General features: G+C 51.1%; 69 protein-coding genes and 3 pseudogenes (1 of these 72 cut by a window edge). 40 read left to right on the top strand and 32 right to left on the bottom strand.

The window, feature by feature from the left end:
* Positions 1-188: 188 nt before the first annotated feature.
* The 17 genes from IPI86_RS09070 to IPI86_RS09150 all read right to left on the bottom strand — a co-directional run bounded on the left by IPI86_RS09070 (position 189) and on the right by IPI86_RS09150 (position 8,898).
* Entirely contained in the window at positions 189-668 is a 480-nt protein-coding gene (locus tag IPI86_RS09070; protein WP_345297683.1) for a hypothetical protein, read from the bottom strand.
* Between the two features lie 39 nt (positions 669-707).
* Positions 708-896 (bottom strand): hypothetical protein, encoded by a 189-nt coding sequence (locus IPI86_RS09075; protein WP_345297684.1) that lies wholly within the window; start codon positions 894-896, stop codon positions 708-710.
* A gap of 971 nt (positions 897-1,867) precedes the next feature.
* Positions 1,868-2,050 carry a hypothetical protein gene (locus IPI86_RS09080; protein ID WP_345297685.1) on the bottom strand — a complete coding sequence of 61 codons (183 nt, stop codon included), beginning with the start codon at positions 2,048-2,050 and terminating at the stop codon, positions 1,868-1,870.
* A gap of 43 nt (positions 2,051-2,093) precedes the next feature.
* On the bottom strand, positions 2,094-2,264 hold the full coding sequence (locus tag IPI86_RS09085) for a hypothetical protein (protein ID WP_345297686.1): 171 nt from the start codon (positions 2,262-2,264) through the stop codon (positions 2,094-2,096).
* Positions 2,265-2,402: 138 nt separating this feature from the next.
* Entirely contained in the window at positions 2,403-2,813 is a 411-nt protein-coding gene (locus tag IPI86_RS09090) for an MFS transporter (protein WP_345297687.1), read from the bottom strand.
* On the bottom strand, positions 2,770-3,006 hold the full coding sequence (locus IPI86_RS09095) for a hypothetical protein (RefSeq protein WP_345297688.1): 237 nt from the start codon (positions 3,004-3,006) through the stop codon (positions 2,770-2,772). The genes IPI86_RS09090 and IPI86_RS09095 overlap by 44 nt, the downstream gene beginning before the upstream one ends.
* 40 nt (positions 3,007-3,046) lie before the next feature.
* The gene (locus IPI86_RS09100; protein WP_345297689.1) at positions 3,047-3,178 is read right to left on the bottom strand and encodes a hypothetical protein; all 132 of its coding nucleotides are present in this window, start codon (positions 3,176-3,178) and stop codon (positions 3,047-3,049) included.
* A gap of 403 nt (positions 3,179-3,581) precedes the next feature.
* The gene (locus IPI86_RS09105) at positions 3,582-3,944 is read right to left on the bottom strand and encodes an FAD-dependent oxidoreductase (protein ID WP_345297690.1); all 363 of its coding nucleotides are present in this window, start codon (positions 3,942-3,944) and stop codon (positions 3,582-3,584) included.
* Positions 3,941-4,186 (bottom strand): FAD-dependent oxidoreductase, encoded by a 246-nt coding sequence (locus IPI86_RS09110; protein WP_345297691.1) that lies wholly within the window; start codon positions 4,184-4,186, stop codon positions 3,941-3,943. Before IPI86_RS09110 ends, IPI86_RS09105 begins: the two co-directional genes overlap by 4 nt.
* A 2-nt stretch (positions 4,187-4,188) precedes the next feature.
* A complete protein-coding gene (locus IPI86_RS09115) occupies positions 4,189-4,455 on the bottom strand; it encodes an FAD-dependent oxidoreductase (RefSeq protein ID WP_345297692.1) in 267 nt (88 codons plus the stop codon).
* Positions 4,442-4,858, bottom strand: a complete 417-nt coding sequence (locus IPI86_RS09120) for an FAD-dependent oxidoreductase (RefSeq protein WP_345297693.1) — start codon at positions 4,856-4,858, stop codon at positions 4,442-4,444. Before IPI86_RS09120 ends, IPI86_RS09115 begins: the two co-directional genes overlap by 14 nt.
* A 62-nt stretch (positions 4,859-4,920) precedes the next feature.
* Positions 4,921-5,202, bottom strand: a complete 282-nt coding sequence (locus IPI86_RS09125; RefSeq protein WP_345297694.1) for a hypothetical protein — start codon at positions 5,200-5,202, stop codon at positions 4,921-4,923.
* Between the two features lie 191 nt (positions 5,203-5,393).
* Positions 5,394-5,981, bottom strand: a complete 588-nt coding sequence (locus IPI86_RS09130; RefSeq protein ID WP_345297695.1) for a hypothetical protein — start codon at positions 5,979-5,981, stop codon at positions 5,394-5,396.
* A complete protein-coding gene (locus IPI86_RS09135) occupies positions 5,978-6,388 on the bottom strand; it encodes a DNA alkylation repair protein (protein ID WP_345297696.1) in 411 nt (136 codons plus the stop codon). Before IPI86_RS09135 ends, IPI86_RS09130 begins: the two co-directional genes overlap by 4 nt.
* 86 nt (positions 6,389-6,474) lie before the next feature.
* Entirely contained in the window at positions 6,475-7,914 is a 1,440-nt protein-coding gene (gene proS / locus IPI86_RS09140; RefSeq protein WP_345297697.1) for a proline--tRNA ligase, read from the bottom strand.
* A gap of 64 nt (positions 7,915-7,978) precedes the next feature.
* A complete protein-coding gene (locus IPI86_RS09145; RefSeq protein WP_345297698.1) occupies positions 7,979-8,518 on the bottom strand; it encodes an LOG family protein in 540 nt (179 codons plus the stop codon).
* A gap of 59 nt (positions 8,519-8,577) precedes the next feature.
* The gene (locus tag IPI86_RS09150) at positions 8,578-8,898 is read right to left on the bottom strand and encodes a nucleotide pyrophosphohydrolase (RefSeq protein WP_345297699.1); all 321 of its coding nucleotides are present in this window, start codon (positions 8,896-8,898) and stop codon (positions 8,578-8,580) included.
* A 223-nt stretch (positions 8,899-9,121) separates the two neighbouring features.
* Here IPI86_RS09150 and IPI86_RS09155 point away from each other — a divergent pair, with 223 nt between their 5' ends.
* From IPI86_RS09155 to IPI86_RS09175, 5 genes are read left to right on the top strand one after another with little or no spacing between them, the layout of a single operon-like run.
* Positions 9,122-10,186, top strand: a complete 1,065-nt coding sequence (locus IPI86_RS09155; RefSeq protein WP_345297700.1) for an ABC transporter permease — start codon at positions 9,122-9,124, stop codon at positions 10,184-10,186.
* On the top strand, positions 10,183-11,553 hold the full coding sequence (locus IPI86_RS09160) for an ABC transporter permease subunit (RefSeq protein ID WP_345297701.1): 1,371 nt from the start codon (positions 10,183-10,185) through the stop codon (positions 11,551-11,553). The genes IPI86_RS09155 and IPI86_RS09160 overlap by 4 nt, the downstream gene beginning before the upstream one ends.
* 34 nt (positions 11,554-11,587) lie before the next feature.
* On the top strand, positions 11,588-12,820 hold the full coding sequence (locus IPI86_RS09165) for a CCA tRNA nucleotidyltransferase (RefSeq protein ID WP_345297702.1): 1,233 nt from the start codon (positions 11,588-11,590) through the stop codon (positions 12,818-12,820).
* Positions 12,817-13,587, top strand: a complete 771-nt coding sequence (locus IPI86_RS09170) for an inositol monophosphatase family protein (protein ID WP_345297703.1) — start codon at positions 12,817-12,819, stop codon at positions 13,585-13,587. Before IPI86_RS09165 ends, IPI86_RS09170 begins: the two co-directional genes overlap by 4 nt.
* Positions 13,588-13,636: 49 nt before the next feature.
* Positions 13,637-14,218, top strand: a complete 582-nt coding sequence (locus IPI86_RS09175) for a DUF2726 domain-containing protein (RefSeq protein WP_345297704.1) — start codon at positions 13,637-13,639, stop codon at positions 14,216-14,218.
* Between the two features lie 34 nt (positions 14,219-14,252).
* On the opposite strand, the gene IPI86_RS09180 is transcribed toward IPI86_RS09175, so the two are convergent.
* The 9 genes from IPI86_RS09180 to IPI86_RS09220 all read right to left on the bottom strand — a co-directional run bounded on the left by IPI86_RS09180 (position 14,253) and on the right by IPI86_RS09220 (position 21,714).
* Positions 14,253-15,155 carry an NAD(P)H-binding protein gene (locus IPI86_RS09180; RefSeq protein WP_345297705.1) on the bottom strand — a complete coding sequence of 301 codons (903 nt, stop codon included), beginning with the start codon at positions 15,153-15,155 and terminating at the stop codon, positions 14,253-14,255.
* 9 nt (positions 15,156-15,164) lie between these two features.
* Complete coding sequence (locus IPI86_RS09185) at positions 15,165-15,695, bottom strand: MarR family transcriptional regulator (protein ID WP_345297706.1); 531 nt, start codon at positions 15,693-15,695, stop codon at positions 15,165-15,167.
* Between the two features lie 115 nt (positions 15,696-15,810).
* The gene (locus IPI86_RS09190; protein WP_345297707.1) at positions 15,811-16,422 is read right to left on the bottom strand and encodes a hypothetical protein; all 612 of its coding nucleotides are present in this window, start codon (positions 16,420-16,422) and stop codon (positions 15,811-15,813) included.
* 145 nt (positions 16,423-16,567) lie between these two features.
* Complete coding sequence (locus IPI86_RS09195) at positions 16,568-17,437, bottom strand: FecR family protein (RefSeq protein WP_345297708.1); 870 nt, start codon at positions 17,435-17,437, stop codon at positions 16,568-16,570.
* A 43-nt stretch (positions 17,438-17,480) separates the two neighbouring features.
* Entirely contained in the window at positions 17,481-18,671 is a 1,191-nt protein-coding gene (locus IPI86_RS09200) for an amidohydrolase (RefSeq protein ID WP_345297709.1), read from the bottom strand.
* A gap of 12 nt (positions 18,672-18,683) precedes the next feature.
* The gene (locus IPI86_RS09205) at positions 18,684-19,250 is read right to left on the bottom strand and encodes an MBL fold metallo-hydrolase (RefSeq protein WP_345297710.1); all 567 of its coding nucleotides are present in this window, start codon (positions 19,248-19,250) and stop codon (positions 18,684-18,686) included.
* A gap of 62 nt (positions 19,251-19,312) precedes the next feature.
* Positions 19,313-20,041 carry a PIG-L deacetylase family protein gene (locus IPI86_RS09210; protein ID WP_345297711.1) on the bottom strand — a complete coding sequence of 243 codons (729 nt, stop codon included), beginning with the start codon at positions 20,039-20,041 and terminating at the stop codon, positions 19,313-19,315.
* Between the two features lie 54 nt (positions 20,042-20,095).
* A complete protein-coding gene (ricT, locus tag IPI86_RS09215; RefSeq protein ID WP_345297712.1) occupies positions 20,096-21,025 on the bottom strand; it encodes a regulatory iron-sulfur-containing complex subunit RicT in 930 nt (309 codons plus the stop codon).
* A gap of 26 nt (positions 21,026-21,051) precedes the next feature.
* Complete coding sequence (locus tag IPI86_RS09220) at positions 21,052-21,714, bottom strand: hypothetical protein (RefSeq protein ID WP_345297713.1); 663 nt, start codon at positions 21,712-21,714, stop codon at positions 21,052-21,054.
* Positions 21,715-21,996: 282 nt separating this feature from the next.
* Here IPI86_RS09220 and kdpF point away from each other — a divergent pair, with 282 nt between their 5' ends.
* From kdpF to IPI86_RS09250, 6 genes and pseudogenes are all read left to right on the top strand, one after another.
* A complete protein-coding gene (gene kdpF / locus IPI86_RS09225) occupies positions 21,997-22,089 on the top strand; it encodes a K(+)-transporting ATPase subunit F (protein ID WP_345297714.1) in 93 nt (30 codons plus the stop codon).
* The gene (kdpA, locus tag IPI86_RS09230) at positions 22,086-23,804 is read left to right on the top strand and encodes a potassium-transporting ATPase subunit KdpA (protein ID WP_345297715.1); all 1,719 of its coding nucleotides are present in this window, start codon (positions 22,086-22,088) and stop codon (positions 23,802-23,804) included. Before kdpF ends, kdpA begins: the two co-directional genes overlap by 4 nt.
* 143 nt (positions 23,805-23,947) lie before the next feature.
* A pseudogene (kdpB, locus tag IPI86_RS09235) lies at positions 23,948-26,009 on the top strand (potassium-transporting ATPase subunit KdpB).
* Positions 26,010-26,187: 178 nt separating this feature from the next.
* Positions 26,188-26,751 carry a potassium-transporting ATPase subunit KdpC gene (gene kdpC / locus IPI86_RS09240; RefSeq protein ID WP_345297716.1) on the top strand — a complete coding sequence of 188 codons (564 nt, stop codon included), beginning with the start codon at positions 26,188-26,190 and terminating at the stop codon, positions 26,749-26,751.
* 5 nt (positions 26,752-26,756) lie between these two features.
* Complete coding sequence (locus IPI86_RS09245) at positions 26,757-29,408, top strand: sensor histidine kinase KdpD (RefSeq protein WP_345297717.1); 2,652 nt, start codon at positions 26,757-26,759, stop codon at positions 29,406-29,408.
* An 8-nt stretch (positions 29,409-29,416) separates the two neighbouring features.
* Positions 29,417-30,100, top strand: a complete 684-nt coding sequence (locus IPI86_RS09250; RefSeq protein ID WP_345297718.1) for a response regulator — start codon at positions 29,417-29,419, stop codon at positions 30,098-30,100.
* A 63-nt stretch (positions 30,101-30,163) separates the two neighbouring features.
* Here IPI86_RS09250 and IPI86_RS09255 read toward each other — a convergent pair whose 3' ends face one another.
* From IPI86_RS09255 to iscX, 6 genes and pseudogenes are all read right to left on the bottom strand, one after another.
* On the bottom strand, positions 30,164-31,237 hold the full coding sequence (locus IPI86_RS09255; protein ID WP_345297719.1) for an Mrp/NBP35 family ATP-binding protein: 1,074 nt from the start codon (positions 31,235-31,237) through the stop codon (positions 30,164-30,166).
* A 120-nt stretch (positions 31,238-31,357) separates the two neighbouring features.
* Positions 31,358-31,972, bottom strand: a complete 615-nt coding sequence (locus tag IPI86_RS09260) for a 4Fe-4S binding protein (protein WP_345297720.1) — start codon at positions 31,970-31,972, stop codon at positions 31,358-31,360.
* 14 nt (positions 31,973-31,986) lie between these two features.
* Complete coding sequence (locus tag IPI86_RS09265; RefSeq protein WP_345297884.1) at positions 31,987-33,111, bottom strand: NADH-quinone oxidoreductase subunit D; 1,125 nt, start codon at positions 33,109-33,111, stop codon at positions 31,987-31,989.
* Positions 33,112-33,303: 192 nt separating this feature from the next.
* Positions 33,304-33,732, bottom strand: a pseudogene (locus IPI86_RS09270) (NADH-quinone oxidoreductase subunit C); the annotation flags it as partial.
* Positions 33,732-34,376 (bottom strand): NADH-quinone oxidoreductase subunit NuoB, encoded by a 645-nt coding sequence (gene nuoB / locus IPI86_RS09275; protein WP_345297721.1) that lies wholly within the window; start codon positions 34,374-34,376, stop codon positions 33,732-33,734. The pseudogene IPI86_RS09270 and the gene nuoB, both read right to left, overlap by 1 nt.
* On the bottom strand, positions 34,366-34,575 hold the full coding sequence (iscX, locus tag IPI86_RS09280) for a Fe-S cluster assembly protein IscX (protein WP_345297722.1): 210 nt from the start codon (positions 34,573-34,575) through the stop codon (positions 34,366-34,368). Before iscX ends, nuoB begins: the two co-directional genes overlap by 11 nt.
* A gap of 113 nt (positions 34,576-34,688) precedes the next feature.
* Here iscX and IPI86_RS09285 point away from each other — a divergent pair, with 113 nt between their 5' ends.
* The 29 genes and pseudogenes from IPI86_RS09285 to IPI86_RS09425 form a co-directional block, all read left to right on the top strand.
* A complete protein-coding gene (locus IPI86_RS09285) occupies positions 34,689-35,348 on the top strand; it encodes an ArsR family transcriptional regulator (protein ID WP_345297723.1) in 660 nt (219 codons plus the stop codon).
* Between the two features lie 21 nt (positions 35,349-35,369).
* Positions 35,370-35,924 carry an MOSC domain-containing protein gene (locus IPI86_RS09290; RefSeq protein ID WP_345297724.1) on the top strand — a complete coding sequence of 185 codons (555 nt, stop codon included), beginning with the start codon at positions 35,370-35,372 and terminating at the stop codon, positions 35,922-35,924.
* A gap of 81 nt (positions 35,925-36,005) precedes the next feature.
* The gene (locus IPI86_RS09295) at positions 36,006-37,043 is read left to right on the top strand and encodes a zinc-binding dehydrogenase (RefSeq protein ID WP_345297725.1); all 1,038 of its coding nucleotides are present in this window, start codon (positions 36,006-36,008) and stop codon (positions 37,041-37,043) included.
* Between the two features lie 39 nt (positions 37,044-37,082).
* On the top strand, positions 37,083-37,334 hold the full coding sequence (locus IPI86_RS09300) for a cytochrome b5 domain-containing protein (protein ID WP_345297726.1): 252 nt from the start codon (positions 37,083-37,085) through the stop codon (positions 37,332-37,334).
* 50 nt (positions 37,335-37,384) lie between these two features.
* On the top strand, positions 37,385-39,106 hold the full coding sequence (locus tag IPI86_RS09305) for an alpha-glucosidase (RefSeq protein ID WP_345297727.1): 1,722 nt from the start codon (positions 37,385-37,387) through the stop codon (positions 39,104-39,106).
* Positions 39,099-39,314, top strand: coding sequence for a hypothetical protein (locus tag IPI86_RS09310; RefSeq protein WP_345297728.1), 216 nt, complete (start codon positions 39,099-39,101; stop codon positions 39,312-39,314). The genes IPI86_RS09305 and IPI86_RS09310 overlap by 8 nt, the downstream gene beginning before the upstream one ends.
* Positions 39,301-39,948 (top strand): DUF402 domain-containing protein, encoded by a 648-nt coding sequence (locus tag IPI86_RS09315; RefSeq protein ID WP_345297729.1) that lies wholly within the window; start codon positions 39,301-39,303, stop codon positions 39,946-39,948. Before IPI86_RS09310 ends, IPI86_RS09315 begins: the two co-directional genes overlap by 14 nt.
* Before the next feature lie 18 nt (positions 39,949-39,966).
* Entirely contained in the window at positions 39,967-40,740 is a 774-nt protein-coding gene (gene fdhD / locus IPI86_RS09320) for a formate dehydrogenase accessory sulfurtransferase FdhD (protein ID WP_345297730.1), read from the top strand.
* A gap of 12 nt (positions 40,741-40,752) precedes the next feature.
* On the top strand, positions 40,753-41,067 hold the full coding sequence (locus tag IPI86_RS09325; protein WP_345297731.1) for a hypothetical protein: 315 nt from the start codon (positions 40,753-40,755) through the stop codon (positions 41,065-41,067).
* A 262-nt stretch (positions 41,068-41,329) separates the two neighbouring features.
* Positions 41,330-41,686, top strand: a complete 357-nt coding sequence (locus tag IPI86_RS09330; protein ID WP_345297732.1) for a DRTGG domain-containing protein — start codon at positions 41,330-41,332, stop codon at positions 41,684-41,686.
* Positions 41,676-42,683: a CBS domain-containing protein gene (locus tag IPI86_RS09335; protein ID WP_345297733.1), complete on the top strand. Its 1,008-nt coding sequence runs from the start codon at positions 41,676-41,678 to the stop codon at positions 42,681-42,683. Before IPI86_RS09330 ends, IPI86_RS09335 begins: the two co-directional genes overlap by 11 nt.
* 4 nt (positions 42,684-42,687) lie before the next feature.
* The gene (locus IPI86_RS09340; protein ID WP_345297734.1) at positions 42,688-43,029 is read left to right on the top strand and encodes a serine kinase; all 342 of its coding nucleotides are present in this window, start codon (positions 42,688-42,690) and stop codon (positions 43,027-43,029) included.
* Positions 43,030-43,041: 12 nt separating this feature from the next.
* Entirely contained in the window at positions 43,042-43,794 is a 753-nt protein-coding gene (locus tag IPI86_RS09345; protein ID WP_345297735.1) for a PHP domain-containing protein, read from the top strand.
* A 104-nt stretch (positions 43,795-43,898) separates the two neighbouring features.
* A complete protein-coding gene (locus IPI86_RS09350) occupies positions 43,899-44,411 on the top strand; it encodes an NAD(P)H-dependent oxidoreductase subunit E (RefSeq protein WP_345297736.1) in 513 nt (170 codons plus the stop codon).
* Entirely contained in the window at positions 44,408-44,980 is a 573-nt protein-coding gene (locus IPI86_RS09355; protein WP_345297737.1) for an ATP-binding protein, read from the top strand. The genes IPI86_RS09350 and IPI86_RS09355 overlap by 4 nt, the downstream gene beginning before the upstream one ends.
* 12 nt (positions 44,981-44,992) lie before the next feature.
* Positions 44,993-45,361: a (2Fe-2S) ferredoxin domain-containing protein gene (locus IPI86_RS09360; protein ID WP_345297738.1), complete on the top strand. Its 369-nt coding sequence runs from the start codon at positions 44,993-44,995 to the stop codon at positions 45,359-45,361.
* A 61-nt stretch (positions 45,362-45,422) separates the two neighbouring features.
* Positions 45,423-47,206, top strand: a pseudogene (locus IPI86_RS09365) (NADH-quinone oxidoreductase subunit NuoF).
* A gap of 57 nt (positions 47,207-47,263) precedes the next feature.
* A complete protein-coding gene (gene nuoE, locus IPI86_RS09370; RefSeq protein WP_345297739.1) occupies positions 47,264-47,761 on the top strand; it encodes an NADH-quinone oxidoreductase subunit NuoE in 498 nt (165 codons plus the stop codon).
* A 6-nt stretch (positions 47,762-47,767) separates the two neighbouring features.
* The gene (locus IPI86_RS09375; RefSeq protein WP_345297740.1) at positions 47,768-48,868 is read left to right on the top strand and encodes a hypothetical protein; all 1,101 of its coding nucleotides are present in this window, start codon (positions 47,768-47,770) and stop codon (positions 48,866-48,868) included.
* Positions 48,841-49,410, top strand: coding sequence for an NADH-ubiquinone oxidoreductase-F iron-sulfur binding region domain-containing protein (locus IPI86_RS09380; RefSeq protein WP_345297741.1), 570 nt, complete (start codon positions 48,841-48,843; stop codon positions 49,408-49,410). The genes IPI86_RS09375 and IPI86_RS09380 overlap by 28 nt, the downstream gene beginning before the upstream one ends.
* A gap of 56 nt (positions 49,411-49,466) precedes the next feature.
* On the top strand, positions 49,467-49,856 hold the full coding sequence (locus IPI86_RS09385; RefSeq protein WP_345297742.1) for a 2Fe-2S iron-sulfur cluster-binding protein: 390 nt from the start codon (positions 49,467-49,469) through the stop codon (positions 49,854-49,856).
* Positions 49,857-49,890: 34 nt separating this feature from the next.
* Complete coding sequence (locus tag IPI86_RS09390; protein WP_345297885.1) at positions 49,891-51,471, top strand: molybdopterin-dependent oxidoreductase; 1,581 nt, start codon at positions 49,891-49,893, stop codon at positions 51,469-51,471.
* Positions 51,468-52,010, top strand: a complete 543-nt coding sequence (locus IPI86_RS09395) for an NADP oxidoreductase (protein ID WP_345297743.1) — start codon at positions 51,468-51,470, stop codon at positions 52,008-52,010. Before IPI86_RS09390 ends, IPI86_RS09395 begins: the two co-directional genes overlap by 4 nt.
* 74 nt (positions 52,011-52,084) lie before the next feature.
* Positions 52,085-52,975, top strand: a complete 891-nt coding sequence (locus IPI86_RS09400) for a Ni/Fe hydrogenase subunit alpha (protein ID WP_345297744.1) — start codon at positions 52,085-52,087, stop codon at positions 52,973-52,975.
* Positions 52,927-53,511 carry a nickel-dependent hydrogenase large subunit gene (locus IPI86_RS09405; RefSeq protein ID WP_345297745.1) on the top strand — a complete coding sequence of 195 codons (585 nt, stop codon included), beginning with the start codon at positions 52,927-52,929 and terminating at the stop codon, positions 53,509-53,511. Before IPI86_RS09400 ends, IPI86_RS09405 begins: the two co-directional genes overlap by 49 nt.
* 82 nt (positions 53,512-53,593) lie before the next feature.
* Positions 53,594-54,040 (top strand): CBS domain-containing protein, encoded by a 447-nt coding sequence (locus IPI86_RS09410; RefSeq protein ID WP_345297746.1) that lies wholly within the window; start codon positions 53,594-53,596, stop codon positions 54,038-54,040.
* Between the two features lie 89 nt (positions 54,041-54,129).
* A complete protein-coding gene (locus tag IPI86_RS09415; protein WP_345297747.1) occupies positions 54,130-54,585 on the top strand; it encodes a hypothetical protein in 456 nt (151 codons plus the stop codon).
* Between the two features lie 233 nt (positions 54,586-54,818).
* Entirely contained in the window at positions 54,819-55,211 is a 393-nt protein-coding gene (locus IPI86_RS09420) for a CBS domain-containing protein (protein WP_345297886.1), read from the top strand.
* Positions 55,212-55,319: 108 nt separating this feature from the next.
* Positions 55,320-55,396: the start of a LysM peptidoglycan-binding domain-containing protein gene (locus tag IPI86_RS09425; protein WP_345297748.1), read on the top strand. Its footprint extends 1,546 nt past the window's final position; the window shows 77 of its 1,623 coding nt (coding positions 1-77); its start codon is at positions 55,320-55,322; its stop codon lies off the right edge, out of view.

Consider the following 55,396-nt stretch of genomic DNA (forward strand, 5'->3'; position numbering starts at 1 on the left):
CATACCGATGCCATATGGATTTCCAAACACGGGTCCGCCTGTCTCGGTCTGCACATATGGTCAATGACGAGGATCCTGTTCTTCAATATCTTGTTGCTGCGGCCAGTCGAGGCGGGTGCATTTCAAAACCTCGCCCGCACAAAGATACGCTCCGGCCTATCATGATTGACCTTACTCAACGGTTCGTGTCATAGCGCATGAGCAGGCGTACTGCTGTCGGCGATGTGAACGCACCACTGACAGGGAAGGCCTCGATGGCCACCTTCAATTCGATTCGGAACTTGGGTGGTCAAGTGCGCCAACAAACCACCAATGGTAGTGCACCCGATGACGAGCGGTGCATACACGATATAACGCTGGCGGCCTACGATCCAGCCAATATCGGGAAGGTGGCCCGCCAGACATCCTCGGGCTTCAAAACCGAATACCCAGCGCGCCATGCTCGCAATATGCATGATAACCGCCATGTGTGTGGATTGCTGGCTTCGGTTTTGGCGGTCGTGCCTGTGAGGTGGCAGAATGAACGCAGGATTAATTCGCCTCCATTGGAACACACTCACCAGATTGATGACCCTGCATCTTTGCATAGATTCGTCGGGTGATATCCGCGGGTCGTTTCGTCGGGACATCTTCTCCGCCACGCTTTCGAAAACGATGACATGCTCCACGCTGTTCTCAACTGGTCCGGCGCGCCATCGACAATGCTTTCAGGGTCGTGTACCATCCTTCCGCTTACGGAAGGTGATGTCGGCAACGAAAACGAGGCGCGATCCACTGGCTTGAATGCGGTCGCCGAACGCACTTTCGCCGAACCCTGCAAACACCCACGGAATGGATCGCCCCAATGCGGACAACTGCCAGCATGACCATGATCGCTTCACCGGGCGGGTGGGCATAGATTCGTCACGCGGTCACCCTTGGAAATTCCCGATTTACGCAATGCCGCGGCGATCTTTTCCACATCGTGTAATAGTTTTACGTCCGTGAATAAACGCCTCGCCGTTGACCACTTATAAATAAGAGCTGTATGTACCATACTAACTTGACAATGTGCATCGAGTTACGTTGTATGAAAGGTTGGTCTGCCCCTGAAAACCAGCGAAAGTTCGGATAATTTCACTCGAACACTTTGTGCCAGTTTCGGAACCAGTGCAACTCCTTTTTGCTGTTTGTTCCCAAAATGCTTCAGGATCATCCGTCCATCTTAAATCCAGCGGTTGACGATTGGGCTGATGAGGGGTTCATGCACGATCTCCTTATAAATATGGCGAAATGATCGAGTGGAAACAAGACATCCATAAGACAGGCTATCACACCCGTCTTATGGATGCAGAGTTACCTACGTCTATTCTATCCATCCTGAGGGCGAATGACCAGCACCCAAGCACGGGTGAATGTTTGACCATCACTCTGTGATACTACCCATGAGAAGCTTCTGCAGCCAGAACGTCCATGCGTGGACATGGCGATCATATCCACATTCATTTCTTTGGCCACTGCGAGGATCGTTTTCCGCCACAGGCCCTTCGCGAACTTCCACAGATGCAAGGGCCTTCGCTCTTCATCTTGCCGGCGAGGTTTCCATTTAGGATTTATCTGCCGGCGACCGCATTGAGATCATCAATTTGCCAATGGGAGGGTCATTGAAGATCTCGCCAGCCAGGTTGGCCACCTGCAATAGAGGTAAGTTCTGCCATATCCGCCTTTGCCGGTTTGCGTGCATGGTCAAGGATGGTTTCAGAGATTCAGGGAGCCATCCAACAGGACGAGGAAATGCAGCGGCTAAGCGACAACACCCTTTACACGGATTGACGCGATCGAGTGATCCGATGCGACCATATCCCCACTCCGTTTGTTTCGGGAAGTTTCAAATATCCCACCACAGCACAAATGCCCGCAATGGCCATGGGATACCAAGCCCAAGCAAAATTATTGCCCGTCTCGCACGGATCGAGGAAAGGCCGATGATCGGCACAAGTCCGCCAAACACACCGTTGCGATATGATGCAGCAGAGACATGGACGCAGCAGTTTTGGTCGAAACAACTCAACCAAAAATCTGCGCGATCGGGCCATAGGCTGGTGTCACATAGATCACACGGATAAAGACAAAAGGACACCAAGCATGAACGGGCTATAAGCGGGGTTGACGACCTTATCAGCGGGGTTACCGATGAATGGGGCAAATCTTTCCATGGTCTGGTAGATCGGAAAGCCCGTGAAAAGCTCAACACCATGCCCCCAACATGAACGGTTTGCGGCCATACCGCTCGAGAGATGACCAGCAAAACGAAAGGTGACCCGCCAAAAGCGCCGCGCCGACCATCATATTCAGATCGACTAGGCCCACGCAAGATCTTTGCAGGAGTAAAAACAATGCGTAGAGGTGACCTGTATGCCAAACTACGCCTTGCCCCATCTGGCGCCGGACAAAGCCAACAAACACTTAGCTAGACCAACGGATTGCCAAAAGCTTTCCCCGAAAGTTTGTGGAAACCTGCTTCTTTCCTTGAGCTTGATGTACAAAGGCGACTCGCGCAAAGAATAGCGGATGTACAGTGACAAACCCACGAGAAAGATGGAGATCAAAAATGGAATGCGCCAGCCCGTAGCCGCGAATGCCTCCTCCCCCATGATGGAACGGGTGGTCAGGATCACACCGAGTGAAACAAACAAACCAAGGGTCGCCGTGATCTGAATCCAACTGGTGAAATAGCCACGACGGTTTTGAGGCGCGTGCTCTGCAACATAGGTCGCCGCGCCGCCATATTCACCGCCAAGCGCCAACCCCTGTAAAATGCGCAGGAGGATCAAGATATACCGCCGCAGGGCCGATCACTTCTGCAGTGGGCAGTAAACCGACCGCGAATGTGCACAAGCCCATCAAGGTCATAGTGACCAGGAATGTGTATTTGCGACCGATCAAGTCGCCTACGCGGCCAAAAACGATCGCGCCGAACGGACGTACGATAAAACCAACTGCAAATGCCGCAAGCCAGGCGATCAAATCGCCCAGAGGCGTGCCCGTTTGTAAAACTTACTGGAAATCACCGTTGCAAACTGCCAAAAATATAGAAATCGTACCATTCGATCATCGTCAGCGGCGGACGCGAAAATGATACGAGGAGTCCCTGTTGCTCCGAATGCGCCGAACCTGCCATAACTGCCTGTGCTGCCATAGATCGCTCCTTATAGATTCAAAATATGGTATGTATCAATTGCAAGCTGTTTTTTAGGGAGGGGAACATTAGAAGGATATGGGCATGGCACATCCTTTTCTACATTGCTGACCAATGCGCCGACATCGGAGGCTCGTAGTTTCTATTATGAATGGAGGTGGAGCGGCGGGCACAAGGGCGTTTTGAGCAAAGGGCGTAAATTCATACGCCATTCAACGCCGTGTCATCACCGGACAGTTCGCGGTCGGTTGAGAATTCTTTGCACATAAATTCCACCACCAAATGCAGGATAGAATTGCCCAGCCAAATACCGCTAAAGAGGTAAATTAAAATTAAGAAAAACCCAGGTGTGCGAAAAAAGTTACGCACTCCTCCAAAATTCGTCCACGCGGCTTAAATGGATTTACTCCACCCAATCCAGGTATCTTGTACCACATCCTGCAAACGGCAGGAACCATGGGCTACCCGTGTACAACCCCAGCGGCGCGCCAGGGAAATCGAATTTCGCAAAGGGATGGTCCTTGATATTCCCCTTGATCATTGCCTCAGCCACCGTCTTGCCCAAATAGGTCGCCATCGCCACACCATGCCCTGCATAGCCAAGCGAGTAGTGCAACCCATCCGCCTCACCGACATGTGTCATCTGGTCGAAGGCAAAGTCGAGCGTGCCCCCCCATACATATTCCACTTTTACATCCTTCAACTGCGGATAAATCTTTATCATTTCGCGCAAAATCTCACCGCTTTGCGCGATCGTGTTTTTCATTTCGGGAAGAATGCCGCGCGTCCGCCAAAGATCATACGGTTATCCCACAATCGAAAATAATTTAGAAAGTGCTTGAAATCAAAGATCATACGATTCTTTGGGCTGAGTTCATGCGCCAGTTCATCTGAAAGCCGTTCCGTAGCAATGATGAACGACCCAATCGGGATGATCTTCCTCTGAAGTTTTCTGGTGACATTTCCCGTATAACCAGAGGTCGCCACCAAAACGGACTCTGCTTCCACCCTCACCTCTCCGTTTCGACGACAAACCGATCCTGACTCCGCTCGATCTTGTTCACCCGCGCTCGCGCGCAGAGAATCGCCCCCGCTCTGACAGCCGCATCTGCGAGTCCGACCACATATTGGGCAGGGTTCAACCCCGCGCTGACCTCATCTACCAATGCGCCGTGATACACATCCGTGCCGATCTCAGAGCGCAGGTCCTTCGGCGAAACAAGATTGACTTTATGATTGAATTCCTTCGCCATGAAATCCACTTCATCTTTTAGCACGTCGAAATGTTTTGGGTTTGTTCGCCGCCAGCAAATGACCCGTGCGGGCAAATCCGCAATCAATGTTTTCCTCTTTGACGATCTGCTCAACCAAAGCTACCGAATCGATCGAGGCTTGGAATAAGGTCTTCGCCAAATCATGCCCATATCTCTTGATGGCGGTTTGCATGGCAACTTTGAGTCCGGTCAGAGTCATGCCGCCATTGCGAGAACTCGCGCCCCAACCGATGGTCTCAGCCTCAAGGACAACGGCTTTCACACCTCGCTGCGCAAATGTCCGCGCGGCGCTCAAACCTGTATATCCACCGCCGATGATGGCTACATCCACCTTTTCAGGAATGGGCGTTAAATTTGAGTCATTAGGCATTTTGACGGTGGTATGCCAGTAGATTTGTTGGTTCATTATGCACCTTTATATATAGACGACAGACGGCGGGCTATAGACAGTGCATTGTCCATCGTCTGCTACTCAAGTATTTCTTTCCAGTTTAATTCTTCAAAAGCTTTGTGCAGGCGGTGGCCATCTTCCACGACAACGTATTTCAGATTGGAAAAAGTTTTTTCAGCCAGTTCACGCACAGGCTTAAGCGGTACCACATCATCTTCTGTCCCGTGGATGATGATGGTTGGAACAGAAACAGGTTCGAGGTCCAGATAAGAGGCGAAATGGTCGCGTAGAAGGGCTGGCGCAAGCAGGATCAATTTCCGCACTTGGGTCGGATGATTGCAGGTGAAGACCGTTCCCATTAATCCGCAAAGGATGAGCCGATGATCGTCCAATCAGTTTTATCGGCGAGGATCGGGGTCAATTGTTCCATGCGTTCTTCAAATGAACCAGTGAAGTCGGGAGTGATCATGCCGGGAATAATTGCGCAAACTGGCGGGCTTTGCCACTCTGGCTGGTGCTTTCGAGGCCGTGGAGGTAAATGATCTTTGAGTTATCCATCGGTTGCGCCTTCTTCCTTTTTCTTTCTGCGGGTGACTGTCTTTTTATCGGTAGCAGCGGATTCTGCTTTTGGTTCGCGCGTCGTAAGTTTCCTGCGTGGTTTCTTTACTTCGAGGACAGGTTCAGAAGTTTCCCCAGCGATGAAATCGACCGTCTGTGTATCTTCGACCTCTGCGGGTCTTGACCTTGATAAAGGTTGCGGACGAAGCAGGTCACGCAATGATGTTTGAAGCGGCGGCGGAAATGACGATGAGATACGACGAAGAGTCACCACGGTCATTGGGTTTTCCGTAGTGGTAAGAATATGCTTGAGCATGAAGGTTGTTTCATTGGAGGAGGCGCGATACAGCACGACGATCAATTCGGCAAGATCATTCTGTAAAGTGGACGGAGCTTCTTCGATGATTGGCTCGACGAGGTCAAAGATCGGCGGGAGATTTGCGGTGGTTATATCCGCGATCATTGGGATCAAGGCTTGAATGCCATTCGACCATGTACGCGCGCGCAGGATGAAGATACTCGCGGATAAGATTAAAGAATTGTTCGGGGTTTCGCGCCGCATGCGCGTGAGACTTGTCAAAGCAGCGCCGAACGAACATCGGGATCGCGGATTTGCTGAGTCCACGCGGTGAGGCGGGGAAGCAAACGTTCTTCCTGAGGCGGGATTCTGCCAAGCAGAAAGGCGGCGAGCAAGCGTGTTTCGAGCGCACCTTCATCCCAGAGCGTGTCGGCAAGGTTAAGCGCGTGATCAGGATTGGCAGTCGCAACGGCGCGGAGTTCGTTTTCGATCTGCGTGAGCACAGCGGGCGGCGTGCGATAGGTTTTTAGGTTGGAACCGGGGGCTACGTTTTCTTTTGTCCGCAGGGTGTAGTTGACGTAGAAATCAAGGATCTCACGCAGATGCTTCATGAACTCATCTGGCAGAAAGAAAAAATCTGCCAGACGGTTGGCTTGCTTGCGAAGGCGGGCGAGATCTATGGCGGGCATGGGAAGGAGGTGCCAGGTGCGAAGTGCCAAGTGTCAGGCGATTCGGCTTTTAACCTGACGCCTGACACTTGAACACGTGACACTCACTAATACGCTTTTGCGAAATACACTTTGCGCTTGGAGGGCTTGCCGCAGACGACGCAGGCGCCTTCCTCTTTGGGCTGGTCAAAAGGAATGTTGCGGGTGGTAGCTTTGGTTTCTTCCTTCACCTTGGATTCGCACTCGCGTGATTCGCACCAATAGGAGAATGCCCAACCATCTTTCACAACTTCCTTGAGTTCGTCGTAGGTTGCTACATTGTGAATATTGGAGTCGCGATATTCGGTGGCACGCTTGAGGAGCGAAGCCTGAATTTCGTCCAGCAACCCTTTGACAGTTGAGTCCAGATTCGTTTGTGGAACGAAGGTTTTGCCTTCCTTGCCAGGTCGATCACGGCGGGCGAGGGCAACGGTCCCCTTTTCGACATCCTTGGGGCCGATCTCCACGCGGACGGGAACGCCGCGCATTTCCCAATCGTTGAATTTGAATCCACTGCTAACGTTGTCGCGGTCATCGAATTTGACACGGACACCGGCAGCCTTCAGTTCGGCGAAGATGCGGTCGGCAACTTCCATCACTTTGGCTTTCTCTTCGTCACTCTTGAAGATCGGGACAACGACTGCCTGAATAGGCGCAAGGCGGGGAGGCATGACAAGACCATGATCATCGCCATGCACCATGATCATCGCGCCAATGATGCGGGAAGAGATCGCCCATGAGGTGGTCTGTGCGAAGGTCAACTTGTTGTTCTTGTCGAGGTATTGAATCTCGAAGGCCTTGGCAAAATTATCACCAAAATAATGAGAGGTGCCAGATTGCAATGCGCGCTTATCCCACATCATCGCTTCGATGGAGGTGGTGATCTGAGCACCTGCAAAACGTTCGGTGTCGCTCTTGGTTCCTTTGAATACAGGCACCGCTGCCTCTTCAAGACAGAAACGTTCATAGATATCGAGGATGCGATACATTTCCTCTTTGGCTTCTTCTTCGGAAGAATGAGCCGTGTGGCCTTCATGCCAATAGAATTCAGCTGTGCGCAAAAAGAGTTTGGTGCGCAACTCCCAGCGAAGTACGGAACCCCACTGCACAATAAGAATGGGCAAGTCGCGCCATGACTTGACCCACTTCGAATACATATGACCGATGATGGTCTCAGAGGTGGGGCGCACAGCCAGTTTTTCTTCAAGCTCCTGACCGCCACCGTGGGTGACGACCGCCAATTCGGGAGCGAAACCTTCAACGTGATCCTTTTCTTTTTCAAAGAAAGACATGGGGATCAAGGTCGGGAATGCGGCATTGACATGACCCGTCGCCTTGAATTCCTTATCCAGCCAGGATGTGATGTTTTCCCATAATGCCCAACCGTAGGGTTTCACCACCATACAGCCACGCACAGGGGCATAATCTGCCAGGTCCGCCCTTATGACGAGCTGGTTGTACCATTCTGAAAAATCTTCTGCACGGGTTGTTAATTTTTCTTCAGCCATTTTTTCCTCTTATCAGTTTCAGGTTTCAAGTTGACAGGTTCGCAGGTTGGATAACTTTCAACCTTCAAACCTTCCAACTTTCTAATTTCATTACGGCAGTTTTCACATCTTCTGCAAAGTATAACAACTCGCGCTGATGTCTGGGCATATAACTTTCAAATTCACGGAAGAACTGATCGAACGTGGACTGCCAACCACTCCCGACCAGTATTAGCGGCCTGGGAGGCAGCGATTCCACGATCATCAAATTCCACATCAGGGAGATTTCCGTCAAGGTGCCAGCGCCGCCAGAAAGGGCCATCGCCGCATCGCAGCCTTCAATCAAGCCCATAATTCTGTCCATCAGGGTCTTCTTTCGTCTTTCCTCTTTCACCCATTGATTCGGTTTCGAATTGCGCCATTCTTCGATGTCAATACAGGTCACACCCACCACATGACCGCCTGCTTCATGCGCGCCGCGCGAGACCGCCTCCATTGTACCCATGTAACCGCCGGTCAATATAACGTGTCCGCGCTGGGCAAGGAGTGCGCCAAGTTCACGGGCTTCTTCGTAAGCCTGTGAGCCTTCCTTCGGTTGTGCGCCGCCAAATATTGTTATGTTCATGAATTCGCCTTGTTTAAAGTTGCAGGTTCAAGGTTGTAGGTTGGGGAATCCACTCTCAACTATTCCTCAACATCCCATTCTCGTGTTTTGTTCACTGCTATTTTCTTTAGCACAGCCTCTTCCAAGTCAATGCCTGAAACGGAAGCCAGCTGCAAAAGATAGAGGGTCACATCTGCTAGTTCGCTGCCCAGTTCGTCCCTATCCTTGATCTCTTCACCGAATTGAAAATGCTCCAGAATCTCGGCAGCTTCGATCGAAAGTGATACAGCCAGATTACGCGGTGTCTGCGGACGCTTGCTGCCTTCGTCGTACCAACCTTTTGACCTGACCAATTCGTGCATTTGCCTGGTCAATTCCTTGATTGTGATATCTTTGTTCATCTTCGTTTATCCAAGTTGCAAATAAAAACGGCTCGCCATGTCTGGGAGCCGTTTGGGCGCATCGAACCGAACCTAACCAGACCTGGAGGATTTGTTATATGGCATTCGAGGGGACGGGCTTGGTTTAAACATGCGTCAATTATACACAGTAATCCCAGATTGGGAAGAACTCTGCGCAGCATTGTTTTTGAATAGTTGGAGTAAAATAATCGTAATCATTCTCATGCCTCCATTCCTGCAATTTCTTATCCGACGACTTTTTTCCGCCTTCGTTTCACTGGTCATCATCACCATGGTGCTGTATGCAGGTGTCATGCTGACACCGCCCGAAGCGCGCGCACGCCTATATCTGCCTCCCGGCAAAGGCGGTGATCGTGCATCAGAAGCATTCATCGGCGTACTCATTAGAACCCATCACCTGGATGAGCCCTATCTGGTGCAATATTTTTATTGGGCCAAATCCCTGCTGACGGGCTCATGGGGATACAGCCCGACCTTAAACGCTGACGTACTGCCGTCACTTCTGCACCGAACCCCTGCCACACTTGAACTTGCGCTTTACTCCCTGCTCTTATTAATTCCCCTCGGCCTCGCCAGCGGATTGATCTCCGGCTGGCGGCCCGGCGGCATCTTCGATAATGGCTTTCGCAGCCTTGCCTTTCTCGGAACCTCAATGCCTTCCTTTATTCTCTCGATGATTCTGATCGCGGTCTTCTATATTCAGCTGGACTGGCTTGCCCCGGGCCGCATCGACGTCACCACTGAATTAAAGATGTACCGAACAGGTTTTGTGGAATATACAGGCGCACTGACTCTCGACAGCCTGCTCAACGGCCAGATTGACGTCTTCTTCGCTGCAATACGCCACTTGATAATGCCCGTCTTCACCCTGTCCATCTATCACTGGGCAACGCTGGGACGAATCACCCGTGCCACAATTCTGAACGAGCGAGGCAAGGAATACATCACAGCGGCGCGCGCGCGCGGCGTAAAAGAATCAAGCCTGATATGGAAGCATGCCCTTCGTGCCATTCTTGCCCCTTCTTTGACGGCCATGGTCCTCTCCGCTGCCAGCATTGTGACGGGTCTGTTTGTCATTGAGATCATCTTTGGGCTGACGGGCGTTTCACAAGTTATTGTCATTTCCATGAACAGCTCGCCCGATGCGCCCGCAGCGCTTGGGTTTGCCGTCTACAGCGTTATCATGGTGCTCGGCCTGATGTTTGTCTTGGACGCCATCCAGGCTTTACTTGATCCGCGTGTTCGCGAGGAAGTTCTCAAAACATGAGGGCTGTTCGTTTCTTCTTCTCCCGTTGGCAAAATTGGATCGGTCTGCTGATCGTATTGACCTTTACGGTGGTCGCTATTTCCGCACCGCTGCTATCGCCGCCAGATAAAGACACACAGGGTTCATTCAAAAAAGTCGGCCGCTCTACCGATCGAACGCCGCATCCGCCAGACGAAATTTCCATTCTCGGCACTGTGCCCGGGCAAATCGATGTATATCACACCCTGATCTGGGGCGCACGCGAAGCCCTGCAGTTCGGCTTGCTTGTGGCTATCGGCGCTTTCGTTTTTGGCACATTATTTGGAGCGATCGCCGGTTACTTTGGCGGTTTCATAAACAGTTTGATGATGCGCATTGCGGATGCCTTCCTGACCTTCCCGGTACTGGCTGGCGTGGTCTTTTTACAACAGCTTGTGGCAATAACCATTGAATCCATGGGCGGGATCTACTGGTTCAACTTGTATTATTTTGGTCCCGTGGTGGATTTCCAATTCACGCCGCCGCCATTCGCAGTTTTCCTGATGAAGGTTGACCCCATTCTCATCAGTTTGATCATATTTTCATGGATGCCCATTGCCCGCATTGTCAACACCATGGTCATCACGCTTAAAAACGCAGACTTTATTCAGGCTGCCCGCGCACTTGGCGGCAGCCCTGCGAGGATCATTCTCCGTCATCTGATTCCCAATGCGGTGGGACCAGCCATCGTACTTGCTGCGCGTGATGTAGGCAGCTCTGTAATTATGCAGGCGACCATCACCTTTATCGGGCTGGGCGGCGCTTCGGCTTGGGGCATTCTGCTTTCCATTGGGCGCAATTGGGTCATCGGCCCGGGTGGAGGCTTATTACGTTACTGGTGGGTCTTCCTGCCCGTCACCATCGCCATCATCCTCTTTGGCGTCGGTTGGAACCTGCTGGGCGATGGCTTGTTGGAAGTGCTCGACCCAGCGGCAAATGCCTACGGTGGCAAGTCGCTTTTTAGACAGAAGCAGAAAAAAGGTAAGAACGACGCGCAGCCCGCAAAAATCCCAGATCCAATTCGCCACAGTCCAAATCCTGACCTGGCATTGAAAACTCGAGGCACTCTTTTGACCCCTATGAGCAATTCAGCAGAAAAACACCCTGTCCTGCAGACCGCCCGCGATGCACTTGCAAAAAAAGATTTCGAACATGCCGTGCATGCATATTCGCATTTGATCAAACATCGCAGAAACTTAAATGAGATACGCCAGGATATGATCGATTATGCACGCCAGTTTCCTAACCAGCCCATCATTTGGAATCTACTTGGGGATGTGCTTATACAGGAGGGAAAACATGAATATGCAGAAAAAGCCTACGAACACGCCAGGAGCTTGACCTCGTGATAAACAAAGGGCCATTCACCAAATGAAAATGGGATTGGAAAACGAGCGCATCATCTCCAACCGACAGTTGATTCTGCTTCGTGACATCTCCTCCCTTTCGGCGGAGCTGAACATGCCATGTTATCTCGTCGGTGGTTCCGTGCGCGATATCCTGCTCGAACAACCCATCAACGACCTTGACATTGTCCTCGAAGCAAACGCTATCGAATTTGGCAATGCGCTCGTCAAAAAGATCGGCGGCAGGCTGACCACACACCCAAAATTTCACACCGCGATCTGGCACCTGCCCGAATCTCTTGCGGAACATATTCAACCTTCTTTTCTCGACCTCATCACAGCGCGCTCTGAAACTTATAAAACCCCAGGCGCATTGCCAACTGTAACGCCATCGACCATGGAAGATGACCTGCGCCGCCGCGATTTCACCATCAACGCCATGGCCATCCGCCTCGACGGTGATCACTTCGGCGAACTGCTCGACCCCCTCAACGGACAAAGCGACCTAAAATACGGGCTTATCCGCATTTTACATCCCCGTTCATTCATTGATGACCCCACACGCATCTTTCGCGCTATCCGCTACGAAGGCCGCTATTCGTTCCATCTTGAATCATCCACAAGCGAATCGATCAACTCCACTTCGCTCGATATTTTCAGAATGTTAAGCGGCGAACGGATCCGCCATGAATTGGATTTGATATTTGAAGAAGAGCAAGCCTTGTCAATGATCCAGCGACTACAGGAACTGGATACATTCAAATATATTCACCAAAAATTACCAGACTTCAACCCAGCCTATTCTGATTTCCTTGAAATGGATATGGGATTGGATATCCCCGCCAGCCGGGCCGCCCTTGGGTATATCCTATGGCTGATGGATCTGAACGAGGATGCGATCCTGTCCATTTCAAGGCGGCTGGAGTTCACATCCGAGTTAACACATTCCGTCTGGGCCGCCTCGCAATTAAAAAAAAGCCTGCCATTCCTTACAAACTCAAAGCCAAGCCTGTGGGCACTTGCCCTTGAAAAGCTGCCTTTATTATCGGTCTATGTGGTGTATCTTGATTCCGGTGAAGGCTCATTGTTAAATTACATTTCATTCTGGCGTCATGTCAAACCCCATACCACGGGAAACGACCTGAAAGCGCACGGCCTGCCGCCCGGCCCGCGCTATGGTGAAATCCTCACCCAACTCCGCGCCGCCTGGCTGGATGGGGAAATTACAAACGAAAAAGAAGAAAAGGAGTTGCTGAATACGCTGCTATGAATCTTCAACCGTACCTTGACTTTGCCACATCGCTGGCCTATCGTGCAGGCCGAATCACAATGGGCTATTACAACACTGGCGTTCGCGCAGACATGAAGGAAAATAACGAACCCGTTACCATTGCCGACCATGAAGCCGAAAAATTCATCCGCGCCGAAATCGAAAGGCAATATCCCGGTCACGCCATTATCGGGGAGGAATTCGGCCATACCAATGGAAACGGTGTCCCTTTTCGCTGGACCATTGACCCCATTGATGGAACAAAGTCATTTATCCGCAGTGTGCCTTTATACGGCGTGTTGATCGGTCTGGAGATAGAAGGCAAGATAAGCGTCGGTGCGGCGTATTATCCGCCACTCGATGAAATGCTCTGCGCAGCAGATGGACTCGGCTGCTGGTGGAATAGCCGCCGCGCGCACGTTTCAACCGTGGATGAAATTTCCCAGGCCTGTGTGGTCACCTCCGATTTTCAGCGGCTCGCAGAAAAGGATGCCACACTGACAGAACGTTTCGCAAAGAAAAAAGCCTTGCTACGCACATGGGGTGATGCTTATGGATATATGCTCGTCGCCACCGGCCGGGCTGAAGTATGTGTCGATCCATTTTTAGACATTTGGGATTATGGCCCTTATCCAGTGATCCTGCGTGAAGCGGGTGGATATTTCGGCACCTGGTCCGGGCAGGAAGGTCATACACCCGGAGATGCGCTGGCTTGCAACGCCGCCCTTAAACAGGAAGTTGTCAAATTGATGATGCAAGGTTCTTAAAACGTCGAAATGCTTGCATTCATGCATCATCCTAATATATAATCATCCAATGGCAAACACCGAGAGACTGCCTTACAGGTTACGCGAGCCTTTTCTCGCGACCACAGAACTGGCTCTTTTTCGCGCATTACAACAGATGGTTGGGGCGAGATATTTGATCTGTCCAAAAGTTGCCTTGAATGACATTTTTTACATTGTGCGTCCAAACGAAAACGTGCATTTCTTCAACAAGTTCTTTCGAAAGCACGTTGACTTTTTACTCTGCGATCCACAAACCCTGACCCCCGCATTTGGGATCGAGATTGTACGTCCCATTTCAAAAAACGAAACACGCGAAAGCGATAAGTTCATAGAGGAACTATTCATTGACGCAGGTCTGCCGCTTGTGCATGTTCCCTCCAGCCAGACATATGACCCTTCTGATATTGTTTCACTCTTCCAACTGGCGGTGACGAAGATCGGCGGAACCGTGTCGCTGCGAATTGACAGCACATCCGACTCCGTGCCACTTTGCCCTGTGTGTGGGAAAATGATGGTCCTGCGAATCAATCGCGACGGAGCCCGCTCCGGGAAAAAATATTACGGCTGTATGGACAGTCCACGTTGCGCAGGCCTTGTGCCGATCGACTAAAAAATCTCCGCTCGTTAGTGAGCGGAGATTTTTGTTAGAAATGCCTTGCCAATTCGGACGCGTATTGCCTGCCCACGCCAGCACGATGCTCCAAAAGCCAATCTTTCAAACTGGTCTTACAACGCGGAGTCTCTCTGGAAATGAGCAGGTTCGCCATTAATCCATCCACCTCTTCCGGCGTCAGCATCACATCGTTGACAAACAGGCTCATGAATTGCGCCGCAAACAAAGCCAAGCGGGGGTGGAATGATACAAGCGGTCTTTTCACACCAACCGATCGTCCGATCAACTCCACCATTTCCTTGAAAGTGAATTCCTCGGGGCCAACTGCATCCCAAACATAATTATCCTTGGAATACACAGCTTCCACAGCTAGTTTTGCAAGGTCATCCACATAGACTGGGGAAAGTTTATATGAACCATCCCCGGGCAGGCCAAATAAGGGAAGCCTTCTCAAAAGCCAGGCGATGTTATTAATGAGGATATCCTCCTTGCCGAATAAAACCGTGGGGCGAAGGATCGCGTAACTCATCCCAGATTCGACCACCGCTTTTTCATTGGCAGCCTTCCCCCAAAAATACGGAAGATGCGACTCAGCAGATGGATTCGTGATACTGATATGCACGATACGCTTCACGCCTGCTTTTGCGGCAGCATCCACCAGAATCTTTGTGTTTTCAACAGCGCGGGGCTGTGTGTTATTGCCTTTGTCAAAGCGAACCCAGTAGGTATTGACAAGCACATCCATTCCGCGCAGATTCTGGACCAATTCCTCCTTGTTGCCAAAATCCAAAGGGAATGCTTTTACTTTTCCGCCAAACGGGTCGGGGCGGTTCGGGTGATTGGTCAGGGTAAACACTTCTTCACCGCGTTCAAGAAGACGTTTGGTAATATATTTACCTGAATAACTAAAGGCACCTGTTACTGCGATTTTCATTTTAGCTCCTTACTTTAAAATAGATAGTATATTTTTGACGTTTGACAATCCCAGGCTCTCCAGCCTGACCACAGCCCGCGTCAGGCTGTCAATCGCATTGAAAAACTCCTGCAAAGCCTGAACACGTTTGTAGATGAAGTCGATCTCATCCTTATCGCCACTGACCTCTCCAGCTTCGAGTTTGGCAAGCGTATCCCCCACAGAGCGGATGGCGCTATCAAACTCACTGTTTTGCCTTTCGCGCAGGATCGAGCGGATGGATTTGTAAAAATCATCCTCCGCCATGTAATAATCCTTGCGGTCGGCCAGTTTTGATGAACGATGCACCAATCCCATGCGTGCCAGTGTGCGGACCTCGGTACTGACCGCCCCCTTCGTCAGCCCGGTCGCTTGAACGATCTCATCCAGCGAAAGCGGATTGGGGGAAAGATACAGCACGGCGAAGATCGCCCCCATGCCTTTTGGGAAACCCCAAAAACGGCTGATCTGGCTAAGTCCTTCTGTGAAATCCTGTTTGAGTTGGGAAATTTTTGTAGGCATGCCTATCCTTTACTACGTTTAGTAATTACTAAACGTAGTATACGTTACACCTGCCAGACTGTCAAGAACAAAAAAGCCGCCAATTGGCGGCTTCGAGCGGTACAGATTTTCAAATTTAGGGAGTTTCGATAAATAACTGGAGAAACTCCTCCCCTGTCTTCCCCTGCCCATCATCCAAATATTTTTGAATAGGCACACGTACAACCAAATGCTCCGTTTCGCTTTTATCAAACCAAAATTCCACAAACCCATAATTCCCCTGCAGTTCATCGCGAGGAATCTCCATGACCATCGCCATGACTTGCGCCATCCAATTTCCAAACAATTCATCATCTGCCAAATTAACTACAGTGAGGTGGACATAAATATCCGTTTCCATCACACCGAACGTGGAATGACCATCCGCATAAATACAATCCTCCCCAAACAAACTTGCATTTGCGCGCGAGTTGGGATCCATGGCGCGAACCGCTTCGTCGATCTTCTTTGTCAATTCGGGCGCATCATGATATGCCCATGTAAAAGCACAGCCTTCATAGGCGGGTGTGAAAGTGACTGTTTCAGTAGCAGTAACTGTATCGATGGTCTCCACAACGAATGTGACAGTTTCACTTGGGGGTAGGTCACTCGCGGCTGGCTGTTTAGCGACATTATTTTGCAAAGCAAAGACGCCTGCAGTGGCAGCTACAACAAGTGTGGCAGCGATCCAATTGCGTATTTTTTTCATAAGGCTTTCGTCCCTTGCCATTGAGCAATACTATCGTAGTATAGAAATTGGTGGGTGCTGTCTCGGCGGCGAAACTGCCGCTTGAACACGCACCCACCAAAAGGTCGAAAAGAATCGCGATGATCGGTCTGGTTATATACCCAAATTAGTTTGGATAACCGCCGTTGTCATTACCGCCGTCATCGTCATCGTCGTCATCATTGTTATTGTTGTCGTTACCGTTATCGTTTCCGTTGTTATCATTCTCGTTTTCGGAGTCTGGATAATCGGATGGGTCGGGAACTTCATCCAGAAAATCTGGCAACTCGGGAATTTCATCCAACCATTCCTGAATTTCAGAGCTATCGATCAAAAGGGGCTCAATGGGCGGGAAGTTGCCTTCAATATAAGTGTACTCACCTTCGACCAATTCAACTTCATTGCCATTTCCGTCTTTGAGGGAACAATGACCTTCAAGGCAGGAGGCTTTTAGCTTTTTGGTTTCGGGGTCATACTCCACGCGCATGAGGCTGCCGCGCACCGAAGCAACACCCGACGGAGTTTCCACTTCGAGTGATCCGCCATTCAAAAGAATGTAGACCTTCCCGAACAGCAACTCGATGACAGTTTTGGGCTGGCCATTCTCTTCCACAAGCTGAGGAACCGTAAAGGAAGAATTCGGGCCTACGCGCACGATCGTGCCTTCAGGAAGTAAATCCAGCCTGGCGCGGCCTTCTGCACCGGTTTCCACACCACCTGTGGGAAGAATATTCGTACCCACCATGGCCGGCGCAAAGTCATTGGTGGAAAGCATGCGAGCCATAACTTCATTCTGAACATCAGAGATGGTTGCTTCACGCTCTGGGGCAGTGGTTGCAGTTGGAATCGGCTCAACCTCGGCAGGGATATCGACTGCGGGGCCAACTTGAGAGGCTGGTTCTTCCGTGGCAACGGGAGCTTCAACCGGTGATACGGCAGGCGCACATGCCCCCAAGAGTAATGTCAAAAGTACAAGAATAACTGTCAGCTTTTTCATAAGATTTACCTTTCTCCTATATCTACCTTAATCGCATTATATACTATTTCAAAATATCAGCCGCGGCGGCGGCCATGAGGGCTGAACCGTTGATCAGCGCCTGTTCATCGAAATCAAATTTGGGGTGATGATGGCCGTAATCAAGCTGTTTTTCCTGATTATTCGAACCGATGAAGAAATAACATCCATCAACCTTTGCCTGCATATAGGCCATGTCTTCGGCGCCCATCGTGAGATAAGGTGAGTTGTCATGATTCAGGCTCGGGAGCAGGTTTCGCGCGGTTTCCTGTACTCTGGCTGTGACCAGCTCGGCGTTGATCAGTGCCGGGGTAAGCTGCTTCACCATCATCTCCACCTGACACCCCATCGCAGAAGCTACGCCTTTCACCACTTCATCAAAACGCTGCAAGACCTTCGTCCGTACCTGCGGGTTAAAGGTGCGGATCGTTCCCTGCATCGTCACCTCCTTTGGAATAACATTGAAAGCCGTGCCGCCATTGATCACCGTAAAACTGATGACCGCCGTCTCCAGCGGACCGACATTGCGCGAAACAATAGATTGCGAAGCAGAGACAATCTGCGCTGCACAAACCACCGGATCGACCGCCAGATCAGGGATCGCCCCGTGGCCGCCCTTGCCAATGACCTTGATCTTGAATTCCTCAGCCCCCGCCATCACCGGACCTTTGGCAACATTCACCCAGCCGAGCGGTTTTTCATTCCACAAGTGCAAAGAGAGGGTCATATCCACTTTGGGGCCATCCAGCACGCCATCGCGCATCATCATTTCCGCGCCACCAACCTCCTCCCCATTGTTGCCTTCTTCAGAGGGTTGAAAACAGAACTTGACCGTGCCCGCCAGTTCATTCTTGTGTTGATTTAATATCTTCGCCACAGTCAGGCCGATGGCGGTATGACCATCATGTCCGCAGGCATGCATCACCCCAGCATTTTGTGAGGCGTATTCCGCGCCCGTTTCTTCGTGGATCGGCAGGGCATCCATATCGAAACGCAGGAGCAGGGTGGGGCCGGGCTTTGCACCTTCAAGCAGACCGACCACGCCAGTCTTGCCAACGCCTTTTGTCACTTCAAGGCCGAGCGCTTCCAATTCCTTTGCCACAATTCCACTGGTGCGAATTTCCCTAAACCCCAATTCGGGGTGAACGTGAAAATCGCGGCGCAAAGATTGAGTATAAGGAAATAACGATCTGGCCTCACTAAAAAAATCGGTCATAAGTTCTCCTGGTTATTTTCCGTGTCCCGGAAATATGGTTTTTATAGGATGCTTGCGAATTTTATCCCAGCTTGCCCTTGAAACGGTATCACTCTCTGGTAATACGAAAATCGGAGGCAAATCACCCGTAAATGCAAAACCATCATCAAGGATAAGTGACACACTGTCATCGCTGTGGCCTGGTGTGTGGATGATCTCCCCGGACAGCCCCAACCTGGCGAGGAAATTTCGGCTCTCTTCGACCTTCAGCCTGATACTGTCATTCGTTGTGATTGGGAGGTAGGGATGGCTTTTGGTTTTGAAGAATTCCGTCATCTGGAGAATGAAATCAACCTGCACGTCCAGCAGAATATGTTTGACACCGAGCTTCTTCAGCTCCTGAGTCATCCCTGCATGGTCTGGGTGGAAGTGTGTGACAAGAAGATATTGAATCTCCTGAATCGATATCCCCTTTCGTTTCAGTTCCGCCGAAAATTGCGGCAGCGTCCCCGGCCAGCCGCAATCCACCAGCAATTTCCCGCCTCGGATGTCAATTGCATAGTAATTGGTCGACAGATAGCCGACGTTAATGATGTTCATGCCACATTCATATCATGCAAGCCTAATAAGCGGTGAGGTTAGGCACTTCTACAATGATATTGTTATCCGTACTTCACAACCCTGAATTTCTCTTCATATCGCGGATTTTCTTCCGTGCTGTCTTCGGTACGGCGGGTTTTGAAGCGCTCGATCAAGGCGTTGGGGTCTTGCACCTGGGTTTTGTGCTCGAGGATGGCCTGCATTTTGATATCCCAAGTGTCGGTGACATCAATGGCGGTATTGGGCTGGTTGGTAAGCGAGCACCAGACTTCCTTGGGCATATGCGGTTCGAAACCTTGCGCAAGCAAATCAGGGAAATAGGCGATATTGCCGGCAGCAGGGAAAACCGCATCCAAAACGACCTGTCCGCAGGCGCGGTGATCGGGGTGATTGATGCCGTAGGTGGCGAACAGAGTTTGCGGATCACAGGTGACGAGGATATCGGGCTTGTGCCTGCGAATTTCGCGTACGATGTCACGGCGCAGATTCAAGTCTGGGATGAGGTACCCGTCCGGGAGGTCCATGAAATGAACCGAGCCTGCGCCGATGATCTTTGCCGCGTTGTTTTGTTCCCCGTGTCGCAGTCCACATAATTTTTCAGGAGTCATCTCAGGGTGCGTGGCAGGGTTAAATCCCTTGTCGCCGCAAGTCAAAAGAATATAAGTGACCTTGTGCCCATCGCGCGCCCAACGGGCCAAGGTGGCCCCGCAAAAAAATTCGGGGTCATCAGGGTGGGCGAGAATCACAAGAACGTTTTGGGGGGATATCCAGTTTTCAGGTTGTAGGGTCATGGGGATTTGAATTACAGAGCACGAATCGTAGTGGGTGATTCGTGCTCTGTAAAATTAGTTTTTGTTATTGTTGCGGGGAGCTTTTCCACAAGTACAGCCGCCGCCCTCGTGACGGTCACAGGGTGCCTGGGATTTTCGGCGCAAGGCTTCAAGTTCATCCCAAGGTTCAATCTCTTCGCGAGTAAAGGTCATTTGCTGGGGGCGATCCACGCCGCTTTCGATGAGCACAATCACTTTATCACTCATTGGAATGACATCAATGACTTTGCCTTCACCCTTGGGTGTGACTACACGCTTATTGCGTTTCGGCAGGGTCTTGCGGGCTTCCACGTACTGCTCATATTCGTAGATGAGGCAGCAACGCAAACGTCCGCACATGCCGGTGATTTCATTGGGCGTGAGGGAAATCCCCTGCTCTTTCGCCATTTTGATGGAAATGGGCGAGAAATCGGTGAGGAATTTCGAACAGCAGCGGGTTTCGATTCCGCAGGCACCCATGCCGCCCAAAAATTTCGCTACATCACGCGGGCCGATCTGCCGCATTTCGATCTGGGTGTTGGGATAGATCTGCTGCATATCCTTCTTGAGGGATTTCAGATCCACCTTCTCTTCGCTCTCCGTGCTGAAGAGAAACGTCAGTCGCGAGCCGTCATAGTTGTATTCCGCTGTGACGATCTTAACATCCCGCAGATGCAACTCGGAGGCGCGTGCCCGGCAATTGATCATGGCTTCCGTCTGCTTGGACTGCCAGGATTGCTGGAGCAACAGGTCGCGCGGGGTGGCGCGGCGTTCCACGGGCTTCCAGCCGCCATCGGGCTGGGCAGGGGTCTCCGCCAGCACCTGAACAACCTCGCCGAGGTGTTTTCCGCGTGTGGTATCGACAATCACATGCTCGCCCTGTTTGACGTCGGGGAGAGCGGAAGAGTCAAAATGGTAGATTTTGCCAATTTTGGTAAATCGGACACCGATAATGTTAGTTTGCATGGGGCAATTATACCGTAGGGAAGGGTCTACAAAAGCTTCTTTTCGAGATATTCCAGGATCTTGCCAGAACCTTCTGAAATATCCACAGCCGTCACATTCAGGGAAAGTGTGATCTCGTCTGCAAGGCGGCCTGTGCCGCGCATGATGAAAACGGGGCGTTTTTCCAGCATACTATATTGAACATCGTGCTGCGAAATATTGCCGCCATTGACAAGGATTGTGATGGATTTTTCATTTCCAGCTATAACGGTCGCAATTTTCGAAATCCACGCAGATTCATCGCCCCAATCATCCCCGGGGATCAAAATGAAATGAGTGTGGTTGGCATCCAAAATGGATTTTGGCTCCTCCCTCATTAATAGCGCATCGAATACAACTCCGACAAGAGGAAACGAGAAATTGTTCCGTTTTCTTTGCTTTCCAATTTCAGCCATAATGCCGGCCTGCGTGCCACCATCGACCACGATTGCATCTATTTTGTCAGCAAGGCGGGCCACAATGCGAACGGCTTTCTGCATGGAAAATTGATCCAGAAAACCAATGCCACTAGCGCCTCCCACCAAAACAATCACTTTTTTCGGAAATGAAATTCCCAAACCCTCTAATGCAGGCTTGATTTCGTGATTGTCCGAGATATTCGCCGCCCCCACAGTTATCCCACGTTTCAACAGGATTTGTCTGATGAGCATAGTTATCTCCTTTAAAACCGCTATAACAGATTCGTTTTTATCAGCTTAATATCTATCTGGCTGCTTCAAAGACATAGTTTCCATATCATAACTGAATTTCTTGACGCTTTCTTTATGTATTTTTCCCCCTTCTTGCCCCCGAATTGATGAACAACTGCATACACTAAAGTCGAAATGGAGGCACATTATGAATGATCTACTTTTTATCGGCTTGACCATCCTCTTCTTCGCCCTCACGCTGGGACTTGTCAAAGTCTGCGAGCGGCTGATGGAGAATAAGTCATGAATATTTTATATCTCGTCACTGGCCTGATCACATTGGGTCTGTTTGTCTATCTCGTGCTGGCTCTTGTAAAACCGGAGTGGTTTGGATGAACATTTACAGCTTGATTCAAATCGTTTTATTTATGGTGGTTCTGCTGGCATTGGCAAAACCGCTTGGCTCGTATATGGCAAAAGTCTATCAAGGAGAACGCACCTTTCTTGACCGTGTGCTGGGTCCCGTTGAAAGATTCATTTATCGCATCTCAGGCATTGACCCCAAAGAAGAAATGGACTGGAAAGTTTATGCCATCGCCATGTTGACATTCAACGTGCTCGGCTTGTTCTTTGTCTATGCTCTGCAAAGGCTGCAAGGCGTTCTGCCGCTCAACCCGCAGGGACTTGGAGCCGTGTCGGCTGATTCTTCGTGGAATACGGCGGTCAGTTTTGCGTCCAACACCAACTGGCAGGGATACGGCGGCGAGGTGACGATGAGTTATCTCACGCAAATGCTTGGCTTGAGCGTGCAGAATTTCGTCTCTGCGGCGGCGGGGATGGCTGTATTGGTGGCGTTCATTCGAGGAATTGTTAGGCACACCACAAAATCAATCGGCAATTTCTGGGTGGACTTGACTCGTTCCACTTTGTATATCTTATTGCCCTTGTCCATCGTTCTTGCATTGGCACTCGTCTCGCAGGGAGTGGTGCAAACTTTCAGTGAATATAAGACTGTCAATGGCTTGCAAGCTTCGGCAGAACAAAACCTTCCGCTTGGGCCTGCCGCTTCGCAAATTGCGATCAAACAACTTGGCACCAACGGCGGCGGATTCTTCAACGTCAATTCGGCTCATCCTTTTGAGAACCCGACACCGTTCTCAAATTTTCTTGAAATGCTCGCCATTTTGATCATCCCTGCCGCGCTGTGCTACACCTTCGGCAAAATGGTCGGGGACACGCGCCAGGGTTGGACTTTATTGATCGTCATGACCATCATCTTTGTTGCATTGCTCAGTGTGGCAGTCTGGTCAGAGCAAGGCGGCAACCCTGCGTTCGCCGCAATGGGCATTGACCAAACTCAAACGAACATCAACCCAGGCGGCAACATGGAAGGCAAGGAAGTCCGCTTTGGGATCGTGAACTCCGCGCTTTGGGCAACTGCCACAACCGCCGCCTCGAATGGTTCGGTCAACTCCATGCATGATTCATACATGCCGCTCGGCGGACTTGTCACCATGTGGCTCATGCAATTGGGTGAGATTATTTATGGTGGCGTTGGCTCAGGCTTGTATGGCATGTTGGCTTTTGTCATCATCGCAGTTTTCGTCTCTGGCTTGATGGTCGGGCGCACACCTGAATATTTAGGCAAGAAGATCGAAGCCTACGAAATGAAGATGGCTTCCATCATGATCCTGATCCCCGTCTTCGTGGTGTTGACTGGCACCGCCATTGCGCTCATGAGCGAAGCAGGCAGGGCAACCATTTACAACCCGTCCACGCATGGGTTCAGCGAAGTGCTGTATGCATTCTCATCCGCTGGAAATAATAACGGCTCGGCTTTTGCGGGTCTTGGGGCAAACACGCCTTTCTACAACACGATCTTAGGCTTTGCTATGCTGATCGCACGGTACTGGCTGGCAGTTCCTTCGCTGGCAATTGCGGGGTCACTGGCAAGCAAGAAGAAAGTCCCAGCAGGTGCAGGGACACTTCCCACGCATACGCCATTATTTATCGCATGGCTGATCGGCGTGATCGTGATCGTTGGCGCGCTGAGTTTTCTGCCTGCCTTGGCGCTTGGGCCTATTGTGGAACATTTGATGGTTTTTAAATAAAAGGATTAACCACAGGAGACAAAGGGTCACAAAGGAAAAACCAAAAAGCATTTCCCTTCGTGTACCTTTGTGACCCTTTGTGGTTGAAAAAGAGAATTACTATGACAATTCAAACTAAAAAACAAACCTCACATCGCCGTGAAATGTATCAGCGTGCTGTTGTGGAATCTTTTATCAAACTCAATCCACGCTTGATGGTACGCAACCCCGTCATGTTCGTCGTGGAAGTTGGCAGTGTATTGACCACCGTCTTGTGGATTCAAGCCTTGTTCGGTCAGGGCGAAGCGCCCACTGGATTCATCGGGACAATCGCATTGTGGCTATGGTTCACTGTCCTATTTGCGAACTTCTCCGAAGCGATAGCCGAAGGACGCGGCAAGGCGCAAGCTGAGTCGCTCCGCAAGGCTAGGCAGGATACGCCCGCAAAGAAAATAAGCGGCACGGCAACAGATTTGCAAGGCGCAATTTCAAAAGCATGTGATCGTTTCATCCACAACTCTTCGCAAAGATGATCTGTATCTCGTTGAGGCAGGCGACATTCTCCCCGCGGATGGCGAGATCGAAGCGGGAATTGCGTCAGTGGATGAAAGTGCCGTTACGGGCGAATCAGCTCCCGTTGTGCGTGAGGCGGGCGGTGATCGTTCCGCTGTCACAGGCGGCACGCGACTCCTTTCAGACTGGCTCATCATCCGCGTGAGTGCTGACCCTGGGCAGGGATTCCTCGACCGCATGATCAGCATGGTCGAAGGCGCGAAGAGACAGAAGACGCCGAATGAGATCGCGCTCAATATTTTGCTGGCTGGTTTTACGATCATCTTTTTGATCGTGTGCGCCACGCTGCTGCCGTATTCAATTTACAGCGTGGACGCAACGGGTCAGGGCACGCCCATCACCATCACGGTTTTGATCGCGCTGCTCGTGTGCCTCATCCCCACCACCATCGGCGGCTTGCTTTCTGCAATTGGCATCGCGGGCATGGATCGCATGATCCAGCGCAATGTCATCGCCATGTCGGGGCGCGCGGTGGAAGCGGCTGGCGATGTGGATGTGCTGCTGCTCGACAAGACGGGCACGATCACGCTCGGCAATCGTCAGGCTGTGGAGTTTATTCCTGTCAACGGTGTCAATGCAAAAGATCTGGCAGAAGCCGCGCAACTTGCTTCCCTTGCCGATGAAACTCCCGAAGGTCGTTCGATCGTTGTGCTTGCAAAAGAAAAATTTGGTCTGCGCGGACAAACGATGGGCGCCAGCGAGAAGGCTCCGCATGGAATGCAGTTTGTTCCTTTCACCGCGCAAACCCGCATGAGCGGCGTGGACTATAACGGAACGTCGATTCGCAAAGGCGCGTCGGATACGATGACCGCGCTGATTCAATCCACTGGAAATGTAGTCGCCTCTGATCTTAAGCTGACAGTTGATTCAATTGCCCGAACAGGCGGCACGCCTTTGGTGGTCACACGCAACGCTCAGGCATTGGGCGTGATCCATTTGAAGGACATCGTCAAAGGCGGCATGAAGGAACGCTTTGCGCAACTGCGCAAGATGGGAATCAAGACCGTGATGATCACGGGTGACAATCCGCTGACTGCCGCAGCCATCGCCGCCGAAGCAGGCGTGGACGATTTCCTCGCGCAAGCCACTCCTGAAAACAAACTCAAACTCATCCGCGAATATCAAACGGGCGGACGCTTGGTCGCGATGACAGGTGACGGCACGAACGACGCGCCCGCACTTGCGCAAGCCGATGTAGCCGTTGCCATGAACACAGGCACACAGCCCGCGCGCGAAGCCGCCAACATGGTAGACCTCGACAGCAACCCGACCAAGTTAATTGAGATCGTGGAAATTGGAAAGCAGCTTCTCATGACTCGCGGCGCATTGACCACGTTCAGCCTTGCCAACGATGTCAGTAAATATTTCGCGATCATCCCTGCGGCATTTGCGAGCACCTATCCAATTTTGAACACGCTCAACATCATGCAGCTTGCCACTCCGCAAAGCGCAATTTTATCGGCGGTGATCTTCAACGCGCTCATCATCATTGCGTTGATCCCGCTGGCATTGCGCGGTGTGCCTTATCGCGCCGTCGGCGCGGCGCAACTCCTACGTGACAATCTCTTGATCTACGGTCTCGGCGGTTTGCTTGTGCCGTTCATCGGAATTAAATTGATCGACATGCTTCTGGTCGCACTTGGACTTTCCTAGGAGTCGGAATGAATCTAAAAATCAACTCACTGAAATGGGCAGGCGTATTTTCAACCGCCATTTTGAATGCCGCAGTATTCCTGCCAAGAACATTTCATGTCTCATCTCAAATCCATCCGTGGCTTTTTGTCTTCAATATCTTTTGGCTTATTGCCATCTGTTCAGGAATATTTAGCTCATGAAAAATCAACTTCGCCCCGCTCTTACAATTTTTGCTTTGCTCACCATTATTACAGGTGTGATCTATCCTCTTTTGGTGACTGGAGTTTCACAAGTGCTATTTCCCAGCCAATCCAACGGAAGCATTATCACCATCAACGGGAAAGCTGCTGGCTCCGAACTCATCGGTCAGCAATTTGATGATCCCAAATATTTCTGGGGACGCGTCTCCGCAGTTGGCTACAACGCTGACCTATCATCTGGCTCGAATTATGGGCCGATGAATCCTGCATTGCTGGAAGCAGTTCAGGCACGCATTGACGCGCTCCAAGCCGCTGACCCTGACAACACGCTTCCGATTCCCGTTGACCTGGTGACTGCCTCTGCCAGCGGACTCGACCCGCACATCAGCGTCGCCGCAGCGTTGTACCAAGTCCATCGTGTGGCATCAGCTCGCGGGTTGAGTGAAGCGGATGTTCAGTCGCTTGTGGAGCAAAATACCGAAGGTCGTCAATTTGGGATATTTGGCGAACCGCGAGTCAATGTCCTGTTGTTGAATCTGGCTTTGGATGGGATAAAATAAATTTGATGGAACATCGACCTGACCCCGATGAGCTTCTAAAAAATATTCAGTCCGAGGAACCGAACCGAGGAAAACTAAAAATCTTCCTCGGTTATGCGGCGGGCGTGGGCAAAACTTACGCCATGCTCGAAGCCGCGCATCAACGCAAAATTCAAGGCATTGATGTTGTGGTCGGTTATGTGGAAACTCACAAACGCGCCGAGACCGAGGAACTGGTGGAAGGGTTGGATGTGCTGCCGCGCAAACAGGTGGAATATCGCGGCGTGGCTTTGCCCGAAATGGATGTGGACGAAGTCATCAAGCGCCACCCCGCAATCGTTTTGGTGGATGAATTCGCGCACACGAATGCGCCTGGCTCGCGTCATCCCAAACGATATATGGATGTGGAAGAAATTCTTGACGCGGGCATTGATGTGTACACCACGCTTAACATTCAACACCTCGAAAGCCTGAATGATGTCGTTGCCCAAGTGACGGGTGTCATCGTGCGCGAGACCGTCCCTGACCGTGTGCTGGATGAAGCCTCTGAGATCGAAGTCATTGACCTGCCGCCTGATGAGTTAATGACGCGTTTGAAAGAGGGCAAAGTTTATATCCCCGAACAGGCTTCACGCGCCATTGATAAATTTTTCCGCAAAGGGAATCTCACCGCGCTGCGTGAAATGTCTCTGCGCCGTGCCGCCGAACGCGTGGACGATCAAATGCGCTCGTACATGCAGACGCGCGCCATCTCTGGGCCGTGGGCGGCGGGAGAGCGGCTTGTGGTTTGCATCAGTCCCAGTCCGCTGGCTGAAAAATTGATCCGCACCACGCGCAGGCTGGCAGATGAACTCAACGCAGAATGGTATGCCGTTTACGTGGAGATCGCATCGAAACCCGAAACAAAACCAGCCAACCGCGAGCGCATCGGGCGGACTTTGCAACTGGCAGAAGAATTAGGCGCAAAGAGTCTCACGATCGCGGGCCGCTCCATTCAGGAAGCCGTGTTGGATTTTGCGCACAAAAACAATATTACAAAAGTTGTCGTGGGCAAACCGCTCAAGCCGCGCTGGCAGGAATTATGGAACGGCTCGATCGTTGACCAGCTCATTTACGCCAGCGGCGATATTGACGTGTATGTCATCAGTGCGCGTTCAGAATCAAGCAAATCCATTTTGCCGCGAGAGTGGCAGCTGCATCGTCCATTTGGACGCTATCTATTGGGGCTCCTGCTGGTCACAATTTCAACTTCAATCGGCCTGTTCATTCGCGGAAATCTTGAACCAGCAAATCTTGTCATGTTGTATCTGGCATCCACTGTGATCTCGGCAATTTATCTTGGGCGAGGCCCATCCCTTCTCACCGCAGTTGCGGGTGTGCTGGCCTTCGACTATTTTCTTGTCCCGCCATATTTAACTTTTGCCGTCAGTGATACTCAATACTTTATTACCTTCATTGCGTTGTTGGTGATAAGCCTTGTGGTCAGTTCACTGACCGCTCGTGTTCGCGAACAGGCGGAAGCAGCCATTCAACGCGAAAAACAAACTGCGGCGCTTTACGATCTCAGCAAAGACCTGACCTCCGCCGCTGATCTCCTGCAAGTTGCGAACATCATCATTTCGCAGATCGGCCATGCCTTCGGGCGTGATGTCGCCATCTTCCTGCCAGATAATCAGCAGCTGCAAATTTTCGCAAGCTCTCCCAATTATCAACCTGACGAGAACGAACTGGCGGTAGCCGCCTGGGCTTATCAACACGATCAACCTGCTGGCCGCGGAACGGATACCCTGCCCGCCGCATCCTTGCGCTGTCACCCGCTGAAAACTTCCAACGGCATTGTCGGCGTGCTCGGGGTTCATTCCAAAGACCAAACAAATTTTCTTTCATCAGAGCAAAGACTTACCCTCGCGGCGTTTGCAAATCAATCCGCGCTGGCAATCGAACGCACCAGACTTTCCGAGCAGGCGAGTCAAGCTGAACTTTTGCGTGCCACCGAATCCCTGCAAACTGCATTGCTTAATTCCATTTCACACGATCTTCGCACGCCGCTGGTTTCCATCACAGGCGCATTGAGTTCGTTGGATGAAGATAACGGCCTGCTCAACGAGTCCGCGCGACGAGCTTTGATCGAAAATGCGCGCGGCGAAGCAGACCGACTCAACCGTCTTGTGGGCAATCTGCTCAACATGACCCGCATCGAAAGCGGCGCCATCAAACTGCGGCTTGAGTCCGAAGATATTCAGGATGTGATCGGCACTGCATTGGAACAACTTGGTTCACGCGTTGCGAATCGAAAAATTCAAGTGAATGTCCCTGTGGGCTTCCCGCTCGTTCCCATGGATTTCACTCTCATCGCTCAGGTTCTCGTCAATGTTTTGGAAAACGCCGTCAAATACTCGCCCGCGGATTCGACGATCGAAGTCTCTGCTGAATTGCTGGATGAAACCATCCGCCTCAAAATCGCGGACCGTGGAGCTGGGATCCCGTCCGAAGACCTGACTCGCATCTTTGACAAATTCTACCGAGTCCAACGCCCTGAGAATGTCAGCGGCACAGGGCTGGGACTATCCATCAGCAAGGGAATTGTTGAAGTACATCATGGTACTATTTACGCCAGCGCCCGCGAAGGCGGCGGGACGATCATCACGATCGAATTACCTTTGAATAACACGGGATAAAAAGAGACATGGAAACAGGTCAGCGGGTTTTGGTTGTGGACGATGAAACATCCATCAGGCGCTATTTGCGCGCCGCATTAACCGCGCAGGGACTCACCGTCTACGAAGCCGCCGATGGACAGGAAGCCTTGAACGCAGTCCTCGCCCACCGCCCCGACCTGATCATCCTCGACCTCGGCCTGCCCGATATTGACGGCATCGAAGTCACACGCCGCCTGCGTGAATGGTCGCAGACACCGATCATCATCCTCTCCGTCCGCGAAGCTGAACAGGACAAGATCGCCGCCCTTGACGCAGGCGCAGATGATTACCTCACCAAGCCTTTTGGCACTGGCGAACTCATGGCGCGTATGCGCGTGGTCATGCGCAGACAGATCAACAGCGCAAATGAACCCATCTTTACAACAGGTGGATTAACACTGGATTTCTCTCATCGCCTCGTCACAGTGAATGAAAAAGAAATCCAATTGACCCCTACTGAATATGATATTTTACGTCTGCTGGTTACTCATGCAGGGAAAGTACTAACTCACCGACAACTTCTTCGCCAAATCTGGGGAGAAGGCTATGATGACATGCACATCCTGCGCGTCAACATCAGCAACCTGCGCGGCAAACTTGAACCTGACCCGGCAAGACCAACTTATATCCACACCGAGGCGGGAGTGGGATATCGGTTAAAGGTCTTATGATCCACGAATCAAAAAGGCCAGACTTATCATTTGACAAGTCTGGCCTTTTATTATTATTTCTGCTTATTCCACGATATTGATAGGCAGTGCGTTGTTTGCGCTCATTGCCGCCACACTGGCCTTGGCCGCGATTTTCTGGGCAATATCCTGAATGGATTTCGCCACAGCCGACTCGGGGAAGGAAGAGACGATTGGTTTGCCAGTATCACCGCCAATGCGGACGTTCTGATCTATCGGTATCTTGCCGAGGAAAGTGGTATTGGTTGCTCGGGCAAGTTCTTCGCCGCCACCTGTGCCGAATAAGTCCATGCGGGTACCATCGGGCAGGTCGAGATAAGACATATTCTCAACCACGCCAAGAATCGGAACTTCCAACTGTTTGAACATGTTCAAACCACGGCTGGCATCTTCCAAAGAAACGAGTTGCGGCAAAGTCACAACCACCGCTCCGCTCAACGGCAAAGCCTGTGCTAAAGACAGCGCGGCATCACCTGTGCCAGGGGGAAGGTCAATGATCAGATAATCAAGCTCACCCCACTCCACATCGCCGAGGAATTGACGAATGGCAGAGTTGAGCATCGGTCCGCGCCAGATAAGCGGCTGACCAGGTTTGACGAGCAAACCCATTGAGATCATTTTGATGCCATAAGCCTCAGCAGGGATCAGCTTCTGTCCATTAGGAGGCGGGAGTTTTTCCACACCAAGCATTGTAGGAGTGTTGGGGCCATAGATATCGGCATCCATCAACCCGACGCGTGCACCGCTCTGCGCCAGCGCCACCGCAATATTCACCGAAACCGTGGATTTGCCCACACCGCCTTTGCCAGACCCAATGGCAATGGCATTACGGATGGGCATGGAAACCAAACCGCGCATGCGGCCATCGTTCGGAACATCCGAATCCATTTTGAGGTCGATGGTTTTGACACCATCCACGGTCATCACAGCTTCGCGCACTTCCTTTTCAATTCGTCCGCGCAAAGGGCATGCGGGTGTGGTCAGCATAACAGTAAACGAGACCTTGTCACCTGCGATCTCCAGATTGCGGATCATATTCAAGGTGACCAGGTCCTGATGTAACTCTGGTTCCTGCACCTTGCTTAATGCGGCTAGAACAGATTCTTTTGTGGGTGTCATGTAGTTTTACCTATTAAATTTTTTACCACAACACTTGCGCCATGCGCCAATGCGGTGAGGGTCATAAAGGGCCACAAAGGTTTTCCTTCGTGACCCTTCATTCCTTTGTGGTTAATGATTCTATGCAGCCGCAGCTTCAGCCTTGGCAGCCTTGGCTGCTTCCTTGGCTTTGCGGGCTTCCTCTTCGCGGGTGTAATTCTCAGGGCGGATCTCCGCGTAGTACTTGGCGGGTTTCAGCAATTTATCGAGGTTGTACACATTGCGGTCGTAGGATGCAATATCGAAATCGTGATCCATCTTGATCGCATCAAAGGGACAATACTCGGCGCAAAAACCGCAGTTCATGCAGATATCCATGTCGACGTAGAAATTCGTCGGAACAGGAACAGGCCTGCCCGTGGAAGGATCGTTCGTTCGCACAATCCAGATACACTGAGGCGGACACACCTTCGAACAAATTCCGCACGAGGTACAGCGGATTTCCTTCTTTCCATCCGCGCCTTCATCGTATACCAGGAAAGGCACGTAGCGGAATTCCTCGGGCACGATCAATTGCTCTTCAGGATACTGCACCGTAAAGATGCCTTTCGTATCCTTGCTCGAACGATGACGAATGCCTTCTTCCGTGTTGTAGCGTTTCTTACCGCGCAGCATCCACGAGATATCTTCAGTATATGTATCCCAGAATCGCTTCCAGGTGACGCTTAGTCCTTTAAGAATACCTTTTCCATACATAGTTCATTCTCCTGTTAGCGATCGAGTTCGCCCATGACGATATCAAGCATGGCCAGCAGCGCAACGAAGTCAGCGATCTTTGAGCCGATGCACATGCTCTCCACAGCAGTGAGGTTGACGAAGGAAGCAGGGCGCACATGATAGCGATAGGGATTCGGCTTGCCATTCGAAACGACATAGAAAGCCAGCTCGCCTTTCGGCGACTCAATGCGACCATACGCTTCACCTGCCGGAACCCGAACCTGATACTGCGGCTTCTGTGAGTTGATCGGCCCCTGGGGAATTTGCTTGAGAGCCTGCTCCAGAATTCGCAACGACTGTCGAATTTCATCGAAACGGATCAGATAGTTATCCATCATGTCGCCGTTCTGACGCACAGCCACATCGAAATCGAAGCGGTCGTAAATGGAATAAGGATCGGCGCGGCGCAGGTCATAAGGCACGCCAGTTGCGCGAAGCACGGGGCCTGTCACCGAGTATTTGATCGCGTCTTCCGCATTCAACACATGGATGCCTTTGAGGCGCGCCACCAAAATCTCATTCTCGTTGAGGAAGCGTTCCATTTCATCGGTCTTGGCAGGCAGACGTTCGAGGACCAAATCCTTGATCTTCTGCATCACATAATCGGGAATATCGCGCACCACGCCGCCAAAGCGGAAGTAATTGCACATCATGCGTGCGCCCGAAACTGCCTCGAAGATATCGAGTACCAGTTCACGCTCTTCAAAAGCGTAGAGCGAAGGGGTGTACATCGTGCCGAGATCGTTCATCAACATACCAATGAAGATCAAGTGGTTTTGAATACGGCTCAACTCCGCCATGATCACACGGATGTATTCCGCACGTTCAGCGACCTGGATCTTCATCAACTTTTCAACTGTGGTGACATAACCAAAGTTATTGCTCATCGAGTTGAAATAATCGAGGCGGTCGGTGTACGGAATGACCTGCAGATAGGTGTTGCGCTCGCCAATCTTGTCGTGGTTGCGATGCAAATAACCCATCACAGGCTTGAGGCCAATGATGGTTTCACCATCAAGGGTGACAGCCACACGCAACACGCCATGCGTGGAAGGATGATGCGGACCCATATTGACCACGATGTGGTCGGTATTAAGGCTGCCTTCTTCATTCTTCATGGTGTGGCGTTCAAGAGAGGCATAAAGGCCATCCTCATTGACGACTTCAAATTTCTCGGGGTCAAAGTCTGCGGGGAATTTCAAATTGTCGCGGAACGGATTCTTGTTTTCAGCGAAAGTGTGCTGTCCATCAGGCCAGCGGCTCTTGAAGGGTTTGGCTTCCTCCTCAAAGAAAGGCTCTTTCCAATCCTTGCGCAACGGGTGGCCTTCGTAGCCTTCCCACATCAAAATGCGACGCAGATCGGGGTGACCGGTGAATTTGATTCCCAGTAAATCCCAGGCTTCGCGCTCCTGAAAATCAACGCCCGGCCAGATGTTGATGAGTGACGGAACTTCAACAGGGTCTACACGTTCCACTTGAACCCTGAAAATCAAACCAGGTCCACCTGTGGTCTTGTAGGCGTGATAGACCACTTCCATTTTATTTTCGGCGAGGTAGTCCACACCGGTGACAGCAGTAAGCAGGTCAAAACCAAATTCATCGCGGATGGCGGTTGCCACTTCCACGAGATTCTCTTTGTTTACGATAAAGCCGGTGTAGCCGGGGCGTGCATCCGCGGTGACCATGCCCGGGAAACGGGCAACCAAATCCACAGTTTGAGTTTGGACAGGGGTGGCCATTATGCACTCTCCTGTGTTACTTTGGCGACAGCGGCGGCCTGCTTGATATCTGCATTGCGGCGGACATCGATCAAGTCAGGGCCAAGGATCGGCATGGGCACATAATTACCATCCTTCTTTTCCTTGTTGTACCAACGCACGGTCTTGATCGATTGTCTGTCAATTTTTTCCTGCAACTTGATCAAGCCAGCGATCAACGCCTGCGGAGTGGGAGGACAACCCGGAATGTACACATCAACGGGCAGGAATTTATCAATACCAGCCACCACGTTATATCCTTCCTTGAAGGGTCCCCCGCTCGATGCGCATGCGCCCATCGCAACAACATATTTCGGTTCAGGCATTTGATTGTAGAGGCGGATGATGGAAGGCAGCATTTTCTTGGTCACGGTGCCGGAGACCAGCATCATATCGGCCTGACGCGGGGTCGGGCGCATGACTTCCATGCCGAAGCGCGCCATATCGTAACGCGCGGTTTGTGCGGCGATCATTTCGATCGCACAGCATGCCAGGCCAAACATCAACGGCCACACAGAAGAACGACGGCCCCAGTTATACAAACGATCGAGCGTCGTTACTGCTACAACATTTTCAAGGTCTTCAGGAATGTTGTAGTTCGGTAAACTTAGTTTTTCATTTTCCATGAATGTTCTCCTCGAACCAGTCTTGGTAGATTGCATAAAGGATGTCGTCGTTCACGAGCGCGAGGTCATCCTCAAATTCACTTAGTTGAATGGTCCATTGGTAAATTTGTTGAAGCGAAACATCTTCAATATTTACCTCAGGATGTTGACGGCGCAGCTCCAAAGCAATGGCGTAGGTGGATTCCCAATTCAAAGTCATTCGGTACTTTCCGTCACAAGCGCGAATTATAGCAGGTGAAATGAATTAGTCAACTGAATTATGCAAAAATATATTTGCAAAAACAAAGAAGTGAGTATAATCACACCAATTGGATGACAACGATGGGAATGGGTGCGACGCACTTCGGATCACCCCTAACCAACACTGATTTAGCCTCGAAAGGCATTTTCTCCCCGATGATCACCGCCCGCCACAAAGTCCTCGCCCATTTGAAGAAGAGCCGCGCCGCCTCAGCTCGGGAAATTGCGCGCGCCTTGAAAATGTCTGCGCCGAATGTGCGGCACCACCTTTCTGTGTTGTGCTCAGATGGACGGGTGGAGTCGACGGAGGTCAACAACCGCGAAGGGCGCGGACGACCCGAGAAGCTCTATTCCCTTTCGCAGGCGGCGTTGGGCGATAATTTGTCGGCGCTGACGGAAGCCCTTTTGACAGAATCAAGCCCACGGTTAAATGTCGAAGCGCTGGCGGGTCATATTTTGAATTCGAGTCAGTTTGCAAATCTTCCCATCACAAAAAGGCTCGTGCTTTTAATCGAAAAGATAAATGAGATGCATTATCAGGCGCGTTGGGAAGCCAGCGCGGAAGGGCCGCGAGTCATTTTGGGGAGATGTCCTTACGCGAAGGTCATCGCAGGCCACCCCGAGTTGTGTAAAATGGATGCGGCGATGCTGAAGAACGCGCTGGGAAATCAAGTGGAGCAAACGGCGAAAATGGAAAACCTGCACGGCGTTTGCATTTTTGCGATGCGATAATTTTAAAAAGGAGAATTCATTATGACCGTAAAACACCTGACGAAAGAAGAACTTGAAGCTGGCCTCAAAGACATCATGCAGTCACCCAAAGATAATGGCGTAATCGAAATGATCGTCTGCAGGCCCGAAGTGGATGAAAGGGACGTGCTCGAAATCGCTTTACTCGATCTTGACGAAGGTCTTGTTGGCGATAGCTGGAAAGCCCGCGGCAGCACTGCCACACCCGATGGTTCAGCCCACCCCGATGCGCAGATCAACATTATGAATTCGCGCGCGATCGCGCTGCTGGCACAGGAAAAAGAGCGCTGGTCACTTGCTGGCGATCAATTTTTTATTGACCTTGATCTGGGCGTTGAAAATCTCCCTGCGGGCACAAGGCTTGCCATTGGCAGCGCCATCCTCGAAGTGACCGCCAAGCCGCACACAGGCTGTGACAAATTCGCCGCACGCTACGGACGCGAAGCCGCGCTTTTCGTCAACTCGACTGAAGGAAAGAAACTTCACCTGCGCGGGATCAATGCCAAAGTGATTCAAGCAGGCACGGTGCGCGTTGGCGATGAAGTAAAAAAGATCTAAAACGCAGAGCGCGGACCTCACCGCGTTTTGCAAATTAGTGTACGGGCCGAAGTCCACATTCCTGAATTACAAGGAGTCTCCATGAAAGCCGTCCGCTTTATCGGTGCAAATCAACCTCTGCAAATGCAGGAAATCCCCATTCCCGAGATCGGCGAGCGGGATATCCTTGTGCGGGTCAAAGCTGCGGGCATCTGTCATTCAGATGCGCATTATCGCGCGGGCATTTCACCCGTCAAACCCATTCCGCTTACATTGGGGCATGAAGTGGCTGGCGTGGTTGAAAAGGTCGGCACACAGGTCACAAATTTGAAAATCGGCGAGCGCGTCTGCCTGCATTACAACATTTCCTGCGGCGATTGTTATCACTGCTCCACAGGCAACGACCAATTCTGTGAAAAGGTTTTGATGCTCGGTCACTACACCAACGGGGGCTATGCCGAATATATCAGCGTGCCTGCGCGCAACGCCATCCGCCTGCCCGATGAAATTCCCTTCGAACAGGGCGCCACGCTTATGTGTGCTTCAGCAACCGCCTTCCATGCGCTGCGCAAGAGCAGACTCAAAGCTGGAGAAACAGTAGCAATTTTCGGTGCAGGCGGACTCGGCCAGTCGGCCATTCAACTTGCAAAAGCATTCGGCGCGGTCGAAGTCTATGCCGTGGATATCAACGACGACAAATTAAATCTCGCCGCGCAACACGGTGCGATTCCAGTAAATGGAAGCAAAGTCCACGCGGTTGAAGAAATCAAAAGACTTACCCACGGCAAAGGCGTGGATGTAGCCATCGAAATGATCGGCCTGCCGCTGACGATGAAACAAGCCTTGCAATGTGCGGGTGTGATGGCACGCGTGGTCATCGTAGGACTTTCGAACAAGCCGCTCGAAATTCAAACCTACACCGAACTGCTCGGCAATGAAGTTGAACTGATCGGCTCCAACGACCATCTTTTGCAGGAACTTCCCTTGCTTGTAGATCTGGCGCGCCGAAACATATTGAACACTTCGCAAATCGTCACCCGCACCGTGCCGCTGGATGCAGATGCAATCAACACGACTCTCGACTCGCTGGAAAAATTCAGCGGCGACGTACGGACAGTCATCGTCCCCGCTTCAGACTAACCTTGGGTTGATTCTGTTTCGAAAGATATAATCTCCTCTATGAACATCCCCGACCGAATCATCCCCCTTTTGGAACTACGCCGTAACACCGGCGAACGCTACTCGCGCATGTGGATCGCGCACAACGGAATCGTGTACGATGTCACTGACTGCCCCAAATGGCGCACGGGCATGCATGAATTTCTGCATTTCCCAGGCCAGGACCTTAGCGGCGAACTCACCGATGCCCCGCATGAAGAAGAAGTATTCAAACATGACTGTGTAAAAATAGTTGGCAGGTTGGAGAGTTAGCAAGTTTAAAGGCTACAATTCCTCAACCTTCAAACCATAAGGAATAAAACATGTCTGCACTCAAATGGTGGCAAACTGCTGTTTTTTATCAAATCTATCCGCGCTCGTTTGCAGATGGCAACGGCGACGGCATCGGCGATTTCAAAGGCGCAACCGAAAAGCTGGATTATCTCGCCTCCCTCGGCGTGGACGCGGTCTGGCTTTCTCCGCACTTCCCCTCCCCCAATTGGGATTGCGGCTATGATATTTCCGATTACTGCGATGTCGCGCCTGAATACGGAACACTCGACGATTTCAAAACCTTCCTGAATGAAGCGCACAAGCGATATATCCGCGTGGTTTTGGATCTTGTGCTGAATCACACCTCCGATGAACATGCCTGGTTCATCGAATCAAAATCAAGCCGCGACAATCCCAAAGCCGATTGGTACGTTTGGGTAGACACACCGCCCAATAACTGGCAATCCTGTTTCGATGGCGAAGCTTGGACATATGCCCCCGAGCGCAACCAATATTATTATCACTACTTCATGAAGCAGCAGCCAGACCTGAACTGGCACAACCCCGAAGTGAAAAAAGCCATGTGGGATGCCGCCCGCTTCTGGCTCGATATGGGCGTGGACGGTTTCCGCCTTGACGCCATCGGCACGATTTTCGAAGACCCGCAACTTACCCCGCACACCGTCCCGATGAACCTCGCAGAACTGCGCCGCTTCTCCGAGCTTGCCAAAACGCCGAAGGAAATCAAGCTCAAGGACAAGTATTGGTTCGAGATGTTCAAGCATCAATACGGCAAACCCGGTGTGCACGACCTGATGAAGGAACTACGAGCCATTCTGGATGAGTACGAAGGCGACCGCATGCTCGTTGGCGAAGATGACGACATTGCCTACATGGGCAACGGCAAGGATGAACTACATCTCATTTTCAACTTCCCGCTCATGCGCACAGAGCGGATCACACCCGCGCACATCCGCAAGAATCAGAAGGAAAGACTCGGCGCGCTGGAAAACCTCCCCGCCGAAAAAGGCTGGCCTTGCAACACGCTCGGCAACCATGATTGCTCCCGAATCCACACCCGCTATGGCGATAAGATCCACGACGCAGAATTGGCGCGCTTGAATGCAGCCCTTGTTCTAACCCTCAAAGGAACGGCCTTCCTCTACAACGGCGAAGAGATCGGCATGACCGACCATATGCTTTCTGATATTTCGCACGTCAAAGATACGATGGGTTCCTGGTATTACCATACCATCGTCACCGAAATGGGCGTTCACCCTGAAGAAGCCATGCTCCGCACAGCGGAAATGACCCGCGACAAAAACCGCACACCCATGCAATGGTCAAACAATCCGAATGCAGGCTTCTCTCCATCGGGCGTGAACACCTGGCTGCCCGTCAACCCGAATTACAAGGATGGAATCAACGTTCATGATCAGGAGAAAAATCCAAGTTCGTTGTTGCAGTATTACAAGCATCTGCTTCGCGTACGGAAGAACTCTTCTGCATTGAAATATGGAGAATATCTACCGCTCCTAAATACCTCGAAGGAATATTTTTCCTTCCTGCGCCAATCCGATAATCAGACGATACTTGTCGTCTTGAATTATTCTGAAAAGGTGCTTGAACTTGATTTTTCACGTACCAAAGAAATCAAAGACTCGAAACTGCGCATCCTCTTCACCAGTGCAGAAAGACGCGGCGGATCGTTTGCGCCTAACTTCAAGGTCGGCGCTTTCGAGGTATTCATCGCGGAAGTTGAGCGTGAATAGCGAAAAGGCAGAAGTCGCCAGAAAATTCGTGGTGCTCTGCGGAAGAGTTTTCCGCGATGCAGACCCAAAGTATTTCCCATCCGCTCAATATCGCGGACGGACGCTCCGCTTTTGCACAGAGTCCTGCCTCGGCGCGTTTTTAGCCGACCCTGATATTTTCTACAAAGTCCATCGCAACTCGGAAAAGAACAAAGATGCCAAACCCTAATTTGTGGAACGAGGGCGATATCGTCCTTCTGCGCGGCGTATACAACGACAAGGCAGCCTATGTGCAATCGGCACGCGTGGTGAAAGACACTCCCGAAGAAACCGCCCTGCTCGTTTGGCCCGGGACAGAGTGCATGGTCCCCAACGGATATCTCCACCACGCCCACGACAGGTCAATGTGGGATCGCTGGGCGGAAACAACAACGAATACACTGAAACTGGAAAAATTCATCTGGCACACCAACCGCTTTTTGATTCTGCTTGAACCTGAAAAATATTACGCCACGATCTACATCTGGAAAGCAGCGACCGATGAGTTTATGGGCTACTACATCAATTTTCAATTACCCTATCGCCGCTCGCGCCTCGGGTTTGACACCCTCGACCTTGATCTGGATATTGTCATCGAACCCAATTTTGAATGGACTTGGAAAGACATGGACGAATATCAACAGGGAATCCAATCGGGCGGAATACGATCGGACTGGGTCAACGAGATCGAACACGCCAAACAGGAAGTATTCACCCGCCTTGAAAAACGCGGATATCCTTATAATTCAGACTGGCTGAACTGGCGCCCCAACCCGAACTGGACCGCGCCCTGCCTACCCGAAAACTGGGATGTGACCTATTAACGGTATACGGAGTTTGAGATGAACGCACCCCAAAAATCAATCCATTATGAGCAGTACGAATTCCAAAAATGGAAATCCTTCGACGCGGAAACGATTGTCGAGATGCCCGTTTCTTTAACAGTGAACGGCGAAGTGTGGATCAGCTTTATGTGCACCCCAGTCAATTTGGAGGCACTGGCGGTTGGGTTTCTCTTCAACGAAGGCATCATCCAAAAAATGGATGAAGTCGAGGACGTCCGCGTATGCGAGCATGGCGATAACGTGGATGTATGGCTCAATCACGCGGCAGAACAGCCCACCTCATGGAGGCGAACTTCGGGATGTACAGGCGGCGTAACGGCGGTGGATCTCCTCGCGAAACCAAATGTCTCATTAAGCGGGAACAGGCTCAAGGTTAAGCCTGATGCGATCGGCCAAATGGTGGAAATGCTTTTCGAGTCACAATCCTTGTATCGTGAAACGGGCGGTGTACATACATCCGCATTGACAGATGGTGAAAAGATTCTGGTCTCTGCCGAAGATATCGGCAGGCACAACACGCTGGATAAAATCGCAGGGCTATGCTTGATGAATGATATCTGGCCTGAAATTCGAATTCTGATCACAACAGGGCGTATCAGCTCCGAAATGCTGCAAAAGGCCGCGCAGATCAACGCGCCCATTTTGATCTCACGCACCTCCCCATCTTCGCTTTCCATCGAGATGGCAGAACGATATGGAATTACATTGATCGGATACGCGAGGAAGCATCGCTTCAATGTCTACTCGAACGGCGAAAGAGTTGGATTATAAAAGGAGGATAACATGGCAAAAAAAGATCAAACAAACGGAACGCCAATTGAATTTCAAATTCCATCAGCTGGAGGAAAAGGGCCGCGAATACCCGCCCCCACAAATCAACCCAATTGGATCTATGGATATAAAAGAAATCTCAATGCAAAACCAGTTCTTTCTGATTGGATTGCAATCGGAGTTGTTACAACAGCTGCAATTGCACTCGGCACCTTGTTAATCGTAAGTTCAATGTATAGATCGCCTTTATGGATTGCCGTTATTATCATGGGGGCAATATCACTTTTCTCAATCTATTTCGCGTTCAGCAGAAATCATTACCCATAAGTCAGAAACCGAGAATAATAGCGGTCAAAGAACCCGCAAGAAAAAACTCCCGAAAACGCGCAAAGACTACAAATGATGTCAAAGCCGCCTGAACAGCGGCTTTTTTCTGTTATACTTGATTGTGAAATTTGTCACAACAAATAGGATAATCATCTCTGCGAATTATGAACAATGAAACTTTCCAAAAGAGATAAGCTAGAGAATAATTACGCTGTAGATTATCCGCCACTTAACCGTTATCAAGAAAGGCATAACCTTAACCATGAACTTGAATGAAGTGATCGAACTGGTAGATGGCATCACCCTGACAACCGATGCGAATTTGAATATCAATATACAGGGCGGCTACGGCGCAGACCTGATGAGCGATGTCCTTGCGGCAAGCCAGCCAAACGCTGTTCTATTGACCGGACTCACCAACCCACAAGTGGTACGTACCGCCCAGATGGCTGATTTTCGCGCGATCATTTTTGTACGCGGCAAACAGCCTCAACCTGAAACCCTCGAACTTGCCAATGAGGAAAATATGCCGCTGATCACCAGCCCGCTTGGAATGTTCGAATTATGCGGACGGCTCCACAAAGCCGGGCTGCCGAGTTTTGAATCAAATGTCTCCTAACAGAATCCGCACCGAGCAGGAGATCCACGGGCGCCGCGGACGCCCCATCACCGATCAGGATGCCCACGAGATCAACCGCGTGGAGGAATTGTCCTATGACCTGAAGATCCACGAGGTGATGTCAAAGAATTTGCATACGGCCAGCCCCGACATCTCATTATCCGACGTGTTGAAAATATTGCGCGTCAACCGCATTTCAGGGGTTCCCGTTGTTGAGGATGAAAAACTTGTCGGCGTGATCAGCATCGAAGATATCGTGCGCGCCCTGCAAAACAACGACCTGACGGAAACCGTCGGCCAGTATATGACGCGCGAGCTTGTGACCGTGTCAAACTTTGAATCCATCGTCAAAGCCATGCAAACCTTTGCCGAAAAACACGTGGGCCGCCTCCCCGTAGTAAATGAAGAAAAAAAACTAGTCGGGATGATCACCAAAGGCGATATCACCCGCGGTATTCTCGTGGCGCTCCAAAAGGATTACAAAGAAGAAGAAGTTCGCCGTTACAGGGCCAGTCATCTTTTCGAAGACATCATCTCCGACCGCACCACACTGGTATTACGCTACAACATCAAAGCCCAGAACTTCACACTTGGCGGCACAGCCTCCAGCAACATAAAACGCGCCTTGCTGCGCCTCGGCGCTGATGCGCAAATCGCACGGCGCTGCGGCATCGCTGTGTATGAAGCGGAAATGAATCTCATCATCCACACCACGCGCGGCGGCATTCTGAAATTGGAAGTGGAACCGCATCGCATCACCATGTCCACTACCGATGATGGGCCCGGCATTCCCGATGTCCACCAAGTGCTTCAACCCGGATACTCCACCGCCACCGATCAGGTCCGCGAAATGGGGTTTGGCGCAGGCATGGGGCTGGTCAACATCAAGCGCTGTGTCGACAGCATGGAACTCGAATCAACAGTCGGCAAAGGCACAAAGCTCATCATGCGGATCCACGTGCCCGCCGAAAATTTCAACGGACGCAAGGAAGGATAACTCAATGAACCTTCAACAAATCATCGAACGCCTCGAACTTGACCTGCTAACTGATTCGCGCGATTTTACTTTGATCCACCCCGAGGGAGGCTACACATCAGACCTGCTTTCCTGTGTGATGGCTGGTGCAAAAAGTAAATACCTCTGGGTCACATTGCAGGCACATTTGAACATCGTCGCAGTGGCTTCGCTTTTGGATGTTGCCGCCGTCATCATCACCGAGAATGCCAAACCAGATGCCGCAACCATCGCAAAAGCCAACGAACAAGGCATGATCCTGTTGTCAACATCCATGCCCAGCTTTGAAGTTGACGGCAAACTCTGGGAAATGGGCATCCGCAGCTAAACACTGGCAGGAATGAAAACCTTTCGCGCCGACCTGCACGTCCATACAGTGCTTTCACCCTGCGCTGAAGTGGAAATGATTCCGCCTTTGATCGTGCAGGAGGCACTCGAACACAACATCGACATCATCGCCATCACAGACCACAATGCCAGCGCAAACGTCGCCGCTGTACAAAAAGCGGCGCACGGCACTTCACTAACTGTATTGGGGGGAATGGAAGTGCAATCGCGCGAAGATGTACATCTCCTTTGTCTTTTTGATAATCCCGAAACACTTGCAGTCTGGCAATCCGCTGTGGATGCTGCCCTGCCCCACACACAAAACAACGCCGAATTTTTTGGCGAGCAATTCGTCGTCGATGAAAGCGGCGAGTTCATTCGAAACGAACCCCGCATGCTACTTACGTCTACTCATTTCTCGATCGATGAAATCTTCGAACGAGTCAACGCGTTAGGCGGACTCGTCATCCCAGCCCATGTGGACAGAACCAGCTACGGTCTTTTCCCAACCCTGGGCCTGCTCTCCGACAAATGGCAGATTCTCGCCTTGGAAATTTCCCGCCACATTACCCCCGAAAGAGCAGCCATCACCTTCCCATCCATAAAAGATATTCCCCTCATCCAAAACGGCGATGTGCACAGATTGGATGAATTTCTGGGCAAAACAATTTTTACAATTGCCGAGCCATCGCTGGCCGAGATTCGAATGGCATTACGAAATGAAAACCAGCGAATGGTCAATATCGAATCGTCACAAATTGACTGACAACCTACACCAGTCAGCATATGACATTGGTCATTGACGCTACCAGACAGTATGATAAACTATGTTTGTGAAAATTATCACAATATTTATCAAAGGTAAATTAAATGACGCAATTACTTAAAGAAATTCCAGCCACAGACCCGCTCAGCATTGCAGAACAAAAACTGATCATAGATGCCGCGATCACAGAAAACAAGGATCGCCCCGGCGCGGTAATGCTGGTACTTAATGAAGTTCAAGGCAAGATCGGACACGTCTCCCCTCCCATGCAGGTGTACATTGCACACAAATTGAATGTGCCGCTTGGTCAGGTACACGGTGTTGTAACCTTCTATTCATTCTTCAAAACAAAGCCGCGCGGCAAACACACGATCAAGTTTTGTCTTGGCACAGCCTGTTATGTTGCTGGTGTGCCACAGTTGATCGAGAAAGCCAAGCAAATGTTAAACGTGGAAATGGGCGAAACCACTCCCGATGGGCAGATCACATTGGAAGAATGCCGCTGCGTGGGAGCATGCAGTCAGGCTCCCGTAGTGGTTGTAGATGAAGAAGTTCAGGGACGGTTGAAGCCAAACAAGTTCCCGCAAGTGTTGAAGAAGGTGCAAAAGCCGTCATGAGAGAAATCGCCCTGCATCTCATGGATATTGCCGAGAACAGTGTCGCTGCCGAGGCACAGAATATTTGCATCGAAGTCCACGAAGATTTGCAAAGCGACCTGCTCACTGCCAGCATCACCGATGACGGGCACGGCATGGATGCAGAAACAGCAAAACGGGTACTAGACCCGTTCTACACCACACGCACGACCCGCAAGGTGGGGTTGGGAATCCCGCTCTTGAAGCTGGCCGCAGAAATGTGTGAGGGCGGCTTGAGCCTGATAACAGAATCAGGCAAAGGCGCAAAGATCGAAGCGCGCTTTCGCCATAGTCACATTGACCGAATGCCGCTTGGAGACATCGCATCCACTTATCTGGCACTGCTGGTTTCCCATCCCCAGATCCACTGGGTGTTCATTTATCAAACGACCGATAAATATGGAAATGTGGACAACTTTGAGTTTGACGACACCGAATTAAAAAATGAATTGGGCGATATGCCAATCACCGAACCTGAAATATTAAAGTTTGTACGCGGGCTGATCGAAGAAGGCATTCAAGCCACCGCAATGCAAACAACTGGTTATTAAAAGGAGAAAACCATGCCTGCGATTAAATCACTGGAAGAATTAAAACGCGTCCGCGAAGAGGCACTGCAGAAGAAAAAGATGAAAGCCACCCCAGGCAACATTCAGGTAATCGTTGCAATGGGTACCTGCGGTATTGCCGCTGGTGCGCGCGACACGATGAAAAGTGTGTTGAATTTTATTGAAACCAATGCCGTGAGCGGCGTGACAGTAACGCAAACTGGATGCATCGGCAAGTGTGAGCAGGAACCGATCGTACAGGTTGTGATCGGCGACCAGCCCAAAGTGACCTATGGAAAAGTGAATGCAGAAGTTGCAGGACAGATCATGAAGCAGCACGTACAAAACGGGATGCCAGTTAAGGATTACGTTTTACCGATCTAACAATTACGAAATTGGGGTAACGGCTAAAGTCGTTACTACATAACAAGTTTTGGAGTTTAGTATGGCGTTTTATCGTTCTCATGTTTTAGTATGCGTCGACCCGGAGTGCCTTGCAAAGGGCGCTCACGAGATCGTTGATGCATTGCAGGATGAATTTGTTGCACAAGGGTTAATCGACGAAATTCAAGTATTAGAGACTTCCCGCATCGGTGGCTGTAGCGACGGCCCGGAGATGATGGTATACCCCGAAGGCGTTCATTATCACGGGATGACTGCGGACGATATTCCGTTTTTAGTGGAAGAGCATTTCCTAAAAGGCCGCATTGTGGAGCGCTTCCGCGAAGTGGTCAAACCTGTTGTTGACGAGGAACTTGGTCCGCTGCGCCCGAAGGAAGTTCGCATTGTGTTACGCAACTGCGGCGAGATCGACCCAAATAACATCGAAGATTATCTTGCAACCGATGGCTATCAGGCGCTTGGCAAGGCCTTGTTCGAGATGACACCTGATACAGTCATTGATGAGGTTATCAACTCAGGCTTGCGCGGACGCGGCGGCGCGGGTTTCCCCGCTGGTAAAAAGTGGATGATTACCCGCCAGGTGGATGACAGTCCAAAATATATGGTCTGCAATGCGGACGAAGGTGACCCCGGCGCATTCATGAATCGCCGCGTGCTCGAAGGCGATCCGCATTCGGTGATCGAAGGCATGATCATCGGTGCGTATGCAGTCGGCGCAAGTTACGGATATATCTATTGCCGCGCTGAATATCCTGTTGCAGTTGAAACGCTCAACATTGCCATCAAACAAGCGCGTGAATTTGGTTTTCTTGGCAACAACATCCTCGGCACCGATTTCAATTTTGACCTTGAAGTGCGCGTCGGCGCGGGAGCATTCGTCTGCGGAGAAGAAACAGCGTTGATGGCTTCGATCATGGGTAAACGCGGTGAACCAAGTCCTCGTCCGCCATTCCCATCGGTCAAAGGCGTGTGGGGTAAACCGACCAATAACAATAATGTTGAAACTTATTCCAATGTGCCGCAGATCATTTTGAAAGGCGCACCCTGGTATGCCAGCATGGGGACAGAACGATCCAAAGGCACGAAGACCTTTGCAATCGGCGGCAATGTTGTCAAGCCTGGTCTCATCGAAGTGCCGATGGGCATCACCTTGCGTGAGATCATTTTTTAAGTGGCTGGTGGAATTAAAGACGGCAAAAATACAAAGCTGTGCAAACGGGCGGCCCCATGGGTGGATGCCTCACCGAGGAACACCTTGACTTGCCCCTCGATTACGAAGCGCTGACACAAGCAGGCTCGATGATGGGCTCTGGCGGTCTCGTGGTGATGGACGAGAACTCCTGCATGGTCGATATCGCCCGCTTCTTCATGGACTTTACACAGGCGGAGTCCTGCGGAAAGTGCACTCCCTGCCGTGTTGGCACACGCCGCATCCTTGAGTTGCTGCAAAAGATCTGCGATGGCAAAGGTCAAGACGGCGATATCGAAAAGTTAGAAAACCTATGCTATGAAGTCGCAAGAAACAGTTTGTGCGGACTTGGTCAGGGCGCACCCAACCCTGTACTCAGCACGCTCAAACATTTCCGCCACGAATATGAAGCGCATATCTATGAAAAGCGCTGCCCTGCAAAAGTCTGCCGCCCATTGATCCGCTACGAAATTCAGGCGCCGACTTGTACAGGCTGTATGGTCTGTGCGAGGAATTGCCCCGTGGAAGCGATCAGCGGCGAGCGGCGTCAGGCGCATCACATCGACGCCGAAACCTGTATCCGCTGCGGGATCTGTATGCAAGTCTGTAATTTCAACGCCATTGCCGTGGAATCGTAGCCAAGATCACGCATGGTATGCAACGAACATTCGAAAAATATGGTTATCGGAGACCGAATGACTGTCCCAACAATTGATCAGAATGTCGCCTCAGTAGTGCAAGCTGCAATCGAAAAACACGGCAGGGACCGTGACGCAATGATCCCGGTCCTCAGTGAGATCAACCGTGTGTTTGGATATGTACCCAGAGAAGCAATTCGGGAAGTGCGCAAACAACTTCACGACCCTGCCAGGCAGGTACATATCGCGGAAAGCCAGCTATACACATTGACAAGTTTTTATGACATGCTCTCCACCAAGCCAAGAGGGCGGCACGTCATAAAATTTTGTGAGAATGCGCCCTGCCATGTGGTGGGAGGAAAAGCCATCTGGGACGGCCTGAGAGAAAAGCTTGGCCTGGAAAACGGTGAAACCACTCCAGACAATAAATGGACCTTGGTCACCACTTCCTGCCTGGGTTTGTGCAGTGTGGGACCCGTTGTGCTGATCGACGATGACATGTACGGCAATGTCACTCCTGAACAGATCTCCGAAATCCTGGAACGCTACGAGTAGGAGCCCATGATGATTAAAAAACGTGCAATGATATTGGTCTCCAACGATCCTGAGAGCATCCGCCTGGGCGCGAATGAGATCGTTCAACACTTGAACGAATCGCTCGCCACCTATGGCTTGCAAGACGAAGTGGATGTCTCCACAGTTTCAGACATAAACCACTCGAACATCCTTCCGTTGGTTGTTGTATATCCCGAAGCGGTGGTCTACGGACCCGTCAAAGCTTCGGACGTACGCTATTTGGTGGAAGAACACTTATACAAGGGACGTGTTGTCGACGATCTGCTCGCGCCCCCCAAAATGTTAACCGGGCAAATCGGTTGGCTGCGCGGGCACAAAGGCTACAACCCTGCCGAACAGCGCATTGTATTGGAACGCGCTGGCCGCATTGACCCTGACAATATCGAAGAATACATCACGTCAAACGGTTACGATGCTCTCGGAAAAGTATTGAGCGAAATGACGCCTGAAAGCGTCATCGACGTTGTTGAAAAATCAGGTCTACAGGGACGCGGCGGTGCGGGCTTCCCCACTGGGCGCAAATGGAAGTTCGTCCGCGCTGCTCAGGGTAGTAAAAAGTATATCGTCTGCAACGCAGATGAGAGCGAGCCCGGAACGTTCAAAGATCGCATCGTGCTCGAAGGTGACCCGCATGTCATTATCGAATCAATGGCGATTGCCGCGTATGCCATCGGCGCGGATGAAGGCTACATATACATCCGCGGTGAATATGGCCTCGCGTATCGCCGCCTTGAAAAAGCCATTCTTCAAGCCAGAGAATTTGGCTTCCTTGGGAACAATATCTTTGGAACAGAATTCAACTTTGATATTCATATTCATGCTGGTGCGGGTGCATATGTCTGTGGCGAAGAGACAGCCTTGCTTGAATCTCTGGAAGGCAAGCGTGGAGAACCACGTTCGAGACCACCCTACCCCGTTACCAAAGGCTTATGGAACAAGCCGACATCAGTCAACAACGTTGAGACTCTGCAAACATTCCTGCCATCATCAGGAATGGCGCAGAGTGGTATCGCTCCATTGGCACACCCTCCAGCCCTGGCACAAAAGTGTATACGATCATGGGCAATGTCAACTTCAGCGGTGTGATTGAAGTGCCGATGGGTGTTACCCTGCGTGAGGTCATCAACATCTACGCAAAAGGAATGAAGCCAGGCAGCACACTTAAACTCGCTCAAACAGGCGGAAGCAGCGGCTCGATCATTCCTGCTGTGCTGCAAGACACTCCCATGGATTTTGAGTCCTTCCGCAAAGCAGGTGTTTCGCTTGGATCGGGCGCATTGTTGATCTGCGATCAGAACACCTGCATCGTGGACCTCGTCAAAGTGCTTTTGCAATTCTTCCGTTTTGAATCCTGCGGGAAATGCACACCCTGCCGTGTCGGTACACAGCGCACCTATGAGATCGTGGAACGCATTTCAAAGGGACAAGGCAAACTTGAGGAATTGGACACCCTGTTGGATCTGGCTAATGAAATGGAACGTGCCTCCAATTGCGGACTCGGCCAAACCGCCACCGTCCCAATCCGCGATATGCTCAAACACTTCCGCACGGAAGTGGAAGCACATATTCGCTCTGGAAGCTGCCCGACAGGCGTCTGTGAGATGGCGCAAGAAGTTGAGAAAGTCTAAACAGTGGATTTATAAGTCTAACCAGTTGAAATTAAAACTTCAACACAGAGGTATCTATGGTGAAAATAACGATTAACGAAAAACAGATCGAAGTTCCTGAAGGGACAACCGTATTACGTGCAGCAGAGACGGCAGGAATTTATATCCCGCGGCTGTGTGACCACAAGGAACTCACTCCGTATGGCGGCTGCCGTCTGTGCATTGTAGAAGTGGAAGGCGCACGCGTGCCAATGGCATCCTGCACACTTCCGGTAAATAATGGGATGGTGGTTCGCACCGAGACTGAATCGATCAAAAAGTCCCGCGAATTTATCCTCTCCATGCTCTTTAGCGAACGCAATCACTTCTGCCCCTTCTGCCAGGTCAGCGGTGGCGATTGTGAATTGCAAAACGCCGCCTACCATGAAGAAATGACGCACTGGCCCATCCAGCCCGGGCTGGAGTGATTTCAAAGTAGATACCACGCATCCTTATTTCATTCTGGATAACAATCGTTGCATCCTATGCCGACGCTGTGTACGCGCCTGCGGTGAAATGGTAGGCAACTTTACCCTTTCCGTCGCAGAACGCGGCGCCGCCAGCATCATCGTTGCAGATACTGACGTTCCGCTCGGCGAAAGCACTTGTATCAAATGCGGAACCTGTGTGCAGGTCTGCCCAACAGGTGCATTGATCGACCGCGTGAGTGCCTATCAGGGACACGACGAAAGTCTCGAAGAGATCAAGTCGGTTTGCGCGGGTTGTTCTGTTGGCTGCTCCATCAAGATCATGGTGCGCAACAACCGCATCGTCCGCATCGAAGGCGATTGGGAAGGCGCGGTCAATCACGGGCTGCTCTGCGAACACGGTCGCTACGATCCTGTCACCGAATCACGCAAGCGCATTACCGCTCCGCAAATGCGCAAGAACGGCAAACTTGAAATCGTTTCTTGGGATGAAGCGATGAGCGCAGTCGCGAGTCAATTAATGGAAAATAAAAATGAAATCGCGGCGATTGCATCCACAAGATTATCCGTTGAAACCCTGACCGCATTCAAGGAATTATTTGCTGAAAAATTCCAAAGCAAGCATGTCACCAGCGTTGAAGAAGGCGTACCCACTGAAGTTGTCACCCGCTTTGCGCAAACCCATGAAGGCTTCGAAGGGAAACTCGATGTCCTGCGAAATGCCGATACGGTCATGTGCATCGGAGCAAATATTCATCACAGCCACATGGTCGCTGGATTTATGTTCAAACGCAATCTCTCAAAAGGTACGCGCTTGATCACCATCGATCCCGAATCCAGCGAATTGGATTACATGGCAAACATCTCGCTCAAGACTCAGCCTGGCTCAGACCTCGCACTCATTCGAGGATTGCAGGCTGTGATCGTTCAGGAAGGATTGGGACGCACGCCTCTTTCTCTACCCGACGCAGGCCAGCTCATCGAAAAAGCTGTCAGCGCCACAGGTGTTTCTCTTGAAGAACTCAAGCAAACAGCGGAGTTATTGGCGCGTTCCATATCGCCAGTGATCCTGTTCGGCAAAGGTATCACCGCCCAACGAGATGAAAGTCTCATTGAGGAATTACATCGCCTGGCCGTTCTGGTTGGCGCAGTGGACAGTGAACGCCATGGCTTGCTCTCCATCAAGGGCGAATCGAACAGCCTGGCCGCCACCCTGCTTGGCATGGATACTACCTTCGAACTAAATGGACAAAAAGTTGTGTACGCCGCTGTAGGAGATGATTATGTATCAAGATCACTCACAGAGCGGGCATCCAAGGCTTCCTATCTGGTCGTACAGGCTTCCTATGAATCCAAACTGACCGAGCAGGCCCACGTTATCCTGCCCGTTACGATCTGGGCCGAACAGGAAGGTCATCACATCAACCTGGACGGACGTATACAAACAACTCACAAAGCCATCACCGCGCCTGAACATGTCCGCGAGAACATCACCGTTTTGAACGAGATCGCGCTGCGCACGAACATGACACTAAAATCCGACTGGCAAAAAAGCCATTCTGGCGCGCAAATCAAGCGTGACATTGAATTAAAAGGCAAAGAGAGTATCTTATGAACAAACCTAAAATTGCTTCCGATTGGATGTGCGGCTGTGCAGGCTGCCATATGTCCCTGCTTGATATGGATGAACGCATCTTGCAGGTGATCGAACTTGCCGACCTGCGTTCCACCCCCATCACCGATTTGAAAGAACCCGATGAAAGCGGCGTGGATGTTGGCGTGCTCGAAGGCGGCATCAACAACAGCGCCAACGAAGAAGTTGCCCACAAAATGCGCAAGCGTGCCAAGATCCTTGTGGCATTGGGTGATTGCGCTGTCTTTGGCGGCGTGCCCGCCATGCGCAACTTCTGCGGTGTGGAAGCCGCACTCCGTCAGGCTTATATGGACGCAGACAGCAACGAACCCGGCAGTCAGATTCCCAACGACCCGGAACTGGCAACGATGACCAAGACGCGCGCCATCCACGAGGTTGTACCGGTCGATTTTAACGTTCCCGGATGCCCGCCCGACGCAGATGTAATCTTTTATGTCCTTGCCGAACTGGCACAGGGACGAAAGCCCGAGTTGAAAGACGATCTGCTACACTGGCATTAGAAAACAGCAAACCAAATGCGGAACACTTTTATTTTTCAGCCCACATCCCGCATTGAACATTTCCGGAGGTCACAATGACTGCACGAAAGATCACGATCGAACCCGTTACCCGTATTGAAGGTCACGCAAAAGTTACGATCCATATGAAGGAAGACAACACCGTTGACCGTGCCTACATGCACGTCAACGAATTTCGCGGGTTCGAAAAATTCTGCGAAGGGCGCCTGTATTTCGAAATGCCCCAGATCACTGCGCGCATCTGCGGAATCTGCCCGGTAAGCCACCATCTTGCCGCCGCCAAGGCTGGCGATGCACTCAGCGGCCAAACCCCACCCCGCCCTGCCAACCTGCTGCGCGAACTGATGCATATGGGGCAGGTCATCCAAAGCCACGGTATGCACTTCTTTGAACTTGCAGGCCCCGACCTGCTACTCGGTTTCGACGCCAACCCTGAAACGCGTAACATCATCGGTCTGATCAATGCCAACCCGGATTTAACTGTCAAGGCTGTGCAACTGCGCAAGTTCGGGCAGGAGATCATTAAAACCCTGGGTGGTCGGCGCATTCATCCCGTCTTCGCAATACCTGGCGGCGTAAATAAAGCCCTCACCCTTCAGGAACGCGATGATATCCTGAAGAATTCAGATGCAGCGATTGCCACCCTGCGCATTGGTCTGCAGATCATCAAAGACTGGGCGCAGAAAAACATGGAAGACATCAACAAGTTCGCCGTCTTCCCCACCGGTTATTTCGGCCTGACCACGCCCGATAACGGACTTGAGCTTTACGACGGCGATATCCGCCTGATCGGCCGCGACGGTGCGCAATTGGAACGCTTCCCCGTAGCAAATTATCTGGATCACATTCAGGAACATGTCGAACCCTGGTCATATTTGAAATTTCCCTTCTACAAAAAATGGGATATCCTGACGGAGTCTATCGCGTCGGTCCGCTCGGACGCTTGAATCTGGCCGAGAAAATTGATACGCCGCTGGCAAATGATGAACTCAAGATCTTCAAGAGCCTCAACAAAGGCAAGCCAGTGGAAAATACTTTGTACTATCACTATGCGCGCCTCATCGAATGCCTGTTCGCCGTCGAACGCGTCAGCGTACTGTGCGCCGATCCTGATATCCTCAGCACCGACATCCTCAACACCCGCAAAGATTTCAAGGGTCATGGCGTGGGTGTGATCGAAGCCCCGCGCGGCACACTCATCCACGATTACACTGCAGACGAAGGCGGAAAATTGCTTAAGGTAAACTTGATCGTCTCCACGGGCCACAACAATTGGGCCATGAGCAACGCAGTCGAGTCTGTGGCAAAAACCTACGTGATAGGACCCAATGTCCAGGAAGGCATGCTAAATCGAGTCGAAGCAGCCATCCGCGCGTACGATCCGTGCCTGTCCTGCTCCACTCATGCTGTTGGGCAAATGCCCATCCAGCTGGATATCGTCGCTCCAGATGGGTCACTGGTCAAGACATTGACACGAGACTAGAATCTTACAACAAGCATAAACTGAGATAACTTTAGGAATACAGTCGTTCATCGTTTTCCATTCAAACCAAAGGAGATCAACCATGACGACAGTTCGAAAACTAGTAGACGAGAAGGCCGAAACAAAAATCCATACCATCCAAGCCGACGCAACAGTTCTGGATGCTCTGCAGATCATGGCTGAGGCAGATACAGGCGCCGTGCTGGTGACGGAAAATGACAAGATCATCGGCATCTTCACCGAACGCGATTATGCCCGCGAGGGTGAAGTCAAGGGCATCTATGCAAAGGACACGATCGTCCGCGATGTCATGACCAGCCAAATGGTCATGATCAGACCCGAGACCACCCTGCAGGAATGCGCCGAGTTGATGCGTCAATATCGCGTGCGCCATCTGCCTGTGCTTGAAAATGAACGCGTGATCGGTATTGTTTCCATCCGCGGACTCGCCGAAGCCCTGCTTCAACAGAAGCAAGGCACAATCGTTGAACTGGAGAAATACATTCTGGGCACCGGTTACGGCGAGTAACCCGACTTTTTATAAAAATGGAACTATTACGAACAGCGCCATTGGCGCCTGTTCCTTTATTAATTTCTTTTATTCAACAAGGCATACACTTGAAAAAATTATTGATCCTTGGCTACGGAAACCCAGACCGCGAAGACGACGGAGTCGCCTGGCATATCCAGCATGCGCTAATCAAAAAAATGGGACTGCCAGCCCCCGCCTCTTATGAAGATGAATTCCCACAGGCAGCGCAAATCAATTTTGCTTTTTACCTGCAGCTAACCCCGGAAATGGCCGAGGAAATTGCCGACTACGAATATGTCTGTTTTTTGGATGCGCATACCGGCAACATCCCCGAAGAGGTGCGGTTGATCGATGTAAAAAGTGATTTTCAACGCTCACCATTTACCCATCATCTCACACCACAATCACTGATCTCCATTTGCGAAACGCTTTACGGGAGAAAACCGAGGCCGCCCTGCTCTCGGTGCGCGGCTACCAATTCCTCTTTTCGCGGCAATTATCCGATGAGACCCGTGCGCTCGTCCCAGAGGCCGTTGAATTGATATGGGAATGGCTCGGCGCAAAGGGCATCCCTGGGTAGGGAAAATCAAACCACCCGAATACAACAAAAGACGAGTAGGAGAGAAACTGCTCGTCTTTTGTTTATTACCAGATACCGTTTTAGTTTTTTTGCTATACTGTAACAACAGTTACCATTCCAAACCAAAAAAGGAGTTGTAGAAATGACCACTGTACGCAAATTGCTGGAATCGAAGGAATCTGCAAAAATTACTCCATTGCATCCACCGACACCGTCCTGCAAGCCATCAAATTAATGGCTGGGGCTCATATTGGTGCTTTGCTGGTAACCGAGGGCGGGAAAATCGTTGGCATTTATACCGAACGTGATTACCTTTACAAAGGGGAAAATGAAGGCCGCAACGCCAAAGATACCCAGATCAAGGAAGTCATGGTCTCCAATATGATCACGGTCACCAAGGACACCAGCGTGGAGCAGTGCATGGCTTTGATGAAACAATACAACATCCGCCACCTGCCCGTTGTTGAACATGACCAGTTGGTCGGTCTGGTCTCGATGCGTGATGTGATGTTTGCGGCCTTGGAAAACAAGGAAAGCGAGATCCGCGGATTGGAAAATTACATCATGGGCTCAGGGTTCCAGTCATAAAAGGAAGCAAATTAAAAATGACCCTAAAGAGACGCACTCTCCAAAGCTTGCGTCTCTTTTTCATTGCCCCTTTCCCCGCTTTTCAGCTCCGCTGGTAAAATCGCCCTCATGTCAGCTCAAAAAAAGATGTCTCATCTCTTTCTTTCACGAATATTCATTACTTTTTTACTAACCGCCATGCTTGC

This window comes from Candidatus Villigracilis affinis, assembly GCF_016705895.1.
In the GTDB taxonomy this organism is placed as follows: Bacteria; Chloroflexota; Anaerolineae; order Anaerolineales; family Villigracilaceae; genus Villigracilis; species Villigracilis affinis.

Excerpts from the sequence above, each read along its gene's own strand:
- IPI86_RS09075 (WP_345297684.1), bottom strand. The coding sequence starts at position 896 with ATGCCCACCCGCCCGGTGAAGCGATCATGGTCATGCTGGCAGTTGTCC.
- IPI86_RS09085 (WP_345297686.1), bottom strand. The coding sequence starts at position 2,264 with ATGGCCGCAAACCGTTCATGTTGGGGGCATGGTGTTGAGCTTTTCACG.
- IPI86_RS09100 (WP_345297689.1), bottom strand. The coding sequence starts at position 3,178 with ATGGCAGCACAGGCAGTTATGGCAGGTTCGGCGCATTCGGAGCAACAG.
- IPI86_RS09105 (WP_345297690.1), bottom strand. The coding sequence starts at position 3,944 with ATGAAAAACACGATCGCGCAAAGCGGTGAGATTTTGCGCGAAATGATA.
- IPI86_RS09120 (WP_345297693.1), bottom strand. The coding sequence starts at position 4,858 with ATGAACCAACAAATCTACTGGCATACCACCGTCAAAATGCCTAATGAC.
- IPI86_RS09125 (WP_345297694.1), bottom strand. The coding sequence starts at position 5,202 with ATGGGAACGGTCTTCACCTGCAATCATCCGACCCAAGTGCGGAAATTG.
- IPI86_RS09135 (WP_345297696.1), bottom strand. The coding sequence starts at position 6,388 with ATGCCCGCCATAGATCTCGCCCGCCTTCGCAAGCAAGCCAACCGTCTG.
- proS (WP_345297697.1), bottom strand. The coding sequence starts at position 7,914 with ATGGCTGAAGAAAAATTAACAACCCGTGCAGAAGATTTTTCAGAATGG.
- IPI86_RS09145 (WP_345297698.1), bottom strand. The coding sequence starts at position 8,518 with ATGAACATAACAATATTTGGCGGCGCACAACCGAAGGAAGGCTCACAG.
- IPI86_RS09150 (WP_345297699.1), bottom strand. The coding sequence starts at position 8,898 with ATGAACAAAGATATCACAATCAAGGAATTGACCAGGCAAATGCACGAA.
- IPI86_RS09155 (WP_345297700.1), top strand. The coding sequence starts at position 9,122 with ATGCCTCCATTCCTGCAATTTCTTATCCGACGACTTTTTTCCGCCTTC.
- IPI86_RS09160 (WP_345297701.1), top strand. The coding sequence starts at position 10,183 with ATGAGGGCTGTTCGTTTCTTCTTCTCCCGTTGGCAAAATTGGATCGGT.
- IPI86_RS09170 (WP_345297703.1), top strand. The coding sequence starts at position 12,817 with ATGAATCTTCAACCGTACCTTGACTTTGCCACATCGCTGGCCTATCGT.
- IPI86_RS09175 (WP_345297704.1), top strand. The coding sequence starts at position 13,637 with ATGGCAAACACCGAGAGACTGCCTTACAGGTTACGCGAGCCTTTTCTC.
- IPI86_RS09180 (WP_345297705.1), bottom strand. The coding sequence starts at position 15,155 with ATGAAAATCGCAGTAACAGGTGCCTTTAGTTATTCAGGTAAATATATT.
- IPI86_RS09185 (WP_345297706.1), bottom strand. The coding sequence starts at position 15,695 with ATGCCTACAAAAATTTCCCAACTCAAACAGGATTTCACAGAAGGACTT.
- IPI86_RS09190 (WP_345297707.1), bottom strand. The coding sequence starts at position 16,422 with ATGAAAAAAATACGCAATTGGATCGCTGCCACACTTGTTGTAGCTGCC.
- IPI86_RS09195 (WP_345297708.1), bottom strand. The coding sequence starts at position 17,437 with ATGAAAAAGCTGACAGTTATTCTTGTACTTTTGACATTACTCTTGGGG.
- IPI86_RS09200 (WP_345297709.1), bottom strand. The coding sequence starts at position 18,671 with ATGACCGATTTTTTTAGTGAGGCCAGATCGTTATTTCCTTATACTCAA.
- IPI86_RS09205 (WP_345297710.1), bottom strand. The coding sequence starts at position 19,250 with ATGAACATCATTAACGTCGGCTATCTGTCGACCAATTACTATGCAATT.
- IPI86_RS09210 (WP_345297711.1), bottom strand. The coding sequence starts at position 20,041 with ATGACCCTACAACCTGAAAACTGGATATCCCCCCAAAACGTTCTTGTG.
- ricT (WP_345297712.1), bottom strand. The coding sequence starts at position 21,025 with ATGCAAACTAACATTATCGGTGTCCGATTTACCAAAATTGGCAAAATC.
- IPI86_RS09220 (WP_345297713.1), bottom strand. The coding sequence starts at position 21,714 with ATGCTCATCAGACAAATCCTGTTGAAACGTGGGATAACTGTGGGGGCG.
- kdpF (WP_345297714.1), top strand. The coding sequence starts at position 21,997 with ATGAATATTTTATATCTCGTCACTGGCCTGATCACATTGGGTCTGTTT.
- kdpA (WP_345297715.1), top strand. The coding sequence starts at position 22,086 with ATGAACATTTACAGCTTGATTCAAATCGTTTTATTTATGGTGGTTCTG.
- kdpC (WP_345297716.1), top strand. The coding sequence starts at position 26,188 with ATGAAAAATCAACTTCGCCCCGCTCTTACAATTTTTGCTTTGCTCACC.
- IPI86_RS09245 (WP_345297717.1), top strand. The coding sequence starts at position 26,757 with ATGGAACATCGACCTGACCCCGATGAGCTTCTAAAAAATATTCAGTCC.
- IPI86_RS09250 (WP_345297718.1), top strand. The coding sequence starts at position 29,417 with ATGGAAACAGGTCAGCGGGTTTTGGTTGTGGACGATGAAACATCCATC.
- IPI86_RS09255 (WP_345297719.1), bottom strand. The coding sequence starts at position 31,237 with ATGACACCCACAAAAGAATCTGTTCTAGCCGCATTAAGCAAGGTGCAG.
- IPI86_RS09260 (WP_345297720.1), bottom strand. The coding sequence starts at position 31,972 with ATGTATGGAAAAGGTATTCTTAAAGGACTAAGCGTCACCTGGAAGCGA.
- IPI86_RS09265 (WP_345297884.1), bottom strand. The coding sequence starts at position 33,111 with ATGAAGAATGAAGAAGGCAGCCTTAATACCGACCACATCGTGGTCAAT.
- nuoB (WP_345297721.1), bottom strand. The coding sequence starts at position 34,376 with ATGGAAAATGAAAAACTAAGTTTACCGAACTACAACATTCCTGAAGAC.
- iscX (WP_345297722.1), bottom strand. The coding sequence starts at position 34,575 with ATGACTTTGAATTGGGAATCCACCTACGCCATTGCTTTGGAGCTGCGC.
- IPI86_RS09285 (WP_345297723.1), top strand. The coding sequence starts at position 34,689 with ATGACAACGATGGGAATGGGTGCGACGCACTTCGGATCACCCCTAACC.
- IPI86_RS09290 (WP_345297724.1), top strand. The coding sequence starts at position 35,370 with ATGACCGTAAAACACCTGACGAAAGAAGAACTTGAAGCTGGCCTCAAA.
- IPI86_RS09295 (WP_345297725.1), top strand. The coding sequence starts at position 36,006 with ATGAAAGCCGTCCGCTTTATCGGTGCAAATCAACCTCTGCAAATGCAG.
- IPI86_RS09300 (WP_345297726.1), top strand. The coding sequence starts at position 37,083 with ATGAACATCCCCGACCGAATCATCCCCCTTTTGGAACTACGCCGTAAC.
- IPI86_RS09305 (WP_345297727.1), top strand. The coding sequence starts at position 37,385 with ATGTCTGCACTCAAATGGTGGCAAACTGCTGTTTTTTATCAAATCTAT.
- IPI86_RS09315 (WP_345297729.1), top strand. The coding sequence starts at position 39,301 with ATGCCAAACCCTAATTTGTGGAACGAGGGCGATATCGTCCTTCTGCGC.
- fdhD (WP_345297730.1), top strand. The coding sequence starts at position 39,967 with ATGAACGCACCCCAAAAATCAATCCATTATGAGCAGTACGAATTCCAA.
- IPI86_RS09325 (WP_345297731.1), top strand. The coding sequence starts at position 40,753 with ATGGCAAAAAAAGATCAAACAAACGGAACGCCAATTGAATTTCAAATT.
- IPI86_RS09330 (WP_345297732.1), top strand. The coding sequence starts at position 41,330 with ATGAACTTGAATGAAGTGATCGAACTGGTAGATGGCATCACCCTGACA.
- IPI86_RS09335 (WP_345297733.1), top strand. The coding sequence starts at position 41,676 with ATGTCTCCTAACAGAATCCGCACCGAGCAGGAGATCCACGGGCGCCGC.
- IPI86_RS09340 (WP_345297734.1), top strand. The coding sequence starts at position 42,688 with ATGAACCTTCAACAAATCATCGAACGCCTCGAACTTGACCTGCTAACT.
- IPI86_RS09345 (WP_345297735.1), top strand. The coding sequence starts at position 43,042 with ATGAAAACCTTTCGCGCCGACCTGCACGTCCATACAGTGCTTTCACCC.
- IPI86_RS09350 (WP_345297736.1), top strand. The coding sequence starts at position 43,899 with ATGACGCAATTACTTAAAGAAATTCCAGCCACAGACCCGCTCAGCATT.
- IPI86_RS09355 (WP_345297737.1), top strand. The coding sequence starts at position 44,408 with ATGAGAGAAATCGCCCTGCATCTCATGGATATTGCCGAGAACAGTGTC.
- IPI86_RS09360 (WP_345297738.1), top strand. The coding sequence starts at position 44,993 with ATGCCTGCGATTAAATCACTGGAAGAATTAAAACGCGTCCGCGAAGAG.
- nuoE (WP_345297739.1), top strand. The coding sequence starts at position 47,264 with ATGACTGTCCCAACAATTGATCAGAATGTCGCCTCAGTAGTGCAAGCT.
- IPI86_RS09375 (WP_345297740.1), top strand. The coding sequence starts at position 47,768 with ATGATGATTAAAAAACGTGCAATGATATTGGTCTCCAACGATCCTGAG.
- IPI86_RS09380 (WP_345297741.1), top strand. The coding sequence starts at position 48,841 with ATGGGCAATGTCAACTTCAGCGGTGTGATTGAAGTGCCGATGGGTGTT.
- IPI86_RS09385 (WP_345297742.1), top strand. The coding sequence starts at position 49,467 with ATGGTGAAAATAACGATTAACGAAAAACAGATCGAAGTTCCTGAAGGG.
- IPI86_RS09395 (WP_345297743.1), top strand. The coding sequence starts at position 51,468 with ATGAACAAACCTAAAATTGCTTCCGATTGGATGTGCGGCTGTGCAGGC.
- IPI86_RS09400 (WP_345297744.1), top strand. The coding sequence starts at position 52,085 with ATGACTGCACGAAAGATCACGATCGAACCCGTTACCCGTATTGAAGGT.
- IPI86_RS09405 (WP_345297745.1), top strand. The coding sequence starts at position 52,927 with ATGGGATATCCTGACGGAGTCTATCGCGTCGGTCCGCTCGGACGCTTG.
- IPI86_RS09410 (WP_345297746.1), top strand. The coding sequence starts at position 53,594 with ATGACGACAGTTCGAAAACTAGTAGACGAGAAGGCCGAAACAAAAATC.